The organism is Dehalococcoidia bacterium (assembly GCA_025054935.1).
Taxonomy (GTDB): domain Bacteria; phylum Chloroflexota; class Dehalococcoidia; order SpSt-223; family SpSt-223; genus JANWZD01.
The window spans coordinates 1-57003 of record JANWZD010000011.1 but is presented as its reverse complement, the minus strand read 5'-3'; the positions used below and the strand labels follow the sequence as shown (position 1 = coordinate 57003).

Here is a 57003-nt window from a genome sequence, read left to right as displayed (position 1 = left end):
AACCGGTTCAGCGTTGTCCTGATGCTCGCGCTCGCAGTGCTCGTCGGCTTCGCGCTGCACTGGCTGGCGCGCCGGCTGCCGCCCGCCGCCTTCGCCGCACTGGCCCTCGCCGCGGCCGCGCTCATCTTCCTCGAGCACCTCTCCGCGCCGCTGCCGCTGCGGGCCGCCACGCCGCCGGCAGGCTACGAGCGCATCCGCGACGAGCCGGGCGACTTCGCCATCCTCCAGCTGCCGCTCGGCTGGCGCAACAGCTACGGCACCCAAGGGCTCGAGCGCACGATCGTCCAGTCATACCAGTGGGCGCACCAGAAGCGCCTGTTCGGCGGGAACACCTCGCGCACCCCAGAGAGCACCTTCGCCTACTTCCGGCGCGTGCCGCTCTTCGAGTCGATCATCCGGCTCGAGGAGGGCAAACCGCTCGCGCCCGAGGCCGCCAGCCGCGACCGCGCCGGCGCGGCTTATCTGACAGCGCTGTATGACCTCCGCTATCTCGCCGTCTACCGACCGCTCACGCCGCCCGGGGTCGAGGAGTACGTTCGGAGCGCGCTCGGCGCAGAACTGCTCGCGGAAGGCGAGCTGACGATCTACCGCATCCCGCCCGCGCCGCTGCCGCGCCGGGTCGACCTCGGCACGCCGCTGAGCGCCGGCGCGGTCGGCGAGGGGTGGGGCGAGGACGAGCGCGGCGCGGGCGAGATCGACCTTGTCTGGGCGACAGCGCGCCGGGCTGAGCTCTGGATCCCCTGCCCTCCAGGCGCAGCGACGATCCGGCTCCGCCTTACCCCGTTCGTCTATCCTGGGATGCCCGAGCAGCGGCTGCGCCTGCGTCTCAACGGCCGCGACCTCGGCGAGCAGGCGCTCGCGCCCGACTGGGCCGAGATCGAATTCGACGCTCCCGCGGAGGCGTGGCGCCGCGGAGCGAACCGCTTGACGTTCGAGTTCGCCGCCGTTGAGTCGCCGGCCCGCGTCCTTGGCACGCCCGACCGGCGCTCGCTCGCTGCCGCCCTCGACTGGGTCGAGATCGTGCCGCGATGATCACCGAGAATGCGCGCGCGCCCGCGCCGCAGCAGGCGCCGAACCCGCCAGCGAACGACCGCGCCGATGGACGGCGCGCGCTCGTGCTGTTCCTGATCCTCTGGGCGATCTATGTCTTTACCGCGAGCGCCCGCTTCCACTCCGACGACGAGATGAGCGTTTTCGCCGTCGCCGCCAGCCTTGTCGGCCGCGGCGACGTGACGATCGACCAGATCGCGTGGAATCAAGACCTCGGCGGCGGTGTCGGCCGGACGCTGGAGGACGGCCGGGTCTATTCCAAATACGGTCTCGGCGGCGCGCTGGCGATCGCCCCCCTCGTGGCACTGGCCCAGACTCTCCCCTGGGCGGGCGCCGTCGGGATGGCGACGCTGCTGAACGGGCCGCTGACGGCGGCGACGGCGGCGCTCCTTTACCTGACCGGGCGGCGGCTTGGCATCAGCGCGACCGCAAGCGCGCTCGCCGCGCTCACCTTCGGGCTGGCGACCCTCGCCTGGGTGTACGCCCGCTATCTCTTCGGCGAGCCGATTGTCGCCTTCAGCTGGATGCTCGCGTTTTGGCTCCTGCTCGGCCAGTCTGCAGCTGGAGCGGTCGGCGCGGGGCTCGCGAGCGGCTGGGCGATCCTCGTCCGCACGGCCAGCGCGATGAGCGCGCCGCTGTTCCTGCCTCTCGTTCTCGCCGGCCGGAAGCGGCACGATCTGCTCCTGTTCCTGCTGCCGAACGCGCTGGCGCTGGCGGCAGTCGGGCTGTACAACGCAACGCGCTTCGGCTCCCCGCTGGATTCCGGCTACAACCCGGTTGAAAGTTTCACCGCCCCGCTCGGTGAAGGGTTGTGGGGACTGCTGCTCTCGCCCGGGCGGGGGATCGTCTGGTATGCCCCGCCAGTGCTGCTCGCGCTCGTGGGCGCCCCGTTGCTGCTGCGCCGGCAGCCCGCAGCAGCGGCGACGGCGTTGCTGCTCGTGGTGACGAACCTGCTGCTGTATGCGAAGTGGCACGCCTGGCACGGCGGCTGGGGCTGGGGGCCGCGGCTGCTGGTGCCGATTGTGCCGTTTCTGCTGGTGCTGGCGCTGCCCGTCTTCGCGCGCGCAGTCGCCGGCGGCGGGAGACTCGGCTGGGCAGCGCGGCTCGCCGTCGGCGCGCTCTTCTTTCTCGGCGTTGCCGTCAGCGCGCTCGGCGTGCTCGTCGATTTCAACCAGCCGCTGCTCGCGCTGCTCGCCGCTCATCCTGAGCTCGGCGCAGGGGTGCTTTTCCTCACGCTCGCCGATTGGGGCGCCTCGCCGATTGCGGCGCATCTTGCGCTGCTGCCGTCGGTTGCACCCGACCTCGTCTGGCTGAGCGGGGGGATCGCCTGGCCGCTCGCCATCGTCGGTGCGCTGACGGTGCTGCTCACCTTGCGGCTCGTGGCGGCCGGCTGGTCTGGAGCGCCGGCATGGCCGGTGCTCGCCCTCTTTTCAGCGATCGCGATCGCCGCGCTCGCCGGCGCTGGGACCCATGTCGCCTACGCGGTCGGCCGCCTGTCGCCGGCAGGACGCGAGATCGCCGCCGCGGTCGAGCGGATCCGCGCCGAGGCGCGGCCGGGTGATCGTCTTGTCGTGGTGGGAGTAGGCGAGGCCGAGGCGCTGCTCAACCGCCTGCCGCCGTGGCTGCCCGCGGTCCAGATCCTGCCGGAGGCGGAGCCGCTTTCACCGCACGCGGAAGCGCGGCTCGCGCGCGCGGCATCGGGGAAGCGCATCTGGCTGCTCCAACGCACTCCCCAGCCGCCCGGGGAAGACAACGGCATCGAAGCGCGGCTCGACCAGCTAGCCTACAAGCGCGACACGCAGACAACCGGCACGGTCGACCTGACACGCTACATCGTGGCGCCGCCGACCGTGCTGACGCCGGCAGCGATCGATTTCGGCGACCGGCTGCGCCTGACGGGCTGGGCCGCGCGCGTCGCCGACGCGACGCTCCTCCTTGACCTTGACTGGCTCGCGCTCCGCGCGCCCAACGCGCGGTATGTCGTCTCGGTCCGGCTGACCGACGGCGAAACGCGCCTTCAGCACGACCGGGAGCCGACTGACGGAGCACGTCCGACCGACCAGTGGCGCCGCGGCGATACCGTGCGCGAACGGCTCGGGCTGCCGCTGCCCGCCGATTTCACGCCCGGCATGTACCGTCTCCAGCTTGTCGTCTATCCGGCGGGAGGAGGGCGGCCGCTTCCGGTCGGCAGCGGCGACGTCGCGACCGCCGGCGAGGTGCGCCTCCCTTGAGGCGGAGCGCCGGTTGACGGCCATGATCGCGACTGGTACACTCAGGCCGAGCAGACGACCGAACACTCGGTTGAAGGGCGGTTGCGCTTCGCGAACAACGAGGTTCTCGGCCGACCGCGGGAGTGAAACCTCGCTGGAGGACGACCCGGATCGTGGCGCGTGACGAGCGGCGCGATGCGCAAAATTCTTTCCGATGTGATTGCGCCAGCGTCAATGGTGGGTATAATCGCCTCGTTTTCACCAGTTCAGTCAAGCGGTCGTCTGCTCGGGTGGCCGCTCTGATGCGAATGCCGGAGAGGTGGTGACGAGGCCATGACGATGACTTCGTCCTTCGAACCGGACTACGGCAAAGCGCGACGCTGCGGGAACTGCGCCTTTTTTGAAGCAGCGCCCCTCAAGCGGATGGGATGGTGCCGCAATCCGATGCTGCACGCCCCCCACGAGCGCGCCCTAGTCGCGGACGATGAGCATCGCTGCAAGAAGATGCTGACCGACCACTGGCAGCCCTCGCCCGCCGCCCAGCGCGCCCGTCAGGCGCCGCCCCCGGCGAGCGCGCGGGCAGCGCGGGTGCTGCGGCAGGTGCGGCCTACGACTATCCCCGCTCCGGTCGTCTACGCGCTCGTTGTGACGCTCATCGCCTTCGGCGCGGCAACCCTCTTCTCGATGCAGACGACGCGCGCGACCGTGGCGGCACAGCAGACCAAAACTCAGCCTGCGGGTATCGCCAAAGTCGACTTCTGGATCCGCGACGACGCCCGCTCCAACGCGCTCAAGAAGTCGATCGTGCTGGTAGGGACCACCCTCGAATTGCTCGACAGCCGCGCCGGCGAAGTGCTCGACCCCAATGCCGCCGAGCCGGCTAAGTGGTATCGCATTCGGGTAGCCGCCACAGGAGAGACCGGCTGGGGCTATAGCGGCTGGATTGAGCGCCGGCCAGACCGCTAAGCCTGCCCTCCGCGGATGAACAACGCCCTCGCCAATGAGCGAGGGCGTTCTGGCTGCCGAGTGAGGGGCGAGGTCAGTCGGATGAGGGCAACGCCCGCGGCTTCAGCACTTCCATCGGCTTGTTGCAACAATGGACACGCCCGGAGCCCGCTTTGGTGACTAACACCTCGGCATTGCACTCATTGCAGTGGAACCGCTTGCCCAGCTCGTTGCGAACCTCGGCTTCCTGCGTCATCTCTTCAGCTCCATCGGCTTTCCGCAGCACGTCAGGTCGCCCGTCCCTTTTCTCGTAACGATGACCTCCGTGTTGCAGACGGTACAAATGTACCGCTTCCCGAGCTCCGTCGGCACTCTGTTCCTCCCACTCCGCGTTAGGCCGATACTACACGACGCCAGACCGCCGGGCAAGTCAACCAACGCGAACATCATCTTGCAGAAGTAAAGAGCTGGTGACAACTCTTTTGCACATTCTCTTCTCCAGAAGGCGATTGACAGCAGGAAAGAGCGTTGGTATACTTCCGATGAAAACTCGCCGGCGTCTGTGTTGAGGAGTGGGTGTCCCCCACTCTTTTTCATACCGCGGCACATCGTTGTGCGCTAGGCGAGAGTGAGAACGGGCGGGCATGAAAAACGACTTCTTGATGGCCATAACGCAGTTGTGCGCAGAGAAGAACCTCTCCAAGGAGGTGGTGATCGGCGCGCTCGAAGACGCGATGGTCTCTGCGTACAAGAAGAATTTCGGCAGCAATCACGACGTCGTGGTGCGGATGGACCCGACCACCGGCCAAGCGACGGTCTATACGCGCCGAACGGTGGTCGCGGAGGTCACCGATCCTGCCACCCAGATCTCGGTTGAGGATGCACGCCGGCTTCTTGGCCGCCAGCCCGTGCTCGGCGAGGTGATCGAGGAGAACCGCACCCCCCGCGAGTTCGGGCGCATCGCCGCGCAGACGGCCAAGCAAGTGATTACGCAGCGGCTGCGCGAAGCGGAGCAGAAGGTCGTCTACGACGAATACACCGACCGCGAAGGTGAAATCGTCACCGGCACCGTCCAGCGCATCGAGCCGAACCGCATCATCATCGCCCTTCCGCGCGCTGAGGCGATCCTCCCCAGCACGGAGCAAGTTCCTGGCGAGCAGTACCGCGTGGGGCAGCGGATCAAGGTGTACCTCGTCGAGGTGAACCGAACGCCTCGCGGGCCGCAGCTGATCGCGTCGCGGACGCACCGCAACCTGCTGCGCCGCCTCTTCGAACTCGAAGTGCCGGAGATCAACCACGGCATCGTCGAGATCAAGGCGATCGCGCGTGAGCCGGGGTCGCGCAGCAAGGTCGCCGTCGCGGCGCGGCAACCCGGTGTTGACCCCGTGGGCGCCTGCGTCGGCCTGCGCGGGATCCGGATCCAGAACATCGTCAATGAACTGAACGGGGAGAAGATCGACGTCATCGAGTGGCATCCCGACCCCGCGATGTTCGTCGCCAAAGCGCTCAGCCCCGCCCAAGTGCTGCGCGTCCTCCCAAACGAGGAGGAGAAGACCGCGACCTGCATTGTGCCGGACCGTCAGCTCTCGCTCGCGATCGGCAAAGAGGGACAGAATGCGCGCCTCGCCGCGAAGCTGACCGGCTGGCGGATCGACATCAAGAGCGCCTCGGCATTCCACGAGGAGGAGGCAGAACGGCTCGCTCGCGAGGAAGAGGAGCGCGCCGCGGCGGCTGCCGCGGCTCCGCCGGCAGCGCCGCCGCCGGCCGAAGCACCCGCCATCGCCGTCGCGCCGCCGCCTGAGGCGCCCATCGAGATGCCCGCGTTCGAGGAGCCGGCAGCAGCGGCGCCGGTGGCAGCGGTTGAGCCGGCTGTCGAAACGCCGCCCGCCGAAGAGTTCGAAGAGCCTCTCACCATGGAGGACCTCTTCCCAACCAAGCCGGGTGAGCGGGGTAAAATCCGCTTTGCGGAAGAGATCCTCGGCGTTGAGTTGGGGCGGAAGAAGGGCCGCGACCGGGGACGCGACGAGGAGGAGCCGGTGCGGCCGGCGAAGAAGGGACCGCGCCGCCAGCGCGTCTACTTCGAAGAGGACGACGAAGAAGCGGAGTACGAAGACATTCTCCGTCGGATTCGCTAGGAGATGGCACGTGGTGGCGGGCGTCCAAAGCACATCCCTCTCCGGATGTGCGTTGCCTGCCGGCAGACATCTGCCAAGCGCTCGCTCATCCGCCTGGTTCGGGATCCGTCGGGCGCGGTCGAAGTCGACCCGACCGGCAAGCGCAACGGCCGGGGCGCCTATCTCTGTCCCGTCCGACGCTGTTGGGAGCAGGCGCTGCGCCGCGGCGCGCTCGAGCACGCGCTCAAGACAACGCTCAGCACTGCCGACCGGGAGCGGCTCGCCGCGTACGGCGCCTCCCTGCCGGAAGCGCTGCCCGAGCCGTAGCCGCGTCCGGCGCGCGGCCGCTCGGCGCAATCTGAGTGCGGGGCGGTGCGCCCCGCCCTTTCCCCGATGACATGACGCATGAGGCGCCCCGCGTGGCGCCGGAGGAGGTGCTGCATGGCGAATTCCCGCCCTAATGGCCAGCGAGGCGGACGAGCGCCCCAGAACCGCGGCGTGGCCGAACGCGGGCGCGGCGGCGCGCCCTCTGCCGGCCCGCGCTCAGCGCCCGGGGCCGCCGCACGAACGACCTCGCGGGGCCCAATCGCGATCCCGCACGCGCTGACGGTTGCCGAGCTTGCCGAGCTGCTGGGCGTCAGCGGGATCGAGGTCATCAAACAGTTGATGAAGAACGGGACGATGGCGAACCTGAACGCCGTCCTCGACTATGACGCTGCGGCGACAGTCGCCCTCGACCTCGGCTTCGACGTGGTCGAAGCGCCGGCGAAGAAAGAGGAGCCCGTCGCCCACCCGGCCAAGCCGACCTTCGAAGACGACCCCGCTTCACTCAAGCCGCGGCCGCCCGTCGTGACCGTGATGGGCCACGTCGACCACGGCAAGACCTCGCTGCTCGACGCGATCCGCAAGACGAATGTCGCCGCCGGCGAGGCTGGCGGCATCACCCAGCACATCGGCGCCTATCAGGTCGATGTCGGCGGGCGGAAGGTCACCTTTATCGACACACCCGGCCACGAAGCGTTTACCGCAATGCGCGCCCGCGGAGCGCAGACGACAGACGTCGCGATCATCGTGGTGGCCGCCGACGACGGCGTGATGCCGCAGACGCGCGAAGCGATCAGCCATGCCAAAGCGGCGGGCGTCGGCATGGTCGTCGCGATCAACAAGATGGACCGCCCCGACGCCAACCCGGAGCGCGTCAAGCAGCAGCTGGCCGAAGCAGGCGTGATCGTCGAAGAGTACGGCGGCGACGTACCGGCGGTGCCGATCTCAGCGCGCACCGGGCAGGGGATCGCCGATTTGCTTGAGACCGTTCTGCTCGTCGCCGACCTGATGGACTTGAAAGCGAACCCCAACGCCCCCGCCTCAGGCACCGTGCTCGAAGCGCGGATCGACCGGACCCGCGGCCCGATGGCGACCTTGCTTGTCAAGCGAGGAACCCTCCGGACCGGCGATGTGGTCGTCGCCGGCGAGGCGTTCGGCCGGATCCGCGCCATGCTCGACGACCGGGGCGACAAGGTCGAGGCTGCCGGCCCAGCCTGCCCGGTGCAAGTCCTCGGCCTCTCGGCCGCGCCCGGGGCGGGCGACTTCTTTGAGGTTGTCCCCGATGAGAAGACGGCGCGCGCGATCGCTGAGAGCCGCGCGCGCGAGCGGCAGCGCGAGGCGGTAGCGGTCAGCAAGGCCGTTTCGCTCGAAGAACTCCTCGCCAACCTCGGCAGCGGCCAAGCGCGCGAGCTGAATGTCATCCTGAAGACCGATGTGCAGGGCTCAATCGAGCCGGTGCGGCAGGTGTTGGAACGGATCCAAGGAGACAACGTCCGCGTGCGCGTCATTCACGCGGCGACGGGCGCGATTACCGAGTCGGACGTGAACCTCGCCGTCGCATCGAAAGGGATCATCGTCGGCTTCAATGTCCGCCCCGATGCCGGCGCGCGCAACTTGGCCGCGCTTCAGGGAGTGGATATCCGCTACTACCAAGTGATCTACGACGTGGCGGAGGACATCTCGAAGGCGCTGGCCGGCCTCCAAGAAGAGCGGTATGTCGAACGGGTCCAAGGCCATGCCGAAGTGCGCCAGCTCTTCCGCCTCGGCCGGCGCGACGCGATCGCGGGCTGCTACATCCGCGATGGCGTGGTGACCCGCAACAGCCTTGCGCGCATTCGGCGCGGCAAAGAACTGGTCTATGAGGGCAAAGTCGCGTCGCTGAAGCGCTTCAGGGACGATGTCCGCGAGGTGCAAGAGGGCTACGAGTGCGGCCTCACCCTTGAAGACTTCAGCAGCTTCGAAGTCGGCGACATCATCGAGTTTTATGTGATGGAGCGTGTCGCTCCGCCGGTCCGCGTGAACTAGCGCGCTTGCGGGGCCGCAGCCGGCCTGCGGCGTCGCCGGCGCCGTCAGCCGCTGGCGCCCTTCCCAGCAGGCGCGCAGGCTGCTTGGGGGCGGCAAGCGCTCTTTTCCTTGCCGATAGCATGCCGCCGTCTCCTGCGCTCGGAGCCACACCATGACCCGACGAATTGAGCGCGTCAACGAGTTGTTGCGCGAAGAACTTGGACGCCTGATCCTCCTCGAACTGCGCGACCCCCGCGTCAGCAGGCTGATCAGTGTCACCGGAGTAGCAACGTCGCCTGACCTGCGCCACGCGACAGTCTATGTCTCGATCTTGGGCGACGACGCCGCGCGTGCCGGGGCGCTAACTGCTCTCCGGCAAGCTGCGGGCTTCCTTCGCCGCCGGCTGAGCGGGAAGGTCGCTCTCCGGGTCATCCCGGAATTGGACTTCCGGTTCGACCCGGCGGTGGAAGCCGGGGCGCGGATCGACGAACTGCTGGCAGAGATCGGCGCGCTGCCCGCCGGCCGGCCGCCGCAGCCTCTGCCGATGCCAGAGGACCCCGCGTGACCGACGGGCTGCTCATCATCGACAAACCTGCCGGCTGGACCTCGCACGACGTTGTCGCCAAACTGCGCCGGCTGACAGGGGAACGGCGCATCGGCCATGCCGGCACGCTCGACCCGGGGGCGACGGGGGTCTTGGTCCTCTGCCTCGGGCGCGCCACTCGCCTCCTCGAATACCTCCGCGAAGCGGAGAAGGTGTACGAGTGCGAGATCGTGCTCGGCGTCTCGACCGACACCGACGATGCCGAGGGGCAGGTCATCCGCGTCGCTGATGCCTCCTCAGTGACGCCGGCGCAGGTGCGCGCGGCGCTCGCGGAGTTTGTCGGGACGATCACCCAGACGCCGCCCCACGTGAGCGCCGTCCACATCGGGGGGAAACGCGCTTATGCGGTCGCGCGCGCCGGTCAGAAGGTGCAGCTTCCCGCCCGAACGGTGGTTGTGCACTCGATCACGGTGCAGGCGATCGAGATCCCGCGTCTTACGGTGCGCATCCACTGCGGCAGCGGCGTTTATATCCGCTCGATCGCCCGTGACCTTGGCGCGCGGCTCGGCGTTGGCGCCCATGTTGCCCGCTTGCGCCGACTTGCGGTCGATGGGTTTCGCGTTGACGAGGCGGCAACCCTCGAGCAGGTTGCGGCAGCGGCGGCCGCCGGCCGGCTGGACGACCTGCTGCTCCCGCCGCTCCGGGCGCTCGCAGGCTGGCCCGTGGTCACGCTCAGCCCCGCCGAGATCGCGCGCGTTCGGCACGGCCACGCTATCCCCCAGCGCGAGACGCGAGCGCCGCGCGCTGCCGCTGTCGACGCTGCAGGGCGCGTGGTTGCTATCCTTGAGTCAGCGAATGGGCGTTGGCAGCCGGTGAAGGTCTTGCCGCAAGAAGGAGACAGATGAGCGTGCAGGCTGGCGCCGAAGTGGCGCTCGAACGGCTGCGGGCTGAGTTGGCAGCAGTCGCGCCCGGCGGCCCAAGCGTTGTCACGGTGGGCAAGTTCGATGGGGTCCACATCGCGCACGCCGAGATCGTCCGGACAGTCGTTGCCCGCGCGCGCGCGCGCGGCGCTGCCGCCGGCGTTCTGACCTTCGACCCGCTTCCCTACGTCGTCTTCAACCCGGGCAAGCCCTATCACTACCTCTGCACGGTGGAAGAGCGGCTCGAACGGCTCCGCGCCCTCGGAGCAGACTTCGTCGCCACGATTACGTTCTCGCTCGCGCTTTCGCGGCTGTCCGCCCGCGAGTTCCTCGAGGCGCTCGTCCAGACGCTCGGGATGGTTGAGTTCGTCGGCGGCCCTGATGCCGCGATCGGGCGCGACCGCGAGGGCTCAGGAGAACGGCTGCGCGCTCTCAGCCGCGAGCTCGGCTTCACCTTCGTCGAGGTGCCGCCCGTTCTTCTCGATGGCGTCGTCGTCAACAGTTCGCTGGTGCGCCATTTTCTGTGGGATGGAGCGGTCGAGCGCGCGGCGCGCGCGCTCGGTCGGCCCTACCGTCTGTCTGGCACGGTTGTGCCCGGCGACCGGCGCGGACGCGAGCTCGGCTTTCCCACCGCGAACCTCTTGCCGCCTCCGCACCTCATCTTGCCGGGCGACGGCATCTACGGCTGCCGCGCGACGGTCGACGGCATGACCTACCGCGCGGCGGTCAATATCGGCGTGCGCCCGACATTCGGCGAGAGCTTGCAGCGGCTGATCGAGGCGTTTCTGCTCGACTTCGAAGGCGATCTCTACGGCCGCCTCCTCACGCTCGAGTTTATCCACCGCGTGCGCGCCGAAACGCGCTTTGCCAGTGTCGACGCGCTGATCACCCAGATGCACGACGACGTCCGCCAAGTGCGGGAGCGCGTCGACCTCGGCGAATGAGCAGCGCTTCTTCACGAGACACGCCTAGGCAGAGCGCACAGGACGGCGCAGGCCGCGCCGAAGCGGCGCCCTGATGACAGTGCGCTCGCCTCGCCGCTGGCGGCCTTCCCTGCCGCGCGAGCCGGGCGCGGCGGGCGCCTATCTGCGTTTGCTGGGCGCCTCGCTCGCCTGGGGCGGCGGCGCGATTGCCGTCAAATACGCGGTCCTAGCACTGCCCCCCGTGGCGATGGCGTTCGCGCGCTACCTCATCGCCGTAGCCATTCTTGCAGCCCTGCTCGCGCTGACGCGCCGGCGTTGGCCTCGGCGCGACGACCTGCCGCTGCTCTTCCTGCTCGGACTGACGGGAGTGTTCGGCTTTGCTGTGCCGTTCAACGCCGGGCTCCAATTCACCGGCGCGGGCGAGGGGTCGGTGCTGACCGCCATCAGTCCGTTCGTCTCGTTTCTCTTCGCGGCGTGGCTCCTTGGCGATCGGCTGACAGCGCGGCGGCTGGTTGCGGGCGGCATCTCGCTTGGCGGCGTGGCCGTGCTGGTGAGCGGCGGGCCGCCCGCGACCGCGATCAGCCCGAACCGGGTGCTCGGCGACCTGCTCGTCTTGATCGCCGCGGTCAACTGGGGGGTGTATTCGGTCCTCGTGCGGCTGATCCAGCAGCGGGGCGTCGAACTGCTCGCGATGACCACCTGGAGCATGATCATCGGCGTCGCGCTGATGGCGCTCGCGCTGCCGTTTGAGCCGCGCCCGATCGTGTGGCAGGCGCTCGGGCCCGACGTGCTGGCGGCGGTGCTCTACGCGGGGCTTGTCTCTTCGGTGCTGGCCTACCTCTGGTGGAACGAGAGCGTGCGGCGGATTGGGCCTGCCCGCGCATCGCTGTTTACCAACCTGAACCCCGTCGTGGCGGTTGTCATTGCGGCCGTCCTGTTTGGGGAGTGGTTCACGCCTCTTCAAGCGGCCGGCGCCGCGCTCGTCATCGCCGGGCTCGTGATCGCCAACCTCCCTTCTCGGCAGCGGCCGGCGCCGCCTCATGACGCGGCATCCTCGGCAACCGTCACTTGCCGAAGTAGCGCCTGACTGCCTCGAGATAGCCGCGCGCTTGCGCGGTGAGGATGGCGTCGCTGCGGAGAGCGGCGGCATCGGCCGGATTGGTGATGAACATCGCTTCACCGATAATGCCCGGCATCGCGGTGGCACGCGGGCGGCCGGCGGCGAGGTCAACGGGGCCGATAACAAAGTACGACTTGTCGACCGCGCTGTTGTAGCAGTCTTTCTGGCCGCGGCTCGCGAGGGGGTAGCCCGCGGCCCGCACGGCCCTGAGGATCGAATCCTCGGCGAGTGCGGCAAGACGACGGTTCTGGGCCGCAAACTCGCGGTTCCCGCAGGAGTAGATCTCGAGCCCGTTCAGTTCGGTCCGCTCGTGGCCATTGTGGTGGATGGAGAGGAAGAGGTGCGCTTTCGCAGCGTTCGCGATGTCGATGCGCGCTTGCAGTTCGTCCCGCATATCGATCGCGCCGTCGCCGTTGAGGTCGCGGCGCTCCCGATTGACCGCAACGTCGCTGTCCCGCGTCATGACGACAGCGAAGCCCGCCTCGCGCAGGAACTGCGCCAGCTTCCTCGAGACCGTCAGGTTGACATCCTTCTCCCGCAAGATGAACCCATCGTCGAACCGGACTGTCGCGCCCGAGTCGGGACCGCCGTGGCCGGGGTCGAGAGCGATGATGTACCCCCCCGGCGGCTCCGGCGGCGGCGGCGGGGCAGTGGGGATTGCGAGCGGGAAGGTGAGGTCGGCAGCGCGCTGACTAGGCGCCGCGGGCAGCCCCGCTGACGCGCTTGAGGGAGCAGGGGTCGCAGTCGGCGTGACCGTCGGCAGCGGGCTGCCGGCCGGCCCGGCAGGGGCCGCGCTTCGCGGCGTGGAGGTGGGCAGCGGCGCAGTGGCGGCATAGGGGGTGACCACAGGAGCGGGGGAGGCCGCGCTCACGACGGGCAGCGGACCGGGGGGCGCGCCGCCGGGCGGCTCCGGCGCAGTTGCTGCCGCAGGGAACAGGCCAGCCTCCTTCGCGACATCCCCGCCGTTGGCGACAACGACATCGCCCGCCCGCGCCCACGGCCGATTGGTCTTCCACTGCTGGAGGACTGCCCGCTGAAGGCGCACCACTGCGACGCTGCCGTAGTCTTCGATCGGCGAGACTGGCAGGCCGTAGAAGGTGAGGGGGTCGTCCGCCGCCCAGTAGCGGGCGCTGATCGCCGGGTTCGCCTCTAGGAGCGCGAGGCGGCGGACAGTGATCGTCCCGAAATCGAGCTTGTCCTCATCGGGGATCGGCTGAGGACGCGGGACAAGCCGAACCTCGCGCAGCCACGGGTCTTTGCCCGCTTTGGTCAGCTCATCGAAGACGTTGACGAGTACCATCCGGTTCAGGTCCGGCCGCCAGTGCAGGACCCCCTTCTGGAACGCTTGAGCGGGCTGACCGTCCCAGAGCATGCGCCGGCTGACCGGGTAGCCGAGCGCATCGACACCGCCGAGCTGGCGAAACGACGTCCAGAACGGGGCGCCGTCGTCGGTGACGCTGTAGCCGCCCGGCTGGCCCCCGGCAGTCTGCGTGAAGAACCAGCCGTTCCTGATGGGGTAATCGGCCGCTTGGGCGGCGGCCGGCGGAGGGAGCGGGAGCGTGGCGGCCAGCAGAACAAGGAGGCGAATGAGCGCGCGCATCGGCGCGATAGTAGCAAGCAAGTTAGCGGAGAGCAACGACCTCGCGATCAGATTGCTGGAGTGGAGAGCCGAGTATCATTTGCGCGGCAGCCCGATGATGCCGTGGAGCGCGTCGCCGTGCAAGACCTTGTCGGACAGCAAATTGGCCCGTATCGGGTGATCGGTCTGCTGGGGCACGGCGGGATGGCAAGCGTCTACCGGGCGATCCAGCCGGGGCTTGAGCGCGAGATCGCCCTCAAAGTGATGACCAAGGAGCAAGCGGCGCTCGACCCGGAGTTTGCCGAGCGGTTCCGGCGCGAGGCGGCGGCGATCGCTCGCCTGCGTCACCCGAATATCGTCAGCGTCATTGACTTCGGAGAGCTGCCGCAGCTGACCTATCTTGCGATGGAGCTCGTGCCGGCGGGGTCGCTGCGCGACTTCGCGGGGATGGTTCTGCCGCTTGACTACGCCGCCCAGATCGTGGTTCAGGTCGCCGCCGCTCTCGATGCCGCGCACGAGCACGGCATCGTTCACCGCGATGTCAAGCCGGCGAATATCCTCTTCCACGATCGCGGCTCGCTGTTCGACCCGTCCGGCGGGCCAGCGCGGCCGCCGTGGGTGATGCTGGCCGATTTCGGGATTGCGCGGGTGGCCGCTGAGCAGTCGCTCACCCAAGCGGGCGTCGGGCTCGGCACGCCCGAGTACATGAGCCCAGAGCAGGCAACGGGCCAGCGGGTGGATGGCCGGAGCGACATCTATTCGCTCGGCATCGTTCTCTACGAGATGCTGACCGGGCAGATCCCGTTTCGCGGCAAGTCGCCGGTTCAGGTGGCGCTGCAGCATGTGCGCACGCCGCTGCCCCCGCCCCGGACGGTCAACCCTGCCCTCCCCCCTGCCGTCGAGGCGGTGATCCTCACCGCCTGCGCCAAGCGCCCGGAGGACCGCTATCCGAGCGCCGGTGCCTTCGCGGCGGCGCTGGCGGCCGCCGTTGGTCTCCGCACTGGTCCAGCGCGCCTTGCCACGGGGATGCCAGCGGCCGCGGCGCGCAGCGCGCCGAAGAGTGGCGCCGCCCCCCTGGCGGGCTGCCGTCGCGTCGGCAGCGGGCTGCTGGCGCTGGCGGTGCTCCTCGGAGGAAGCGCCTGCTGGATTGCCGCCGGGCTGCGGCAGCGGCGCTGACTGCGGCACGCAGTCGTGAGGTGCTGAGAGGGGGGGGAGACAATGCGCATCATCGGCTGGCTGGTGCTTCCAGCGCTCGTCTTTCTCGTGCTGAGCCGTCTCGGCGCGATGCCCCGGTTGCCGCGGCCGCTGCGCGCTTTCTTCCGCTGGTTCGGCCGGGTCGGCAATCTCACCCTCGCGATCTACTGTGGCGCTGTCGCCCTCTGGGGGATAAGCGGCTTCCGCCAGCCGAATCTCGAGCCCCACGAGGCCGCGCTCCTCGCGGTGCTAGTGACGGGCATGGTCCTCCTCGCCCTCTCATTCTGGCGGGCAGCCAGTCGGACGATGCGCGAGCGCTGAATTGCTTTGAAAACCGAAGCATCCGCGCATATACTTGATGCATCTGCGTTGCATGCGCTGGCGTCCCCCCGCGCCGCCCTGCCGAGACACTCCCAACCTGGCGCCCGACGAAGAAAGAGCGCGCATGCCAGCTGTCCTTCGGCTTTTTGGCTATCTTCGACCGTACTGGCGGCAAGTGCTGCTCGCCGTCGGGGCGATGATCGGCACGACCGGCTTCAGCCTGATCGTCCCCTGGCTGACAGGGCAAGCGATCGACGTCGGGATTGCCGCCGCCCAGCCGGGGCTGCTCCCTGTGTTTGCCGGCGCGGTGGTGGCGAGCACCCTGCTGCGCGGGCTGAGCGCCTTCGGCCAGACCTATTTCGGTGAATGGCTCGCGCAGCGCGTCGCTTACGACTTGCGGAACGCGATCTACGACCACGTTCAGAACCTCTCCTTCCGCTTCCACGACCGCGCGCAGACCGGCGAGTTGATGTCGCGGGCGACCGCCGACGTCGAGGCGGTCCGCTGGTTCTTCGCCTTTGCCGTGACCGGGCTGGCCCAGATCGTGCTGCTGGTGGCCGGCATCGTCGTCATCCTCTTCCACGTTGCCCCGAAACTGGCGTTGGTGACGCTCGCCTTCGTGCCGCTTGCCGTCCTCGCCGCGGCACGCGTTGGCAGCGTTCTTCGGCCGTCGTGGGCGCGCATCCAAGAGCAGATGGGAACGATGACGACCTATCTCCAAGAATCGCTCGCCGGTATCCGGATCGTGCGCGCCTTCGGCCGCGAGCCGGAGCGGGTCGCCGGCTTTCGCGCCGAGAATGAAACGCTTCACCATCTGCAGGTGCGCCAAGCGCGACTGCAGGCGTTCAACATGCCGCTGATGACCCTCATCCTCTCGCTGGCGACAGCGGTCAGTCTGTGGGTCGGCGGTCAGGATGTTCTTGCGGGGACCCTTTCGGTCGGAGAGCTGGCCGCCTACCTCGGCTACCTCACCTTGCTGGCGCTGCCGGTGCGGCGGCTCGGCTTTCTGATCAACACCGTCGCCCGAGCGCACGCCGCCGGCCAGCGGATTTTCGATCTCCTCGACACTACAAGCGAGGTGCAGGACAGGCCCGGCGCGATTGAGCTGCCGCCTGTTGTGGGACACGTGCGCTTTGAGCACGTCAGCTTTGGGTATGACGAGCGCACGACCGTCCTGAAGGACATCACGATCGAGGCGCGGCCGGGAGAGGTGGTGGCACTGCTCGGCGCGACGGGCTCCGGCAAGAGCACCATCACGCTGTTGCTGCCCCGCTTCTACGACGTGACCGCAGGACGGATCACTATCGATGGATATGACATCCGCGACGTGACGATCCACTCGCTCCGCCGCCAGATCGGGATCGTCCTCCAAGAACCGTTTCTCTTCTCAGCAACGATCCGCGACAACATCGCCTACGGCAGGGAGGACGCGCCGTTCGAGAAGATCGTCGAGGCAGCGAAGCTCGCCGGAGCGCACGACTTCATCATGAGCTTTCCCCACGGCTATGACACGTGGGTCGGCGAGCGCGGCGTTACCCTCTCCGGCGGCCAGAAGCAGCGCATCGCCATCGCCCGGACGCTGCTGCTCAACCCCCGCATCTTGATTCTCGATGACTCGACCTCCTCGGTCGACACCCAGACCGAGCATCAGATCCAGCGCGCGCTCTATGAACTGATGAAGGGGCGGACCACGTTCGTGATCGCCCACCGGCTGCGGACTATCCAGAATGCGGATCAGATCCTCGTCCTCGAGCACGGCCGCATCGTCGAGCGGGGAACGCACGAGGACTTAGTGCGAAACGACGGGTTCTACCGCCGGATCTACGACCTGCAGTTGCGCGATCAAGAGGAGATGCAGGCGATGGCGGGACGCGGCGAGGCGCGGCGCCTCGAAAGCCGAGCGGGAGCATGGCCATGATGGGAGGCGGCGGCTGGCATGGAGGACTGCGCGGCGCCGCAATGGACGACACCCTTGGCGCGATCTACAACGCCAAGGTGGTCAAGCGGCTTGGAGCGTACCTGAAGCCGCACGGACACCGCCTTGCGTTCGGCACACTGATGATGATCGTCGTCGCGCTGAGCACCCTTGCGATGCCGTATCTGGTCAAGGTCGCGATCGACGGGCCGATCGCCCACGGCGATCTCGGCGGCGTCGGCCTCGTCGCGATGGCCTACCTCGCGGCAAGCCTGATCAGCTGGGGCGCCAGCTATCTCCAGGTCGCTGCGATGTCAGTCGCCGCGCAGCGCGTGCTGGTGACGCTCCGCAGCGAGATGTTCGACAAGCTGATGGCCGTCGAGCAGTCGTTCTACGACCGGAATGAAGTCGGCCGCCTCATGAGCCGCGTCATGAACGACGTCAGCACGCTTCAAGAGCTGCTGACGAGCGGTATGCTCCAACTGCTTTCGGACGTGCTGACCCTTCTCGGCATCCTCATTGTGATGATCACGATGAGCGCCAAACTAACGATGGTCAGCTTCGTCGTCATCCCGGTGCTGATTGGCGTCACTTGGGTATGGCAGGGCCGTGCCCGCGACGCCTACCGCGCGGTCCGCGCCACGATCTCGGTAGTGAACGCCGGTCTGCAGGAAAACATCTCGGGCGTGCGCGTCATCCAGAGCCTGAGCCGCGAAACGAGCAACCGCCGGCGCTTCGACCAGCTCAACGCGCGTCATCTGGAAGCCAACTTGCGGGCGACGCGGCTCTCGGCGCTTGCCCAGCCGGTCGTCGAACTGATCAGCGCAGTGGCGCTCGCGCTCGTCATCGCCTACGGCGGCGCGCTCGTCATCGGCGGAGAGCTGACAGCGGGCGCGCTCGTGGCGTTCGCTCTTTATGTCAATCGCTTCTTCGAGCCGATCCGCGATCTCACGCTGCGCATTACAACGATGCAGCAGGCGATGGCCTCCGGCGAGCGCATTCTCGAGGTGATCGACACGCCCGTGACGATCGTCAACGCCGCGCGCCCGGTGATGCTCCGGCCGATCCGCGGCGATATCGTCTTCGATCGCGTGGAATTTTCCTATGTGCCAGGCGTGCCCGTGCTCCGAGGGCTGACTTTGCACATCCCTGCCGGCCAGACAGTGGCGCTCGTCGGCCACACGGGAGCAGGGAAGAGCACGATTGTCAATCTCGTTGCCCGCTTCTACGACGTAACGGGCGGCAGTATCCGCATCGACGGCGTGGATGTGCGCGAGATCGACCTCGCGACCCTGCGCTCCCAGATCGGCTGGGTGCCGCAGGATCCTTTCCTCTTCTCGGGAACGATCCGCGACAATCTGCGCTTCGGCAAACTGGACGCGAGCGATGCGGAGATTGAAGCGGCAGCGCGCGTGATCGGGGCGCACGAGATGATCCTGCGCCTGCCCGACGGGTACGACACGAACATCCGAGAGCGAGGAAACCTGCTTTCCGCAGGCCAGAAACAGCTGATCTCCTTTGTCCGCGCCCTCCTTGCCAACCCGCGCATTCTCATCCTTGACGAAGCGACAGCAACTATCGACACTGCCACCGAGGCGCTCATCCAGCGGGGACTGGCGCAGCTGCTCCAAGGGCGCACCTCGATCGTCATCGCGCATCGGCTCTCGACGGTGAAGAATGCTGACCTTGTCGTCGTCCTCGAACACGGGCAGGTAGTCGAAACCGGCCGTCACGACGAGCTGCTCCAGCGCGGCGGGGCATATCACCGCCTCTACACCATGACCTACGCCGCCGTCGGCTGACCCGCCTCTTCCGCTGCAGCCCGTCACGCCCGCGGCGCCGAACGCCTGCGCGCCAGCGCATCACTCTCAAGGGGTCCGCTGTCGCCGGCTGGGGCGCGGGGGCGCAAAGCCGACCCCGCCAACATTGCAACCAGCGCGGGAGCCGGGAAGCGCGGTGGTCGTTTCGTGCCGCTTCGGGAGAGAGGCGGCGCGCAGCCTACGTGGCCGCAGCGCGCTCGCGCCGGAGCGCGCGAAATACCGCCGGCCAGCCTCCTCCTCTAACGCACGCCCGTGCTGGCCCGCCCAAGGAGAGCTCCAGCTGTCCCACGGCACCTCCGCAGCGCACCGCAGCCCCCTCCTTTCCGGCACTTCACCCCAAGCCAGAACGCGGCCGCCCTTCGTCCACACAGCCCTCTCGCCCTCCCGGCACCACCTCATTCGAGAGAGGTCAGCGAAGCAATGACGGAGCAGGCAGCCGCCCTTCCGTCGCGTCCCTTGTCATGGCATTGCGAGGCGGCGAAGCCGTCGGGGCAATCTCGTCCGCAGCAGCAATCGCGCTGCTGCCGCTAGGGAGGCACCGCACTCCGGTTCGATCAGGAGTGCCGCGCCTGCCGCCGCGCGCCGGGTTTGCAACGCCCAGCATAGACTTCTCCCCAGCACGCAACCGCAACGCCGTGACGGAGGGCGCAGCTGGCACGGTCGGCAGCAGGCACTGGTCGGTTCCCCCATACTGCCCGCTATTCGGCCAGCGCGCGCAGCTTCGCCTACAATGGCAGGACAGCGGAGGGCAAAGGCGGATGGCCTACTACATGATTCAAGTGGCGTATTCGAAAGAGGCGTGGGCAGCGCTGATCAAGCATCCCCATAACCGGATGGAGCGGCTTTACGCGCCGATCGATCGGATGGAAGGGCGCATTATCGGCTCGTGGCTCTCCTTCGGCGAATACGACCTCGTCATGATCCTCGACCTGCCAGATAACGCCGCGGCCGCCGCCGTCGCGATGACCTTCGCCGCCGGCGGCGCAACCAAGAGCGTCAAGACCACGCCGCTGATGACGTGGGACGAGGGCATCCAAGCGATGCATATTGCCGGCCGGAGCGACTACATCCCGCCGCACGAAGTAGAAGGAGTGTGAATGGCGCGCGATCTGCTCAAGAACCTCGCCGTCGGCCTGAGCGGGGTCGGCAATTCGCCGCACGATATCATGCGGCTGGCCAAAGAGTTCGAGCACGCCGGCTTCGCCATTGTCGGCGCGGGCGACTCCACCTTCGACTCCTTTGTCACCTGTGCCGCGATCGCCACCGCGACCGAGCGGGTCACCATCCGCACCGGCGTCGCTCTCTGGGGCCGGACGCCGGTGCAGACCGTCTTTGCCGCCGCTACTATGGACGAACTGTCCAACGGCCGCTTTCGGCTCGGCCTCGGTCCAGGACCAAAACAGCGCAGCGAAGAGTGGCACGATGTGCCCTACGACAAGGTCGTCGGCCGCTTCAAGGAGTATGTCACGGCGATCCGGACCGCTTGGACTGGCGTGCCCGGTCATCCCGTCTCGTATGAAGGCCGCTACTACCGCTTCAAGAACTTCGCCCTCTTCCGCACGCCGCCGACCAAGCGGCTGGGCATCGACCTTGCCGCAAACGGTCCCCAGATGCTCACACTCGCCGCTACCATCGCCGACCGGGTCCTTCTGAACAACATGCATGGCGGTCGCTATCTTCGGGAAGAAGCGGCGCCACGCATCCGGGAGGCAGCGCGCCGTGCCGGGCGGGCGGAGGATGAGGTGCGGATCGGCGGCGGGTTTCTCCTTTCGATCGACAGCGACCGCGAACGGGCGATCGAGAAAGCGCGGCACGCGCTCACGTACAATCTGAGCCTTCCCTATAACCGGGCGCTCCTCAGCTGGTATGGCCTCGAGGAGCAGCGCGAGCGTCTCGACTGGGCAGCAACGCAGGGAACGCGGGAAGACTTTCTGAACGCGATCACGGATGAGGTGGTCGAGCTGTTCGCCGTCTGCGGCGACGGCGACTACTGTCGGCAGGTCGTCGCCTCCTATAGCGACGTGATGGACGAAGCGAGTGTCAATACCGCCGAATGGCGCGGCGCGAACGCCGACGCCGGCTACCGCCTCCTCCTCGAGGTGTTCGGCCGCTAAGGCGCAGCACGCGATGCCCCGACCCGCCTCGCAGCGCCTGCCGACGAGCGGCTGCGCACCGCGCCGCGCGCCTTTCCGTCGCAGGCTCGAAGCAGCGTTCTACTGCCGAGCGGGCGCGCTCCTATCCGCGCGAGCGTTCGAGAGCGCAGCATGCGCCGCCCCATCGGAACTGCGTCACGATACCCCGCGCGCGCGAGCGGTTGGGGCAGGAGGCGCGGCGGGAGGGCGCAGCGGCGAAGCCCCGCTCGAGGTTCCGAGCAGGCGCGCCGCCGCGTTCCCGCGCTCCGGCGCGGCCGCGAGCGCTCTCATACGCTCGTCACCGCAACTGGCGCGCCGGTCCGAGCACGAAACGAAGGAGGATGAAGATGACGTTGTACGATCCCGCGCGGACAACGGTGCTGCCGGCGGAGATAGCGATGGACGGCGCCGACGCCGTGGTGGCGCAGCTCGTTGCCGCTGGCGTTGAGACCGTGTTCATCAACAGCGGGACCGACACCTTCCCGGTACAAGAGGCGATCGCGAAGCGCCATGCCCTCGGGCTGCCCGCGCCCCGCGTCGTTCTCTGCCTCGATGAGATGGTCGCCGGGGCAGCCGCCCATGGGCACTTCATGATCAGCCAGCGGCCCCAAGCCGTCCTCGTTCATGTCGATGTCGGCACGCAGCAGCTCGGCGGCGCGCTCCATAATGCTCAGCGCAGCCGGATCGGGATGCTGATCTGCGCCGGCCGCGCCCCGTCCGCGATCGACGGCGGCGGGGAGTTCCGCAAAGCGCGGAAGTCCCATATTCACTGGATTCAAGAGCAGCTGGACCAGCACGGGATTGTCCGCAACTACACCAAGTGGGACTACGAACTCCGAAGCAGCCGGCAAGCCGGCGAGGTGGTGCAGCGCGCGCTCCAAGTGGCAGCGAGCGCGCCGGCAGGCCCCGTCTACCTCGTGCTGCCGCTCGAGGCGCTGCTCGACCCTGCGCCCCACGCAATCACGCCGCCGGAGCGGTTCGCCCCCGTTGCTGGTCCCGCACCGCGCCCTGAGCTGATCGACCGCGCTGCCGGCCTGCTCGCCGCTGCGACCTCGCCGCTGATCGTCGCAGGGATGGCAGGCAGCAACCCGGCGACAGTCCCGGCGCTTGTAGCGCTGGCCGAGACGCTCGGCGCGCCGGTCGTCACCGATGGTCAGCGGCTCTGCTTCCCAACGACCCACCCGCTCTGGGCCGACAGCGGCGACGCCACGCCTTTTGTCGCCGACGCGGATGTTCTCCTGAGCGTCGATATCGAGGTGCCCTATATCCCCGCCCGAGCACAGCCGCCCGCCGACGGGAAGCACATCACGCTGGGGCTCGACCCAATCAATCCGTCAGTGCCGCTTCTCGGCTTTCCGGTGGACATCGCCATCTCCGCCGACCCGCTGCTCGCCCTCGACGCGCTGACGGCGGCGGTGCGCGACCGGCTCCGGGGCCGTGAAGAAGCGATCGCCGCGCGGCGGGCAGCAGTAGAAGCCGCCAACGCGGCGCGCCACCGCCGCTACCGGGCTCTGGCGCAGGAGCAGCTGACCCGCGCGCCGATCTCTCCCCTCGCGCTCTTCGCCACCCTCGCCGAGGTGATCGACGACCGCTGGACCGTGCTCGACGAGTCGGTGGGGGCCTCGCCGTGGCTGACGCGCCTCGTGCCGCGGACGCTTCCCGGAACGCTGTTCAAGAGCGGCGGGTCATCGCTCGGCTGGGCGCTCGGCGCCGCGCTCGGCGTCAAGCTCGCCGACCCGAGACGCGAGGTTGTCGCCGTCGTCGGCGACGGCACGTTCGTTTATGGCTGCCCGACCGCCTCGCTCTGGGCCGCCGACGTGCAGAAGACCCCCTTCCTGACCGTGATCAACAACAACCGCCAGCACGCCGCCACCCGCAACGCGCTGCGCATCGGCTATCCGGAGAGCTACGCCGAGCGAACGGGCAGCTGGCCCGGTATTCTCATCGATCCGCCGCCCGACTACGCGGCGCTGGCTCGCGCTTGCCGCGCTCACGGCGAGACAGTCGACCGGATCGAGGACCTCAAGCCGGCGCTCGAGCGCGCCGTCGCCGCTGTCCGCGGCGGGCAGGCGGCGGTGGTCGACGTCCGCACCACCCACCTCGTGGGGTGACCGCCTTCCTCCCGAGGCAGCCGCGCCAACTGCGCAGCAGACCGGGGAGCGGCGTGCGACCTAGTTCGCCTCTTCGTTGGTGGCTAGCGTAGCAGGGTGATCGGCATCAGTGGCCGGCGCGGCGGGCTGCTCGGCTGCTGCGGGCTCGCCCGTCCCGACAGCCACCATCGCCGGACGCAAGATCCGGTCGTGCAGGCGATAGCCTTTCTTGATCACCGTGATGACCTTATTTTCGGCGCCGGGCGCCTGCATCACGGCCTCGTGCAGGTTCGGGTCGAACGTCTCCCCGAGCGCCGGGATTTCGCTCACGCCGTAGCGCTCGAGCGCAGCGACAAAGTTGCGGCGCGTCAGCTCGACCCCCTGAACGATCGGGCTGTCTTGGTCGCCGGCGCTGGCGAGCGCGCGCTCAAGATCATCGAGAACGCCGAGGAGCTCTTTGATGAGAGGAGCGCTCCCGTACCGGATCAGCTCTCCCTTCTCTTGGTCCGTGCGCCGCTTGTAGTTCTGGAGATCCGCTTCAGCACGCCGCCAGTTATTCAAGTAGCTATCTGCTTTGTCGCGCTCCGTCTTGAGCGCTTCTTCGAGGGCCGCCGCGGTATCGGTTGCGGGACGCGCCTCGGATTCCTGGGTCATGTCACTCTCCCGCAGGAGCGCGGCGGGCCGACCCCACGCCGCTGACCTCCCGCACCAGTTCAGTCATCAAGGATGCCACATATTGGACGGTTGGAATAGTGCGCTCGTACGGCATACGCGTCGGACCCATCACCCCGATCAATCCCGACATCTCGCCGGGAACGCCATATTGGGCGATGACGAAGGAGTAGTCGCGCAGCGATTCCTCAGGGTTCTCAGTCCCGATAATCACCTGAAATTGCGCGTCACGCACAAGGTCGGCAAGCACCGCCACTAAGGCTTCAGGGTGATTCAGCACCTCGACAATCTGCTGAGCCCGGCGCCCCTCGCTGAATTCCGGCTGGCTGAGGACATCCGCCAAGCCTGCCAAGGTCACCTCTCCCGCCGCCGCACTGGCGAGCGCCTCGAGGCTGCGCTTGGTCGCCGCGAGGATCTGCTGCTCGAGCGGCGAGAGCGGCGCTTCGCGGCCGACGCGATCGATCTCTTTCGGTCCCGCTCCCGCAAGGAGCTGGTTCAGCCGCGCGCTCACTGCATGCAGCTCTTCCTGATCGGTCGGCCGAGCGAGGGTGACCATCTGAGGCTTCACCCGTGCTTCGCGCAGCACGAGGATCAGCATCGCGAGCGTGGCGTGCAGCTCGACTAATTCGAGATGGCGCAGGCGAACGTCCGACGCCTTCGGCGCCGTGACAAGCGCCGCGTTCTGGACCAGCCGCGCCAGCACTGTCGCCGCAAGCCGGCTCCATTCTTCGACGTCCAGCTCTGCCTGGCGAAACTCCCGCCGGATCGCCCGCCGGATCGGCTCGGGGAGCGGCAAGGGCTCGGGCAGCGACTCAACGTAGTAGCGGTAGCCGCGGTCCGAAGGCACCCGCCCCGCCGACGTATGCGGATGAGTGACAAACCCGTTCTCCTCGAGCTCCGCCATCTCGTTGCGCACCGTCGCCGAACTGACCGGCAATCGATACTTCTTGACCAACGACGACGACCCGACTGGCGCAGCGGAGGCGACGTACTCCCCGACGATGATTTTCAGCAGGGCGGCTTGCCGTTCGCTCAGCATCGAGGTCCGAACTGCTTAGCACTCGAGCGCTGAGAGTGCTAATCTTTGTTTCAACTGTACCATCGGCCAGGGAGAGCGTCAAGGCAGCGGCGCCCTCTCGCCCGGCTGCGGCCTCGGCGTTTCGCTCTTCTCGGCCTCGGCTGGGTCTGCTCGCGCCGCCGGGGCGCCTGCCGCCTGATCGAGGAGGCGCTGCCACGCCGCGCGCGCCGCCAGCAGGATGCGGTCGGCAAGCCGCGGGTCGTCTACTGCCCGCGAGAGCAGCAGCGCGCCGCACATCCCCGCAATCAGCGCAAGCGCGGCGTCCTCCCGCGCCGCCGCGCGGTCGCCCGGCAGGCGCGTTGCGAGGCGGGCGACCGTGTTGGCGAACGCAGCCGTGAAGGCGCGGCGGACGGCCGGAGAGCCGCGCGCGACCTCGGCCGCAACAGCGGGGAGCGGGCAGCCGTCTTCGGGATGGTCGCGGTGCGCGGGCGACAAGTAGGCGTCAACCATCGCCGCCGGCCCGTCCTCGCCCGCCGCGAGCAGCCGGTCGCACTGCTCCGCAAGCGCGGCGGCGAGCGCCTCGGCAGCGAGCGCGTCCTTGCTCGGAAAGTGGGCGTAGAAGCCGCCGTGGGTCAGACCGAGCGCGCCCATCAGCGCGCTGATGCCGACCCGCTCGATCCCCGTCGCCCGGATTGCGCGCGCTGTCTGCTCGAGGATCCGGCGGCGGGTCATCGCCTTCTGCGCCTGCTTCTTCGACATTTGCTAGACCCGCTCGATGATGGTGGCGATGCCCATGCCGCCTGCTGTACAGAGCGTGATACAGGCAGTCGCCAGTCCTTGCCGCTCGAGTTCATCAAGCGCCGTGCCGACTAGGATAGCGCCCGTCGCGCCGAGCGGATGCCCCAGCGCGATCGCGCCGCCGTTGACATTCACCCGCTCCGGGTCGATCTCGAGGCGGCGCATCGTCTGGATCGGCACCACCGCAAACGCCTCGTTGATCTCCCACAGGTCGATGTCGCGCGCTGTCATCCCGGCTTTGACGAGCGCGCGTCGACAGGTGTCCGCCGGGGCGGTCAGCATCGTGATCGGGTCAGCGCCGAGGGTCGCCATCGCCCGGATGCGCGCCCGTGGTCGCAGGCCGCGGGCGCGGGCGTAGGCGGGGCTGGCGACAACGACCGCCGCCGCGCCATCGACGATGCCCGAGGAGTTGCCGGCGGTGTGGACATGCCGGAGCGGATGGGCGTGGGGATACGCCCGGAGCGCGATTTCGTCGAACGTCGGGCCATCCGGCGTCAGCGATTCCTTCCCCATCGCCGCGAAGGCGGGGGGCAAGGCGGCAAGCGCCGCCAGCGTGGTTTCGGGCCGCGGGTGATTATCCGCGGCGAGGATCACGGCGCCCGTTGCAGGGTCGCGCACGGGGATGAGACTGCGCCGAAAGCGGCCCTCCGCGATCGCAGCGGCCGCCCGCTGCTGAGAGCGCAGAGCGAACCGGTCCAGTTCGTCGCGCTCGATGCCCTCGAGCGTGGCGATCAGGTCGGCGCTGATGCCTTGGGGGATAAAGTGAAAGCGGGCGCGCAGCAACGCATTGTGGCCATCCTGCCAGGCTCCATCGGAGCGCATCGGCGCGCGCGACATGCTCTCCACGCCGCCAGCGACAATGAGGTCGGCCGTCCCAGCAGCAACAGCCGTTGCCGCGAAGTTGACCGCTTGGAGGCCAGAGCCGCAGGCGCGCGCCACGGTCGTGCCCGTCACTGCAACCGGCCAGCCCGCGGTAAGAACGGCAAGGCGGGCGATGTTCGCGCCTTGCTCCCCCGCTTGCGTGACGCAGCCGACGATGACGTCGTCGACCTCTTCTGCCGCTACGCCCGCGCGCTCAACTGCCGCGTTCAGCACCTGGGCGAGCAAAACTTGGGGGTGGACGCCGGCAAGCGCGCCGCTGCCCGGCTTCGCTCGCGCCCGCGGCGTGCGCACCGCTTCGAGAATGACTGCCTCCATCCGCGCCTCCCGCTGCTCATCATCCCATGATCATCATCATATGACGATGATCATGGGACTAGCAAGCCTGCTCGTTGGGGGCCGGAGTCACGCTCCGGAACGGCGGCGCTCGAGCCAGCGGCGGATGCTCTCTTCGGCGCCGATCGCGCTCGGCTCGAAGTAGCGGCGTCCGGCAAGCCCTTCCGGCAGGTTGCCTTGGAGCAGCGCGTCGGGCGGACGCGCCGGGTCATTCGGATTTGGCGCAGCCTCGTCGTGGGCGTAGCGGTAGCCTTCCCCGTGGCCGAACGCCCGGGCGAGGGCGGTCGGCGCGTTGCGCAGATGGAGCGGCACTGGCTGGTCGAGCGTGGCGAGCACGTCGGCACGCGCGGCGCTATAGGCGCGGATGGTCGAATTGCTCTTCGGTGCCGAGGCGAGATAGAGCACCGCCTCCGTGAGCGGCAGATAGCCTTCGGGCATTCCGACGAAATGCGCCGCCTGTTGCGCCGCGACGGCGAGCGGCAGTGCCTGAGGGTCGGCAAGGCCGACGTCCTCGGCGGCGAGGATAACCAGTCGCCGTGCGATGAACATCGGGTCTTCTCCCGCCTCCAGCAGCCGCGCAAGCCAATAGACCGCCGCGTCAGGGTCAGAGGCGCGGACGCTCTTGATCAGGGCCGAGATGAGGTCGTAGTGCTGGTCGCCCTGCTTGTCGTGGCGGAGCGCCCGGTGCTGGAGCGCCCCTTCCATGGCGGCGAGCGTGACACGGCGGACGCCATCCGCATCGGGCGGGGTGGCCGCGACAGCGAGTTCGAGCGCCGTCAGCGCAATCCGAGCATCGCCGCTCGCTTGGGCGATGAGGAAGCGCCGCGCCTCGGGCGCGAGCTCGGTCGGCTCTGCGCCGAGCCCGCGCTCGCGGTCGGCCAGTGCCCGGTCGATGATCCGCCCGATTGCGGCGTCGTCGAGCGCTTCCAAGCGAAAGACGCGGCAGCGCGAGAGGAGCGCGGCATTCACTTCAAAAGCCGGATTTTCAGTCGTGGCGCCGACAAGGCAGATCAGCCCGCTCTCGACATGCGGCAAGATGGCGTCCTGCTGCGCCTTGTTGAAGCGGTGGATCTCGTCGATGAACAGCATCGTGCGCTGACCGTGGCGGCGGCGCGCGCGCGCGTCAGCAACGGCAGCGCGCAGGTCCGCAACCCCAGCGGTGACAGCCGACAGCGGGACGAAGGCGGCGCGGCTCATCGTGGCGATAATGCGGGCCAGCGTGGTCTTGCCGCTGCCTGGCGGGCCCCAGAGAATGAGCGAGGGCAAGCGGTCTGCCTCGATGGCGCGGCGGAGCACGGCGCCCGCGCCGACAAGCGCCTGCTGGCCCTCGAATTCCTCGAGCGTCCGCGGCCGCATCCGGGCAGCGAGCGGCGCGCTCGGCTCCTCCTCCGGAGCGAGGGCGGCGGGCGGCTCCGGCGGCAAGAAGCTGCTCTGCGCGGCAGGATGCGTTCGGGGAATGGCTGCGCTCCTTTTTGTCAATTGTCTGCTGCGCGAGGGGGCTGCTGCCAGCAGATCGGCGGCGAAGGCGAGGGCCAGTCAGCGCAGTTCGGCGGAGGCAGCCGGCTTCCGGTTGAGAGCAGTGTCCGAGCGCGTCGTCGCTCAGCGCCTGGCATTGCTGCCTCTCGGTCAGGTCGGCGCGGTCGAGCTTGGGCAAGCGCAGGCGCCCGGAGTGGGAGCGAAATGCGAGGTCGAGGGAGCGCTCCCACACCGCCGGGCCGAGGCCGATGGGCGAGCCCGAGTCAATGACCGGGACGCTTGTCTGTCGCGGCATCGCCCGTCTCCAGCGCGAGCGTAGGCGCGCCTCGCTGAGAGGGCAACCGCGGCTGGCAGGGCGCACCTGACGCGAGGCGGATGCTGCGCTGAGAGCAGCGTGATACCCTCGGGATATGACCCTCTATCTCGTCGCGACCCCGATCGGCAATCTCGAGGACATCACGCTGCGGGCGCTGCGGATCCTGCGCGAGGTGCCGCTGATCGCCGCCGAAGATACGCGCCGCGCGCGGGTGCTGCTGCAGCACTACGGCATTCCGACGCCGGTGACGAGCTACCACGATGTCAACAAGCGGAGCAAGCTGCCGGCGCTGCTCGCCAAGCTCCGTGAAGGCGATCTCGCGCTGATCAGCGAGGCCGGCATGCCGGCGATCAACGACCCCGGATATGAACTGGTGGCGGCGGCCGCGGCCGCCGGCATTCCCGTGGTGCCGATCCCGGGACCATCGGCCCCGATCGCCGCGCTCGCCGTCTCCGGCCTGCCCAGCGACCGGTTTGTCTACGAAGGGTTCCTGCCGCGGAAAGCCGGGGAGCGCCGGCAGGCGCTTCGGGCGCTCGCGCGCGAACGCCGGACGATCGTCCTCCTTGAAGCGCCGCACCGCCTGCGCGACAGTCTGACCGACCTCTTGGCTGAGCTGGGAAATCGGCCGATTGCGGTCTGCCGTGAGCTGACCAAGCTCCACGAAGAGATCTACCGGGGCGATGTCGCGGGGGCGCTGGCGCATTTCACCGCCCCGCGCGGCGAATTCGTCCTCGTCCTCGCCGGGGCGTCCTCGGCAGCGCCCGACATACCGCTGGACGACCAGATCGCCGCCGGCCTCGCCGCCGGAATCCCGCCCGCTCGCCTCGCGGCCGCGCTCGCGGCCGCCAGCGGCGCGCGCCGGCAAGAGGTCTATCGGGCCATCCTCGCCCAGAGTCCCGGGACGGGAAGCCAGCACAAAACGGAAGCGGCAGACCCTACGGAAAATCGCCGTTCGATCCGATAGGATAGTGTGGTGGGGGGCGCAGCCACAATCGGGCTCCCCCAAATGGAGGCAATGATGCGGATCGAGCTGAACAGCACGGAGCGGGTGAGCGTTCCGCCGACGACCGCTCCTGACAGCAACGCTGTTCCCGCTGCGCCCGCCCTCACTACGCCGGCGGACGGCATCTCCCTCTCGAGCGCCGCCCAAGAGCTGCGCGCCTACCAGCGGGCAGCGCAGGAAGCGCCAGAGGTTCGCGAAGACCTCGTCGCCCAGCTGAAAGCGAAGATCGCGGCGGGGCAGTATCACCCCTCGGCAGAAGAGATTGCCCGCAAGCTGCTGGGCAGCTGACTGTTCTTCCGCAAAGCGCTCCTCTTCGCTGCGCTTGCCGAGCGCGCGCGATGCGCGTCCCGGGGTCTGGGCCCAGCGGACACTGAATGAGAGACGGTCCGCGCCGCTCGCTTACCGGACCGGCACAAGCTCGTTCTGAGCGAGCAGTCCCCGCAGTTCGGCGATCTGATCGCGCAGGAGCGCGGCGCGCTCGAACTCGAGCGCCTTGGCCGCTTCTTTCATCTGCTTCTCAAGTTCGCGGATCAGCTTCGCGAGGTCGTCTTTCGCGAGCTGTGCCGAGTTCGCAGCGCCATAGGGCGGCCGCTCCTCCGCGACCGCGCGGACACGCTCGGTGAGATCGCGGATGGCTTTGCGGATCCCTTGCGGCGTGATTCCATGCTGTTCGTTGTACGCGAGCTGGATGCGCCGACGGCGGTAGGTCTCGTCGATCGCCCGCTGCATCGACCCGGTGACCGTATCGGCGTACATGATGACGTGACCGTCGACATGGCGCGCGGCGCGGCCGATCGTCTGAATGAGCGCAGTCTCAGAACGGAGGTAGCCTTCCTTATCGGCGTCGAGGATAGCGACGAGGCTGACCTCAGGGAGGTCCAGCCCCTCGCGCAGGAGGTTAATGCCGACGACGACATCGTAGACGCCAAGCCGGAGGTCGCGCAGGATCTCGACCCGCTCGAGCGTCTCGATCTCGGAGTGGAGGTAGTGGGTCTTGATCCCCATCTCCTGCAGATACTCGGCGAGGTCTTCCGCCATGCGTTTGGTGAGGGTCGTGACGAGAGCGCGCTCCTTGCGCTGGACACGGGCGCGGATCTCGCTGAGCAAGTCGTCGATCTGGCCGCGGGTCGGTTTTACCTCGATCGTGGGGTCGAGCAGGCCGGTCGGCCGGATCAGCTGCTCGACAACTTGGTCGCTGGTCTCCAGCTCATAGGCGGACGGCGTCGCTGAGACGTAGATAACTTGATTGATGTGGGCATTGAACTCCTCGAAGTTGAGCGGGCGATTATCCAGCGCGGAGGGCAGGCGGAAGCCATACTCGACGAGCACTTCTTTCCGCGACCGGTCGCCGTGATACATGCCCCGGACCTGCGGCAGCGTCATGTGCGATTCGTCGATGAACATGATGAAGTCGTCCGGGAAGTAGTCGAGCAAGCACGAGGGCGTGCTGCCCGGCGGCCGGCGCGCAAGGTGGCGCGCATAGTTCTCGATGCCGTTGCAGTAGCCCGCTTCGCGCAGCATCTCGAGGTCGTAGGTCGTCCGCTGCCGAAGCCGCGCCGCTTCCAGCAGCTTGCCTTGGCGTTCGAGCTCCGCAACGCGCTCCGCCAGCTCCTCCTCGATCGAGGCGATCGCCGCCTTCAACGTATCTTCGGTGGCGACGAAGTGCTTCGCCGGGAAAATCTCGATCGCGCTCCGCTGCGACAGGATCTCGCCGGTTAGGGGGTCAAGTTCGACGATGCGCTCGACCTCATCGCCCCAAAACTCGATCCGAAGCACCGTTTCATCATAGGCCGGGAAGATCTCGAGCGTATCGCCGCGGACGCGAAAGGTTCCGCGAGCGAAGTTGTAGTCGTTCCGCACATACTGCATGTCGACGAGGCGATGGAGGATCTTCTCGCGCTTGCGGCGCTCACCGACCGCGATGCGTTCAACAAACTGGGAATACTCCTCCGGCGCGCCAAGGCCATAGATGCAGGAGACTGAGGCGACAATGATGACATCGCGCCGCGTGAGCAGTGAGCGCGTTGCGGCATTGCGCAGCTTGTCGATCTCGTCGTTGATTGAGGCGTCTTTCTCGATGTAGGTATCCGTGCGGGGAACGTAGGCTTCCGGCTGGTAGTAGTCGTAATAGGAGACGAAATATTCGACGGCGTTGTTGGGGAAGAATTCTTTGAACTCGCTGTAAAGCTGGGCGGCAAGCGTTTTGTTATGGGCGAGGACGAGCGCCGGCCGCTGCACCCGCTCGATGACGCTCGCCATCGTGAACGTCTTGCCTGAGCCGGTGACCCCAAGGAGCGTCTGGGCGCGATAGCCGCGCTGGAGCCCTTCGACAAGCTTCTCGATCGCCTGCGGCTGGTCACCGGTCGGCCGGAACTCAGAGACGATCTTGAACTCGGGCATGGCGCTCCCTTGAGCGGACGAACCAGTCAAGTATACCGCTCCCCCCGCGGGGGCTCCCGCTGTCTGCGCGGGAAGGCGGACAGCGCACGGAGACGGCATCCGCTTTGACGGCATGCCCTCTGCTCATGAAGAATCGTTCGACCTACCCCTCGGAGGAAACCATGCCCTACGTGATGGCCAACGGCTACCGGCACTGGTACGAGATCCATGGCGAGGGCGAGCCGGTTGTTCAGGTCCACGGCGCGGCGCTCGGGCACTACAACTTCATGAAGGTGACGCCGATCATCAGCCAGCACTTCAAGGTGTACGACTACGACATGATCGGCTACCACAACAGCGAGAAGCCGACCGATGTCAAGTTCACGCTCGAATGGTGGGCGGACGATTTGGCGGCGATGATGGACGCCCTCGGCCTTGAGAAAGCGCACATCCATTCCACCTCGTTCGGCGCGATGATCGGGGTCATCTTCGCTGCCAAATACCCTGAAAAGACCCATTCGCTCGTTGCCGGCTGCTTCATGACGCGCTACGACGAGGCTGCCCGGATGCGAGTGCGGATCTTCCAGCGGCTGGCGCTCTCTGCCGGGATGGTGAAAGAACTCGCCGAGGCGATCGCGCTCTACGCCTTCACTCGGTCGTATCTCGAGTCGGAGGAGGGGAAGAAAGACTTGGAGTGGTGCACGCGCTACTGGCTCGACAACACCCCCGAGCAGTTCGCTGCCGGGTTCGGCGCGATGCTGGCAGCCGATCTCGAGCCGTACCTGCCGCGCATCAAAGCGCCGACACTCCTCCAAGTCGGCGAACAGGACGACATGACGCCGCTCGATGCCGGCCCGAGCGGGTTCGGGATGCGCCGCGCCAGCCAGACGATCCCGAACGCCGAGCTGCATATCATTCCGAACTGCCGCCACCTGCACATCGTGGAGCGGCCGCAGGAGACGGCGGAGCGGGTGATCGACTTCTTCAAACGCCACCCCATGACGTAGAAGGCAGCGCGGTTCCGCGAGATGGGCTAGGACGATCGCGCCTGCGCCGATGCGCCGGAGGCGTCGATAGGATCAAAAGAGCCCTGTGGGCTGGTGGGGGACCTGTGCGCGAGGTTGCGACATCCGAGTTGCAACCGGGCATGATCGTCGGCCGAACGATTCGGAGCGCCGACAACCGCGTTCTCTTGGCGCGCGGGGTCCGGTTGGATGAGCGGCTGATCGAGATTGTGCGGGCGCGCCGCCTCGGCTCGATCTGGATCAGCACGGTCGCCGAAAGCAGGCCTAGCCCCATCACCGAGCGGGTCACCCGCACTGCGCGCCAGCATCTCGACCGGCTGTTTCAGGTCAGCCGTCTCGCCAACCCGGGCGACCCGCGCCGCCTCAGCGAGGCAGAGCGCTTGATCGAGCGGCTGCATGAGGATGTTGAGGCGATCATCGCGGACGTCGCGAGCGGCCAAGTTGCTGAACGGCTCGGCGCCCTCGGCCGCCACCACGAACACACCTTCAATCATTCGGTCGATGTCGCCGTCGTCTCCGCGGTGATCGCGCGCAAGCTGTACTTTGACCTGTCGGCAACGCGCTCGCTGGTGCTGGGCGCGCTCGTCCATGATATCGGCAAGACCCGCGTTCCCGTCGAGATCCTCAACAAGCCCGGCCCGCTAAACGAAGAAGAGTGGGCGGTGATGCGCCAACACCCCATTTGGGGAGCCGAGATCGTGCGCGCCTGGGAACTGGACGACGGCGTGCCGGCGACCGTCGCCTTGCAGCATCACGAGCAGCAGAGCGGCTTCGGCTACCCGCACGGTCGGCGCGGCACCAACCGCATCTACCGCGAGGCGGAGGCGCATTTCGATCCGTCCCGGATCCACCTTGCGGCAGAGGTGGTGGCGGTCGCGTCGGTCTATGTGGCGCTCATCTCCGACCAGCCGTACCGGCCGGCGCTCGACCTTCGGCTCGCGGTGCCGATCCTGCGCGAGCGGGCCGGTCCGCATCTCAACCGCCAGATTGTCGAGGCGCTGCTCGCCCTGGTGCCGTCGTTCCCGCTCGGCACGCCCGTGCGCATTGTCGGCGGCGCCTATCACGGCCATAAGGGGGTGGTGGTCCGCATCGAGGATGCGCATCCGAGCCGCCCGGTGGTCCGGCTGCTCACCGACCGCTGGGGGCAGCGCATCCGCCCGATCGAGATCGACACCTCGCAGGACGACGAGGCCGAAGTGCGCGCCGACCTCGGCTCCGCCCTCGAAACGATCCTCGGCGGTGAACTCGAGCCGCCCGGCCGCGAAGAGATGCCCAGCTGACGCGAGCGATAACGGGACGGCACGAGGCTTGCGACCTTCCTGCCAGCCATCGCCCTCTTGCCGCGCGCTTCCGCCGATGCCCGCTGTCGTGCCTGCTCAGCGCGGCGCGGGCTGGTAGCGATCGTTCAGAGCGACAGCGGCCGCGCTGAGCACCGCCGGCTGTTCGTTCTCCAGCCGAACCCGGAAGCGAGCGCCAAAGTCATCGGGCTTGAACGAGCCAACGAGCGCCGGCTCGCCGTTGACCTGCTGGACGCGGAAGCTGATGCCCTTGCGAATTTGCGCCTGCCCCTCATAGGGCAAGGAATGGATTGTCTGGATCCAGCCGTTCTCTGTCCAGACCTTCTTGACGAAGTCCTCGAAGCCGCGCGGATAGTGGTGGGAGCCGAACGACGGCGGCGTTCGGCTGCTGGCTGGTGTCAGGGTCGGCGCCTGCTTCGGCAGGCGGAGCCGATAGCCCATGAGATAGATCTGGCCGACTGGGCTGAGATCGAACGCAGTCTCACCGTCGATGTCGACCTCATTCAGAAGAACGCGCAGCTTCTCATCGACTTCGCCGAGCTCCGTCGCCGTCAGCAGCGCGCCACGTTCGAACGCGACCAGCAGGTCAGCCTGACTGCCGAGAAAGTCGTAGTCGAATGCGACCGGCAGCGGCGGAAAGTCGATGATCTCCGAAAACCGCTCATGCTTGTAGAGGACCGGAATGTTGAGCACTTGGCCCATGATGACCGCGATCGCGATTTGCGCTTTGTAGCCCCCTGTGGCGTCGACAACAACGCGGTCGTGGCCGAACTTCTGGACTTGAGCGCCGATCTCCCGCACGAGGTTGCGGAGACCTTGCGCCTTGAATTCGCGCGGACGCTCATCCTGCAGCCCTTCGATTACGCGATAAATGAGAGCGTCAGCCCGGATGCCGATGTCCCGCCGCGCCTTGAAGTACGCCGTCAAAACCCGTCCCATCGCCCGGCCTTCTTCAGTGTCTGAGACGAGGAAGATGATCCGCTCTAGGCTGATCCACGACTTGGTGCGGAGTTCCTCGAGAGTGTTGATCTCGGCGCCGCAAAGCCGATCGCGCGGCTCGAGCTTGGCAAGTTCTTGCCCGAGACGTTCCCACTCCGTTCCTTGGAAAGCGGACTGGATGCGGGGCGGCACTTCAGGCGCTGTCCGCAGATTGAAGAAGAGACTGGTGCCAACAGTGCAGATCACGGTATCGCGAGGCAGCATGTGGACTCCTCGTGCAACGGGGCGGCTTTGCTCGCCTCTCTGCCTGACATGGTCGGGCCCCAAGAGGAGATCGCGCCGCCACGCTCGTTCAGCCAAAGAATACTAGGTGCTGGGATGCGGCCGCGGTTCGCCGGACGAGCGGCGCAGACCCAGAGCGCCAGCGAGAACAGCACGTCGCTTTCACGGGGTTCCTAGGAAGGGATGGTGCGCTGGCAGCAGCCCCACGCTTGCAGCGGATGGGCGATCCCCGCTCCCCCGCGTCGGCGAATGCTGCGCGGCCAGACTAGACCGCTGCTGGCGCCGCGGCGGCCGGGAGGCATGCTTGCGCCACAGTTCACCCAAACGGCGACACGGAACACGCTGTCCTCAGCCGGCACAGGCTGCTGATGTTCCTCTTCGTCCCTCGCGTCCGCCGCCTCGCCTGACCGAGGCGACACAGCCGCTTTCCCGCCGGCTGCGCCGCGCCTTCTTGGACGCGGCATGGGCATGCGGCTGCTAAGGTCCCGGCCGGGGCGCCGCCAGCTCAAATCGGGACGGTAGTGGCATCGTACGCCTCGAGTGCAGCGCGCTGGCGCTGCGAAATGCGGCCGTAGAGGCTGGTCTCATCGGCGCGGTCGAACGGAACCTGGGCATTCGCTCGGGATTCGAGCTGGACTGTCGTAGCGCGCGGCTTGCGGACCCGTTCGTAGCGGGCAAGGGCGGCGGCAACATCCTGCTCCGCTTCGAGGCAGCGGGCAAGGACGATGGCATCTTCCATCGCGATCCCCGCGCCTTGGCCGAGGAACGGCAGCATCGGGTGCGCAGCGTCGCCGAGCAACGTCACCCGCCCGACGGTCCAAGTCGGCAGCGGGTCACGGTCGAAGAGCGCCCACTTGTAGAGCAGTTCGGGAGGGGTCTGGCTGACGATCTCATGGATCGTCGGGTCGGCTCCCTCAAAAGCAGCGAGCAATTCGCTCAGCTCGGAATGGACTTTCCAGCTTTCGACCTGCCACGTCTGGTTGGCGGCAGCAGCGACAAAGTTGAGGAGCGTCCGGCGCCGCACGGGATAACAGAGGATGCGGGTCGTCGGCCCAATCCAGCGACAGCTGTCCGGCGAGATCAAGCCGGGCGGGAGGCGCTCCATCGGCACGAGACCGCGCCAAGCGACAATGCCGCTGAAACGCGGGCGCTCGGGGCCGAAGAGCGCAGCGCGAGTTGCGGAGCGCAGTCCGTCCGCGCCGACCAGCGCCGTCCCGCGCACCGTCCGGCCGTTCGCGAAGTGCGCCTCCACGCCGGTGTCATCCTGCGTCAGCCCGACCAGCTGGTGATCGAGATGGATCGCTCCGGGCGCGAGCCGGCGGATGCCGGTAACGAGAGCGCGATGGAGGTCAGCGCGGTGCACGAACCAGACGCCGTTCTCGCTCGTCCGCCAGTCGGCCTGCTCGTAGCGGTTGAGACTGAGGATCTCGCCGGTCCAGTAATCGCGGCGAGCGGCGCCGTTAGCGGCGACGACATCGTCGGCCAGGTCCTCGATCAGGCCGAGACTGGCGAGGACGCGGCGCGCGTTCGGCTGGATCGACAGCCCGGCGCCGACATCGCCGAGTTCGGACGCCTCCTCATACACCTCGGCAGCGATCCCGCGCTGCAGGAGGGCAAGCGCCGCGCTCAGCCCGCCGATCCCGGCGCCGATGATGAGGATGGTCACCGCTTTCCTCCGCTAGCCGCTCGCTTTGCTGAACGCACGAATCGTAGCGTCTTTTTCTCGCCGGAAGAGCAGGCATCAGCAGGAGGCTAGGCGGTCACCTCGAAGGTGAAAGCGAGCTCGACCGTCGGGCGGAGGGTAGCGGCGACCGAGCAGTAGGAGCGCTCGGCGAGGGCAATCGCCTTGGCGGCCTTCTTCGGGTCGACCGCGCCGCGGAGCGTGAAGTGAACGGCGATGCGGCGGAACGCCCACGGCGGCTGGTCGTCCTGCGTCGTCTCGATCTGCGCCTCGAAGCCGCGCAACTGTTGCCGCTGTTTGGTCAAGATGGTGACGACGTCGTAGGCAGTGCAAGCGGCAAGTGCCAGCGGCACAAGGTCAGAGGGCTTCAGGCCGCTTCCCTGTTCGTCGCCGCCGATCTCGACCGTGTGCCCCCAAGAGTCGATGCCGGTAAAGCGGACGCCATCGCGCCAGATCAGCCGCTGCGTTCCCATTGGCACCTCCCTCGTCAGGATACTAGCGCGACGAGGCGGGCCACTCGCTCGCGGATCTCCTCGCGCGCCCGGCGAAAGGCGGCGAGACGCTCCTCGGCCGGCGCGTCGACAGGCGAGGGGATGCTCCAGTGGAGCTGGCGGACGCCGAGCGCTGGCGGACACGCTTCGCGAGCGCGGTCGCAAACAGTGATAACCAGCTCCGGCGGGTCGTCAAGCAGGGCATCCAGCCCGTTCGACCGCTGGCCGCTGATGTCGATGCCCGCCTCAGCCATGACGCGGATCGCAAGCGGGTGCAGCGGTCGGGGGTCGACACCTGCGCTCCGCACGCGCGCTGCGGCACCGACCAAATGGCGAAACCATCCTTCGGCCATCTGGGAACGCGCCTGATTGTGCGTGCAGACAAAGGCGACGTTCGACAGCGGGGGCGGCGCACTCAGTTGACGCGTGAGGCCAGCGAGCGCAGCATCCAGCGCCGCCGCGTCAAGCGCATAGTAGGTCGCGCGGCCATCAGCATCCGAGCGATGGGCGCGCACCAGCCCGCCGGCGCGCAGCAGCCCAAGATGGTACGAGACGAGGTTCTGAGGCACGCCAAGCTGCTCCACCAGCTCGCGGACGGTGCGGTCTGTCCAGCGCAGTTCGCCGGCAATACGCCAGCGCAGGTCATCAGCCAGCAGCTTGAGCACTGCCGGCGCGCCCGCTGGGGTCATGCCCTCTTGATCCTCACTCCATCAATCTGATTTGATACATTCTAGCGTCATCTCCTAGGAAAGGGGGCAGCCGATGCCCACACCAAAGAAGGTTCTCTTTCTCTGCACCGGCAACTCTGCGCGCAGCCAAATGGCGGAGGCGTGGCTGCGGGAGCTGGGCGGCGACGACTTTGCCGCCTACTCTGCCGGCACCGAGCCGAAAGGGCTGCACCCTCTCACCGTCGTCGTGATGCGCGAAGCGGGGATCGACGTCTCGCGCCAAGAGTCGAAACATCTCAGCCAGTTCCTCAACGAGCCGTGGGATTTCGTCATCACGGTCTGTGACCGCGCCAAGGAGAGCTGTCCGGTCTTCCCGAGTGATACGAAGCGCATTCATTGGAGCTTCGATGACCCCGCCGACCCCGCCCTCACGGAAGAAGAGCGGCTGCGGACGTTTCGGCGCGTGCGCGAGGAGATCCGGCAGCGGGTCAGCCTCTTTGTGAACGTGAATCGTCCGGTTCGAGCATGACGGGCGACGACTGGCGGCGCTGCGGCGCCGAGCTGCTCGGCACGGCGTTGCTCGTCTTTGCCGGCTGCGGCGCGATCATGGTGAACGCTGCGAGCGGCGGCGCGCTCTCCCACCTTGGCGTGGCACTCGTCTTCGGCTTGATCGTGATGGCGATGATCTACGCGACCGGCCACCTGTCGGGCGCGCACCTCAATCCAGCGGTGACGCTCGCCTTCGCACTCGCACGGCACTTCCCGCCCCGGCTCGTCCCAGCCTACTGGCTTGCTCAGCTCGCCGGCGCGACGCTCGCGGCGACGCTGCTTCGGCTGATCCTCGGCGACATCGCCGGCCTCGGCGCGACGACCCCACGCGGGCCAGCAGTCCAGTCGCTCGCGCTGGAGGTGGTGCTCACGTTTCTCTTGATGTTTGTCATCATGGCCGTGGCGACGGACACGCGCGCCGTCGGCCACGCAGCCGCGATCGCCATTGGGGGAACCGTGGCGCTCGCCGCGCTGTTCGGCGGTCCGGTCTCGGGCGCCTCGATGAACCCCGCCCGCTCGCTCGGCCCGGCGATCGTGGGCGGGGTGTGGAGCGACGGCTGGATCTACGTCCTTGGCCCGGTGCTCGGCGCCGCGCTCGGCGCCTTGGCCTATCAAGCCCTGCGCGGGCGATACTCGCCACATGAGACAGGAGCGACCCATGAGCGACTACCTGACCGAGGAAGAAGCCGCCCAGCGCCTGATGGTGACGCGCGAGAACCTGCGGCGGATGATTTGGTCCGGCCGGCTCGACGGTGAGCCGATTGACGAGAAAAAGACAGCCTATCGCGTCTCCGCGCGCTCGGTCGAGCGCCTGCTGACCGAGGGCGGCTACGTGCCGGGAGCGTCGCAGCCAAGCGAGTGAGCGGCGCGGAGCTCGTCGATGACGGCGCGCGCGAGCGGCGGGAGATCCGGGCGCAAAAAGTAATACGCCCACTGACCACGCCGGACCGCATCAACGAGCCCGGCCTCGCGCAGCAGCCGCAGGTGATGGGAGACAGTCGGCTGATGGACCGCCGCGCCGGCAGTGAGATCGCACACGCAGATCGGCGCGCCGGCCGCCGCGATCTGGCCGAGCAGCTGCAGGCGCGTCTCGTCGGCAAGCACCTTGAGCAGACGCATCAGCGCCGTCGGCACAGCAACCGGCGGAGCCGGTGAGCAGTGCGGCGCGCGGCGGACGGACGAGGCTCGGCGGCGCGACCGCTCCTTCACTTGCTCAGCATAGGACGCCGCCGCGCCCATGTCAAAGGGGCTTGCGCGCCCGAACAAAGGCCGAGATGATGCGCTGCCCGGGCTCCAGTTGAAGGCTGCTTCCTCTGCCATATTCGGCAAGCTCCTCGATCGCAACGTCGACAAAGCCCGCCTCCGCCAGCAGGCGGTGATACTCCTCCTCGAGCAGAGCGCCGGCGATGCAGCCCGCCCAGAGCGCAAGCGCCTCGGCCGTCGCCGGCCCGAAGGCGCGGCCCTGCACCACCACGTCGGTCACCGCGAAGCGGCCGCCCGGGCGAAGCACCCGAAACGCCTCGCGCAGGACTGCCGCTTTGTCCGTCGAGAGGTTGATCACGCAATTCGAGATGACGACGTCGACGCTCGCGTCCGGCAGCGGCACCGCTTCGATCGTTCCTCGCAGGAACTCGACATTCTCGGCGCCCGCCTCGCGCGCGTTGCGCCGCGCCAGGTCGAGCATCTCCTCGGTCATGTCAACGCCGTACACCTTGCCCGTCGGGCCGACCCGACGCGCCGACAGCAGGACATCGAGCCCGCCGCCCGAGCCAAGGTCGAGCACAATCTCTCCCGGCCGGAGGTCGATCAGAGCGGTCGGGTTGCCGCAGCCAAGCGAGGCGTTCACCGCCCCGGCGGGAAGATCGCGCAGATCCTCCGCCCGGTAGAGCGCGGTGCCTGCTTCAGCGCCGCAGGAGCTGCTGCAGCATGCCGCGCTCCCCGCCTCAAGCACTGCGAGCGCCGCTGCGGCGTACTTCTCGCGGACTGCCGCGCGCACTTGGTCTTCCTTCGTCATCGCCCCTCCTTTGCGTCGTGCAACTACATCGACACGCGTCGATAAGCAGCGTAGCCAATTCATCGACGAGTGTCAATATGCAGCGGGTGGGCGGCCGGCTTAGGCGACGATCTCAACGCCGCCGGTCGCCAGCGCGTAACGGAGGCCGACAATGCGCAGCCGGTCGCGCTGGAGACGAGGCGCGAACACCGGCTCGGCGCGACGGAGCCGCTCGACGACCATCCCGACATGAGCCCGCATCGTCTCTTCGAGAAGGTCGCCTTCGGGGTCGGGAGGGATCCGCAGCGCCGCCAGCTGCGCGCGCAGCCGAGCAAGCTGCACTGCGGGACGAAGAGCATCGAGAACGGCGCCGAGCTGGCCGGGCGGGGCAGTCCCCGCGCGCAGCATATCGATGGCCCACTGGATGGCGTCGCACCCTTCGTGGCCGAGGACGATGATAAGCGGGAGGTGGAACGTTTCGACCGCAAATTCCAGCGAGCCGACCGCCGCCGCGTCAGCGACGTTGCCAGCCGTCCGCACGACAACGAGCGCGCCGAGCCCTTGGTCGAACACGATCTCCGGCGCAAGGCGCGAGTCGGCGCAGGTGAGCACCGCCGCGAACGGCCGCGCGCCGCGGGCAAGGTCCACGCGGTGTGCCGATGCGCGCGCCGCGACCGTCGGCTGGCCGGCGACAAAGCGGTTGTTGCCCTCAATCAGCAGGCGAAACGCCTCGGCGGGCGTGGTCGCGCGGTCCTCGGCCGCTGCAGCCGGCACGGCCCGCTGCCCGGCGATGCTCCCGAGCACCCCGCCCCCTGCCGCGGCGAGGAAGCGCCGGCGCGTGACAAGACGACGGCTCATTGCGCCCACTCCCCCGAGAGCGTCACTCGCGTCTCAGGGGTCGTCCCCCCGTGCCCGGCGGCCGCCCACGCGAGAAACGCCCGGGTGCCCGCCGCCGACTGCTCCCACGAGAGGGCCGGCCGAGCGCGCGCCGTCTCCCCCCCGACCTCCGCGACGAGGCGCAGCCGGCCCGCCGCGTCGGCGACCGACACGTGGACAGCGCGGATCGGAAGCTCAAGCGCTTGGACGCTTGAGACTAGGCTCTGAACGAGCACTTGCGCAAACTCCCGCTGGCGGGGGTCGGGCCGCAGCCGCAGCTCAGCGACGAGCGTGCCGCTTTCAGCCCGGTAGGCGATGACGAGCTTCCGGTCGAGCAGACCTTCACGGATGCCGAGCTGAATGACCGCCGTGCGCTCGAGGTACGCCGGCACCTCGAGCGGCGAGAGCGGCCGCGGCACGCCCTCCGCTTCCGGCCGCCAGACTGCAGCGCCCGCAGGCAGCCGCCCAGCCGCTGGCCCTCCCGCGCTGGTCGGCAGCGCGGCGGGGGTCGCGGCGACGGCAACCGGCCGCACCGCCGCAGGATCGGGAACGCTGTCCGCGCTCGCCGGTTTGACGCTCGCGCTGATGAGCACGGCTGTCACGCCGAAGCTCGCGAAGCCAGCGCCGAGCGTAACGAGAAGGAGAACCGCGATCGTCTTCATCTCGCTCCGTGCCCTGACCGCACCCTGCTGATACGGCCAGCGCCGCTCCCGCGAAGCGCGCCGGACCCCCCTGACACGCCGGCGCGCACTCGGTCTCTCGAGAGATGTTTCGGACGATCGCGGATGCGGCTAAAGGCTCACAGCGGAGGACGCGCCGAGATCGGCGGCAGCTCCCATTGCGCGCCGATCCGGCCGCTGAAGGAGCGGGTTGCGACGTGCGGAAACGCGCCGAATACCTCCTCGAGCAGCGCCTGGCGGCGGGAGGCCGCCTCCTCCTCTGCCAGTTCGCAAATGCCGAGGATGCGCGTTCGATCGTCCACCGCCTGCAGGAGCCGCGACGCCGCGATCCCGGGCAGCTGGATGGCGCGTTCCTGCGCCGCCTGGCACGTGGCGAGGAAGCGCTCGACCTCGTCCGACGGCACTGTCAGCAGTTCGACGAGAAGAAACTGGGCACGCAAGGCGAAGTTTTCGATTTCCCGCACCGGCCGGTAGAACTGCCAATCGCCATATCCCTTTTCGACGACCGCTGCGAAGGCCGCCAGCAGTTCTGGCGGCGTCTCGCGCAATGAGGTCGTGAAGGCTTCGGCAGTGCGCCAGCGCGTGATGCCGAGAACGTGGGTGGGATCGTCGACCGAGATCGCTAAGCGATTGAACAGCAGGCCGCCTCCTGCCACCCATCGCTCCCGCGTCTGGCGGATCAGGTCGAGATAGGCCGGCAGGTCCTCCGCGGCGACGCGCCGCTCCGTGAGCACATAGATGCTCATCGTTCCCTCCCGCCGCAGAGCCCCTCGAGCGGCGACCGGAGCGAGCGACAGGCAGGTCGGCCGAGCGGACGCACCATTGCCCTGCGCATGGCACCTCCATGCTACCACGGCCGCGAGCGCGAGGAGAAGCAAAGACGCGCTACGACCGCGGCCGGCATATGCCCGCGGGCAGCGCGCCGGCCGGACTAAGGCGGAGACGCGCGCCGCCAGCTTCTCCCTTCTCTCCTGACGGTGCGTGGCGGGCGGCTGAGACGGCCTTGAAAGCGCGGCTCCCGTCCGCGCCGGCGCGCGGAGCAACGCTCCTGCCGACCGCTGCGGCCGCAGCGCGCTGGTCGGGCATCGGCCCGCGCCGCATTGCCCGGCAGCGCCTTAGGACGCCGCGCTCTGGTTGCGGGAGGAGAGCCCGATCACATGGCCTTCCGGCGAGGCGACGTAGGCGAGCGTGGAGCCGGTGGCAAGCGTGAACGGCGCATTCACAAGACGGCCGCCTGCGGCGACCGCCGCCGCGAGCACGCCGGCGACATCATCAACATGGAAAATCGGGATGCACGGCACCTCGATCCGGTCGGCGACGAGCGGGAGGGGCCGTCCCCCGGCAGCAAGCTCTAAATCCGGACCGCCGGGGACGCGAAACGTGACTAGCCGCCCTTCCTCCTCGCGGCGCGGCGCAAGGCCGAACGCCTCGCGATACCAGCGCGCCTCCCGCGCGACATCGGCGACGCGGAGCAAGATGACTGAATAGGCGTAGACTGTCATCAAACCTCCTGCTGCCCGCCAGCGTGGCGCAGCTCGCCGCAGCGAGCGCGCATGCTAGTGAGGGGAGCGCGGCCCCCCGCGCTGCAGCCGGCAGCAGGACGCTCGCGGCTTGAACGGTCCAACGCGGCGGGCTACTCGAGCAGCGCCTCGCGCAGCGCCGCGATCGTAGCAGGACGGACGCCGGCAGCGAGGAGCGCCCCTTCCGCTGAGCCGTAGCGCTCCTCGATCCGGGCGAGGAAGGCGAGCATCGCGTCGGGGGTGGTGCGCACGAGCCGCGCCATGTCCTCAAGGGTATACCCCGCAGCGGCAGCGAAACTGGCGAAGTGATGAAGATGGGGGAGAAGCGCATCGCCAGTTAGGGCATAGTCAGCCGCAATTGTCTCCGGCGCGACGCCGAGCACTGCCAGCAGAAGCGCTATCGTGACGCCCGTTCGGTCGCGGCCGCCGCTGCACTGCACGACCGCCGGCAAGGTTCCAGCTTCCGCGAGCGTCTCGAACACGCGCTGGAACATCGCCGGTGACGACTCCACCATCGCGAGGTAGGAGCCGGCCCAATCGTAGGTGCCCGCGAACATCGCCATCACCCGCTCGATCTGCATCGCCGCCGACACGTCGGCGACATCGAGCAGCGAAGCATGGACGTGCCGGATCCCATACTCAGCGAGCGGGAGCAATCCTGCCTGCAGCTCAGCGGGGGTCCGAAGGTCGATGACGGTGCGCACCCCAAGCTCATTCGCGAGGATGGCCAAGCCGTCACGCGTGATCGCGTGCATCAGCCCGGAGCGGTAGACCCGTCCCCAGCGGACGCGTCCACCCCGTGCGGGATAGCCCCCGATATCGCGGAAATTGACCGCGCCGGCAATCCGGCGATCGAGCACCCGCTCCATCATGGTCTCCATTGCGTCCTCCCCTTCAGCAGGAAGCCGCAGCCGCGCCTGCTGATGCGCGGGCGAGCAGCGGGGAAGGAAGGGTGCACCCCGCAAACGCAACAGCCGCTGCCGCTCCGCAGTCGGCACCGGATCAGTGCGGCAGACATTCGAATGCTCCTTGGCGGGTCGGCCAACGGGAGTATCGGCGCGACCAGATTAACGAGCGCAGTTTTTCCGTAAACGGACGGGAAAGCGCAGGTAAACCTTTAGTGAACGACGAGCGGGTTGCCGTCAAGGTCGAGCCGACGCAGCGGCAGCCGGCGCGTGACCGCCGGCACCTCCCGAAACTGATTGTGAGCAAGGTCGAGGCCCTCGAGCGTGGTCAGATTGGCGAGTGTGTCGGGAAGCGTTTGGAGGGCGTTGCCGCGAAGGATCAGCGTCCGGAGAGCGGGGAAGCGCCCGATTGTCGCTGGCAGCACGCTCGCCCCGACCGACCGCAAATCAAGCGTTTCGAGTGCCGGCAGCTGCGCCAAGAGCGCGAGGACACGCTCGAGGTCGAGCGGATTTCCGCCGAGGGCCACCATCCGCAGCGCGCGGAGGGCACCGAAGGAGCGCGGCAGCTCACGAATTTGGTTGGCGTAAAGCGAGAGGCTTTCGAGGTGTTCGAGTTCGCCGAGGGTCTCTGGCAGCGCGGTCAGCTGGTTGTGGGAGAGATCGAGCGTGCGCAGCGCGCCAAGCGCGCCGATAGTGTCGGGCAGCGCCGCGATCCGATTGTCGGCGAGCACGAGCGTGCGCAGCGCCCGCAGCTCGCCGAGCCATGGGGGGAGCGCCTCGAGTCTGTTGCGCTCGAGGCGGAGCGTTTCGAGAGAGCGGAGGGAGCGCAGCGCGGGAGGAAGCTCGCGCAGGCGGTTGAAGCTGAGATCGAGCCGCCTCAGGCGCTCCAGCCATGCGAACTCCTCGGGTAACGAGTCAAGGGCATTGGCGGCAAGGTTGAGCGTTTCGAGCTGGCGCAAGGCGCCAACGGTCGCGGGAAGGCTGCGCAGGTGATTGCTGAGAACAGTGTCGTCGGGGCCCAGTTTCTCGCCGAGGTCAAGCGACCGAAGATGGCGCAGCCGACCGATCTCCGGGGAGAGAGCGGTGAGCCCGCGGCCGGCGAGGTCGAGCTCGGTGACGTGGTCGGGACGACGCAGCGCGGAGGCGAGCGGGTCCGCGTGGGAAGAGGAGGGAGCAGCAGGCGTCGGCAATGCCCCTTGCCGCCACCGGGCGCTTCCTCCGCTCGGCAGCGGCACTTCGCCTGGGAGGCGCGGCCCCGCGGCAGCGGCGACACTGCTGGGCTGGACAAAGATTGACGCGGCACTCGTGACGATCACTGCCACGATCGCGGCTCCCACCACCAGCAGCGTCATCAGCGCCACGCTGCGCAGCAGTACGCCTACCACCGCCCCGCCGAGCAGCAGCAAGCCGAGCACGCCGATGCTGAGCGAGATCGTTCCCGCGCGCCACTGGCGGTCGAGGAGGAGCTGCGCTCCCTCGCGGATGAATGCCGCCGCCCCAAGGACGCCGAGCGCCGCGAGGGCAAAGCCGACCGGATTGAGCAACAGATAGTCGCGCCACACTCGCAGGTCATACAGCCCTATCAGCCAGCCGAGTGACAGGCCAGCGAACCCGAGCCCGGCGATCGGAAGCAGAAAGCCCGCAAGGCGCGCCGCCCGCGACTCGGCGCGGCGGGCGATCAAAAACCCCGCGAGCGCGAGCGCAAGACCGAACAGCATCCAGAGCGGCGGACGCGGCGCAATGAAGAGGACAAACAGACCGCTTGCGACGAGGAGGATGCCGAGTGCGAGCGCAGCGCCGGCGCTGCCTACCCAGGGCGCCATAAGTGTATTGTGACGCTTTTCCAGGGGGTGCGCTACTGCCGGCTGCGAGCCAGCCACGCCGACGGCCATAACGACCGCGCCGACGAAGACGACGCCCTGCGCCAGTCAGCGCGCTCAGGGCGATCATCCGCAGCGCGCCGGTCCAGCCGCCCCGGCCAGCAAGTCATCGCCGCCACTCCCTCAGCCGCGCAAGCGGTACAGCGCTCCCTGACGATCCCCCCCGCCCCATACCGCTCCGGCACCTCAACGCGAGGCGAACCATCCCGCGCACGTTCTCCGTCGGCGACCCTGTGCCCCTCGGGGCGAAACGATCGGGATTGCCGCGCTCGCTTCGCTCGCTCGCAATGACGGCGGTTGGGAGGCTCTACACGCGCACCAAGCGTCACTGCTTCGCATGCTTCTGCAACGTCACAAGAGCCGCTCGGAGCCGTGGATCGCAGCAACCGTGCCCTCACCCGCTGCGCCCAGCAATAAGACGGCCGAGATTGCCCGCTCGCTTCGCTCGCTCGCAATGACGGCGGTTGGGAGGCTCTACACGCGCTCGCCTGTCGCCTCCACTGCCCAATGCCGGCCGCGGGGAGGCTCTACGCGCCCACCAAGCGCCACCCCGCCCAATGCCGGCCGCGGGGAAGCTCTACGCGCGCACCAAGCGCCACTGCGCAATGACCAACTAGAAAGACTGACCATGAACGCCCGACCCTGCCGCCACGACCCATTTCATCACCTCCCTTCGCCGGCGAGCCGGCCGCCAGCACCGTCATTGCGAGCCAGCCGCAGGCTGGCGCGGCAATCCCGTTCCTCAGCAGGGGCGCGACCTTCACCTTGCTATTGCGTTCATCTGACGCCTCCCGCTGGCGGCACTGCGATTCTCGGCATGAGCGCGTTCCTTGCCGGGAGAAGGCGCGTCCCGAAGGCAACAGGGGCAGCGTGCATGCACACGGACCGTGAGTGTCTGCCGCTGCGAAATGACGCCCTTCTGGCTGCCCCGCCTCTGCCGGTCGGGCAGCACAGTTATCGGCGGAGCGGAGCGGGTCGAGCGCGGGTCCGTGTCTTCTGCGCCAGTTCGACGCACTCCTCGCGAAGAGGCGGAGAGGAACGCGCGAGGAGCGGCGCCGCCGCTTACGCCTTCGGACGACGGTCCTCGAAGCGGCGCGGCTTCGCTTCGATCCCGAAGCGGGTCAACTCTTGGGTGCCGCCGGGCGGACGCACCTCGACAATGATGGCGACGCCGAGCTCGGCGCGGAGCAGCGCAGCGAGGTCGCGCTGCAGGGCAGCCTCGTCTTCGACCTCGGCTTTCCGCTCGACGAGCAGCACCATCTCGTCGCGGGTGCCGCGGCGCTCGACGTAGCAGAAGAACTCGCCGGCGACGCGCGGGTCGCGCCGGGCGATCTCGCCGCACGCCTCGGGCCAGATGTTGACGCCGCGCAGCTTGACCATCGTGTCGGCGCGGCCGAGGATGCTGGAGATGCGCGGCAAGCTCGAGCCGCAGGCGCAGCGATCGCGCGAGAGCAGCCGCGCCGTGTCCTTCGTGTCATAGCGGACCACGGGCGCGCCGGTTTTGTAGAGCGCGGTCAGAACGATCGACCCAACCTCGCCGTCCGGCACGGGCGCGCCGCTCTCGAGGTCGACAATCTCCACCACAAAGGCGTCCAGCCAGAGGTGCATGCCTTCCTTGACCGGGCATTCGGAAGCGACCACTTGGACCTCGTGCATCCCGTAGCTTTCGGAGGCATTGCAGCCCCACGCCTTTTCGAGGTCGCGCGGCTTGCCGCCCATCGTGCTGATGTTGCGAAGCTGGAGGTCCTTCGCGGGGTCGAGCCCCATCTCCTTGGCGGTCTCGGCAAGATGCATCAAGAAATCGTGGAAGCTGACGAGCCCGCGGACACCCCAGTCGCGCATGATTTCGATCTGGCGGCGCGAGCGTGTCACGATCCCGGCGCTCGTGGTAACGGGGATGCAGCCGCACCAGTTGTAGAGCGCCTCGTCGACGATGAAGGCGCCGTTGTGCGTCGAATAGAGCATCGTGTTCTGGACAGGGTCGCCGGGACGAAAGCCCGCCAGATAAAAGGCGCGCGCCCGCAAGATCGCGCCGACATTGCGATCCCACTGGCTGTAGATCGTCGGACGCGGGCGGCCGGTCGTGCCGCCGCTGGTGAAGATGCGCAGCGGCTCGCGCGCCGCGTCGGCGAAGGTCAGCCCTTGGTAATCGCCGAAGGGCGGGTGCGCCTCGATGCTCTGGCGGATGTCGTCGACGACGTAGGTCGGGATCGACTGCAGGTCCTCGAGGGTGCGGATCGTCCGCGGGTCGATCCCGGCGGCGTCCCAGCGCTTGCGGTAGAACGGCGTCGCGTAGGCGTGGGCGAGGGCGCGGGGAAGGCGCGCTTCCTGAAGCGCGCGGATCTCTTCCGGCGACCTGAGATAGGTGGTGGCGAAGAAGCCGGGCGCGGGGGGGTATTCGCGCACGAGGGTGTCCCAATCGAGCGAGCGGTAGGCATACGGAATGGACACGTGGGGGATCATCACCCGCGCCTCAGCCATCGCCTCCTCCTCCGGCCGGCCATCGGCCCAAAGGTAGCGCCCCGTCTCGCAAGGAAAAGATCCAATCGCGGCGTGGCCTGCGCGCGTCGGACCGCCTGACGCTCCCGCCATCCTCCGTGCGGAGCAGCCGCCTCGGCGACGCCCTCAGAAGGGGCTCGTGGCGGCATGCCCTACGCGGCGTCCGCTGCCCCCGCGCGAGAGCGCGCCACGCTCGCCGGCGCCCGCCCGGCGGAGCGCCGGGTCCGGCCCGAAATATCGCCGACGGTATCATCGCGACTGCCGGCCGCCGAAGCGAGCGTGCCGGCAGCTCGGCCTTGCGGTGCTGCGCAGAGGGCCGGTCACTTGCGAGGCGCAAGCAAGCCCCTCTCCGCGAAACGCGACGTGGCGTCCGCGCCGCTTGCGGTCGCTCCTCGTTTCGCCGCTCCCGCCGGCCTCAAGACGGCCGGCATTGCCAGGCCTATCAACGCCGGCTTGCGCCCAGTCAACGCGCGCAGCGGCGCCGGCTCGCGCCGCTGCGTTCGGCCGGGCGCGGAGGGCAGCACTACCGCCCCGGGGAGGAGACGGACCGCCGCGCAGGCTGCTCTCGCGCATCGTTGCCGCTCCCCGCCTCAGCGAATGCAGGGGGGCCAGCAGCGCCCCCTCAGCAGGGCACCGATGCCCGCCCTCGTCCCACCGCAGAGAAGCCGGATCAGCGCGGAATACCTCCCCGCTCGATGAGGAGCGCCCTGCCTTGCTGATGTCGGCCCTCTCTCGCAGAGCGATGCGGGACGTCCCACGCGCGTCGCAAGGGGCCGTTCGTTGTCGGGGCGAGCAGACTCAGTAGGCGCCGCGGCCAGTCAAGACGGCGGGGATAGTGCGGATGAGGATCTTCAGGTCTAGGCTGAGCGACCAGTTTTCGATGTAGTAGATGTCGAGCAGCACCATCTCATCGAAAGGCAGGTCGCTGCGGCCGCTCACTTGCCAGAGGCCCGTCATCCCCGGCTGCACTTGCAGCCGCTTGCGGTGCCAGTCGTCCTGCTTCGCGACTTCTTCGGGAATGAGCGGACGCGGCCCGACGACGCTCATTTCACCGCGCAGGACATTGATGAACTGCGGCACTTCATCGAGCGACAGGCGCCGCATGAAGCGGCCGGAGCGGGTCCGGCGCGGATCCTCGCGGATTTTGAAGATCGGGCCCTCCGCTTCATTCAGCTCTTCCAGGGTCGAGCGCTCACGCTCGGCGTCCTGCCGCATTGAGCGGAACTTGAAGATTTCGAACTCCTTGCCATCCCGACCGACGCGCTTCTGACGGAAGAGCACCGGGCCCGGCGAGTCGAGCTTGATCGCCAGCGCAAGCAGCAGCCAGAGCGGCGCAAGCCCGACAAGCACCGTCAAACTGACGACGATATCGAGAGTGCGCTTGAGAAACTGGCTTGTCGGCGACAGCTTCGCCTCTTTCAGTCCGATCAGCGGCACGCCGCGAAGATCGTCCACGCTCACCTGCCGCAGCGACAGCTCATAGAGGTCGGGCACTACTTTGAACGCGACGCCATTCTCCTGATAGCGTGAAACGATCTCGAAGATCTGCCGGTGCGATGACGAGGGCACGGCGATGACCACTTCATCGATGCGGTAGTCCTCAATCAATTGTCCGAGCTGATCGAGGCTGCCGAGGCAGGGAAAGCGACCGACCGACTGGAGGTCGCCGTCGGAGACAAAGCCGAGCAGCTTATAGCCGAGCCCGACATCGGTCGCCATCAGGTGCATCACCATCAGGCTGATCGGCGTATTGCCGACCACGATCGCCCGCCGAACGCCCCGCCCGCGGTGATAGAGCGCGACGACGAGCCGCCGCTTGATCAGCCGCCAGAGACTGAGGAACAGCAAAGTGAGCGCCCAGACATAGATGAACAGCAGGCGTGACCAGTTCCAGGCCTGGAAGAGAAAGATCGAGGCGAGGACGATCATCATCCCGACGCTGCTCGAGGAGAGAAGCAGCGCAACCTCATCGACGAAGCCGCGCTGGATCGGCTTGCGGTAGAGCCCAAAGGCGATGAACGAGGTCGTCAGGACAACCGAAAGCAAGACCTGGAGCGGGAAGTACTCTTCGAGACTGACGAAGCTCTCCTCAGGAACCTGCCGGCCGATTTCAAGGGTGTAGCGCAGCCAATACGCCGCCATGAAGGCAAGGTTCACCAACACGAGGTCGATGAGCGCCAGCCCCACCGGCACCAGCGCGCGGCGCCACGCCGACTTCACGAGTCGCCCTCCGCCAGCGCTTGGAGCACCTCTTCGCGGTAAACCGGCACAGCGCCGAGCTTGCCGACCTTGATCCCGGCAGCGACTGCCGCAAGCTGCGCCGCTTCCACTCCGCTGCCGCCCGCCGCGAGCGCCAGTGTTGCCGCGCTGATCACGGTATCGCCCGCGCCCGACACGTCGAACACCTCGCGGGCAGTGCGTGCCGGCACGCGCACCGCCGACCCATCAGCAAGATAGAGCGCCATGCCCCGCTCCCCGAGCGTCAGCAGCACCTGCTCGCAGGCGAGACGGCGGAGCAGTTCGCGTCCGGCGGCATCCTCTTCGCGCTCGCTGCGGATCAGCCAGCCCAGCGCCTCGGCCGCCTCGCGCACGTTCGGCTTGAACAATGTCGTGCCGACGAAGTCGAAAAAGTGTCGCCGCTTCGGGTCGACAGCGATGAGCACGCCCGCGGCGCGCGCCGCCGCAAGGACCCGCTGCAGCAGCGCCGGCGCAAAGACGCCCTTGTCATAGTCCTGCAGGATCACCGCTTCGACAGATCGCAGCTGCGCCACCGCCACTGCGGCGAGCGTCTCGAGGTCAGCCCCGGTGAGGTCGTCTTCGATTTCGCGGTCGACCCGCACCACCTGCTGCGCGCCGGCCACGATGCGCGTCTTGATCGTCGTTGGCCGCTCGGCTGAGGTGACAATTCCCGAGCAGTCGACCCCCGCCTCATCGAGCAGCCGGCGCAGTTCGCGCCCGAACTCATCCGCGCCGACAATGCCCGCGATCACCACCTCGGCGCCCAGCGCCCGCAAGTTCATCGCAACATTCCCGGCGCCGCCGGCGAGACAGAAGCGCTCGCGCACCTCCACCACGGGCACCGGCGCCTCGGGCGAGATCCGGCGCACTGTGCCGCGCAGATACTCGTCGAGCATCACATCGCCGACCACAAGCACCCGCCTGCCGACGAACCGGTCGACCAGCGTCGCCAGCGCCGTCATCGCGCCTCCCGCTCGAGAATGCACCGCACCACCGCCGGCAAGTCCGGCGCGACCAGATCGGCATAGTAGCCTTCGGCGGCTGTGACCGCGCCGTAGCCCGTCAGGACGAGCGCCGTCCGGCAGCCGGCGCGCCGGCCTGCTTCAAGGTCGCTCGCGCGGTCGCCGATCATCCACGATTGCGTCGGGTCGATGTTCAGGTCGGCGGCCGCGGTCAGGATCATGCCGGGCTCCGGCTTGCGGCAGCGGCAGCCGTCATCCGGATGATGAATGCAGGCGTAGATCCCGTCGAGCGCGACCTCGTAGCGGGCCAGTTCGTCGGTCAGCTTGGCATGGATCCGTTCCAGCGTCTCAAGCGTGAAGTACCCGCGCCCGACCCCCGCCTGATTCGTGATCACGACCATTGCCCAGCCCTGCCGCCGCGCTTCCGCCAGCGCTTCCGCGGCGCCGTCAATCAGCACCAGGTCCTCAGGACGGCTGAGGTAGTTCACCTCGACATTCAGCGTCCCGTCTCGGTCGAGAAAGAGCGCCCGTCTCACGCTCCCACCTGCTCGATAATCGCTTGATAAAAGAGCGGCAGCAGCACCTCATGCTGGCCGATCAGGGCATACCCCCGCCCGACGCCCTCAGTCGGCCGCCGCACAACGTTTTGGAGCGGCCGGTACTGCTGGATCATGTCGAAGTTTGCTGTGGTGAAGTCGACGACCGGATGGCCGAGGTTGCGCGCCACCGTGAGCGCCTTCAAGAAGACCTCGGGCAGCACCACCGCCGACCCCACGTTAAGGTAGACGCCGCCGCCGCCGAGGTCGGCGACGACGGAGCAGAACAGCCGGAAGTCTTCGAACGCCGCCGCGCCGAGGGCTGCGCCGTCCGCTTCCGGATGCATATGGACGATATCTGCGCCGAGGGTGAGATGGACCGTCGCCGGAATGCCCAGCTCGTAGGCGCGCGCCAGCACCGACAAGTCGCAGTTTGGGGCGCCGCTTGCGACCAGTGCTTCGCCCAGCCGCCTCCCAAGCCCGCCGCGGCGCTGATTCACCGCTTGGTTGTAGAAGCGGCCCGTCTCCTCCCACATCCCGAAGGAGCCGTCGCGCAGCCCCTCTTGGACATCCTCCGAGGTGCCGCCGATGAGCGCGATCTCCACATCATGGATCGAGGCGCCGCCGTTGAGCGCGAGCGCCCGGACGATGCCGCGCTCCATCAGGTCGATGATCAGCGGGCTGATGCCGGTCTTGATGACATGGCCGCCCATGCCCCAAATGACCGGCTTGCCAAGGCGGTAGGCGCGGACCACGGCAGCGACGACCGCGCGCAATTCGACCGCGCCAAGCTGGTAGGGCAGTCCATCGATCAGGTCGGCGACGGTGCGCCCCGGCCGGCCCGGCCGAGCAAACTGCTGGCGGTCCACTTTGTTCGGCCGCTCAGCGAGCGGGCGCGTCCGAACCGCGGTCAAATCGATCGGATGGTAGCGAGGCGCAGGGTCCGCCATAGCGTCGGGCTTCTCCAAAAAGCGCTGCTTCCACGGCGAGGCAGATGGCGTGGCCGATAGCGATGTGACATTCCTGCACCCGCCGCCCGTGGGCGTGACGCACGACAATCGGAATATCAACAAGCGGCGCGAGCTTGCCGCCGTCGCGGCCGAGCAGCCCGACGGTCGTGATGCCGCGGGCGCGCGCCGCCTCGGCCGCGCAGAGCAGGTTCGGGCTGTTGCCGCTCGTCGAGATCAGAAAGAGGACGTCGCCAGGCTGGCCGAGCGCCTCCACTTGCCGCTGAAACACGTGCTGATAGCCGTAGTCGTTGCCGATTGCGGTCAGCGCCGAGGTGTCGACGGTGAGCGCGAGCGCGCGCAGCGGAGGCCGGTCGTCGATGAAGCGGCCAACAAACTCGGCCGCGAGGTGCTGCGAGTCGGCGGCGGAGCCACCATTGCCGGCAAAAAGCAGCGTCTTACCGGCGCGGAGCGCGGTGATAGCCGCCTCCGCGGCTTGGGCGATCGCATCCGCCAAGTGCGCTGCCACCCAACGCTTCGCCTCCGCGCTTGCGACTAGCTCGCTCGCGATTAACTCGCGCATCGACCCATTCATGTCGTCCTCGCCACTTGCGTGCTCGCCGGATGCTAGCGTACTGATGGACCGGATCGTAGCGGAAACCGATCGGCAGCCTCGGCAAGCAGTTCCTCTGCCGCCTCGACAATCTCGCTCGGGGCGATCCGGGTCATGCAGAAAAACTCCTCATGGACGCAATGGACGTGGTCGCATGGCCGGCAGGGCAGATCGATCTCGAGCAGCCGCTGGACAACGCCGTACGGCCGATATTTGTGCGGCTCTGACGGGCCGAAGAAGGTGACGATCGGCCGCCCGACTGCCGCTGCCAGATGCATCGGTCCTGAGTCGTTGCCGACAAAAAGATCGGCCCGCTCGAGCAGCGCCGCCGTCTCCTTCAGCGACAGCCTCCCGACGAGATCGAGCACCGGCACGGGCGCAAGGCGGCGAAACTGCTCGACCAGCGGCCGCTCGTCGGCGCCTCCGATAACGACGACCGCCCGTTCGCGCCCCAGTTTTCCCGCAACTTTGGCGAAGTGTTCGACCGGCAGACATTTGCTTGCGAACCCCGCGCCAAGATGGAAGGCGACGAAGCGGCGGCCGGCGAGCGGCGCAAGGGCGCGCGCGGCGGCGGCGCGGTCGGACTCCGAGAGCACGATCTGGGGACGGGACGGCGTGGGGTCGGCCCCCGCTGCTGCCGCGATCGCCAGCGCAAACTCGACGCGATGCGCCTCGACCGGCGCGCGGGCGTCCACCGTCAGCAGCCAGCCGCCGCCGCGCCACGAATCGCCCACCGTGACGCGGGCGCCGGTAACAGCAAGAAAGGCGATATCCCGGAAATCGGCGCGCAGTTCGATCCCGAGGTCGTAGCGCTCCGCCCGCAGCGCTCGGATCATCTGCGCCGTCGCCAGCACGTCGCGCACGCCGACGCGCTGCCCGCGCCAGGCAGCGTGCCAAGGCGCGCGAAACGCGATGATCCGGTCCACGGCGGCAGTCCCTTCGACAACCGCCGCCCCGGCCGGGCTGGTAATCAGATGGATCTCGCTTCGCGGAAAGCGCGCACGGATCGCCCGCAGGGCAGGCTCGGAGAGCAGGACATCGCCGATCGTATCGAGCCGCACGACGAGGATTTTCAGGCCGTCGTGCGGGAGGTCCTCTCGCCGGCAGCGGCGCCTCCGGTCGCCCGAGAGAACGCCCCACCCCGCCCAGCCGAGCTTTAACAGGGGCTCGACAGCGCCGAGGATCGTCCGCTTACGGCGCTGGGTGAGGCGCAATCGGCTGGCGAGCGAGCGCGGCCGAGGGCTCATGCCCGGCAGTATAACCGAGCGGTCGGGCGATCTCCCGGCACTCCACGCTACCTTCTGCAAGCATCCCGTCCCTGCACGCACCTCCCCCCTGTCGTGTCCTCCACCCTACCTCTGCAGACACCTATCCCTCGCATGCGCCTGAGCTACGTCACGCTGGAGGATAGGGGAATGCACCATGGGCACCATCCCTCGCATGCGCCTGAGCTACGCCGGCTCACCCCTCGCGCTCTTTCGGATGCGCGTCAGCGAGCGATGAGCGCCTTGCCGTGGTCGTACAGCCCGGCTGCGGCAAGCCCCGCGACAACGCCAGCAAACGCCGCCTGCCGCGGATCACCGTCGAGCAAGAACGCTGCCCCCAAGTTGAGCGCCAGCGCCACGCCGAGCGCGATCAACGGGTAGAAGCGCGAGTCTGTGACAAACGGCTTCATCAACTGCACCAGCCCGATGATGATCGGCACGCCTGCCAACCCGATCACTTCTTGCGCGTTCATGGTCATCTCCCTCCAGTCTCATGAGCGGCGGTCTGCGCCGCAGCATCCTCCTTCAGCCCCTCGCGACATGACGCGCTGCTTGTCCGCGTCCGGGCGGATTTGCCCGCTCCACGACATCGTCGGTTCAGCTTGCTGCGCCCCCGCGCCGCTTCAGCGCTTTCGATACGATGACCAGCGGACAGCGCCACACAACATCCTCCTCCAGCGACGGGGCTATCGAAGACGGAACCGCCTTTCCTCTCCCTGACCGCCCCTTCCCGCCCGAGGGCGCGTCCTGCCTGCGCCGTCATTGCGCGCCCCTTCGCCTTCGTTCGCCCTTGATACGCCGAACGCCGGAAGGCGCCCCTCCCCCGCCATGGCACGCCCGGCGCCCCTTCCTCCCCCGCTCTCCAGCCAAGCGCCGCCTCCCGCCTCGTCATTGCGCTCTGCCGCGCTCGCTGCCGTTCATTTCGTGCTGGCGCGCAAGAGGCGCCTCCTTCCTCTCCCGCCATCGCGAGGTCACCCCGCCTTTCGCCTCCCTCTCCGCCAAGAGAGCCCCCGCCCTCCTCCTCATTGCCAGTCGCTCAGTTCCAACTGCGGAGGCACCTTACTTCCCCCCAAG

The 57003-nt window shown here is 68.1% G+C and carries 52 protein-coding genes (1 of these 52 only partly in view); 23 read left to right on the top strand and 29 right to left on the bottom strand.

Going from position 1 to position 57003, the window contains the following annotated elements:
- The 3 genes from NZ773_12095 to NZ773_12085 all read left to right on the top strand — a co-directional run.
- On the top strand, positions 1–1032 hold the end of the coding sequence (locus NZ773_12095) for a hypothetical protein (GenBank protein MCS6802665.1). The gene continues 1161 nt to the left of window position 1, outside the view; the window shows 1032 of its 2193 coding nt (coding positions 1162–2193); its start codon lies off the left edge, out of view; it ends in the stop codon at positions 1030–1032.
- A complete protein-coding gene (locus NZ773_12090) occupies positions 1029–3281 on the top strand; it encodes a hypothetical protein (protein ID MCS6802664.1) in 2253 nt (750 codons plus the stop codon). The genes NZ773_12095 and NZ773_12090 overlap by 4 nt, the downstream gene beginning before the upstream one ends.
- Before the next feature lie 312 nt (positions 3282–3593).
- Positions 3594–4226 (top strand): hypothetical protein, encoded by a 633-nt coding sequence (locus tag NZ773_12085; protein ID MCS6802663.1) that lies wholly within the window; start codon positions 3594–3596, stop codon positions 4224–4226.
- A gap of 73 nt (positions 4227–4299) precedes the next feature.
- On the opposite strand, the gene NZ773_12080 is transcribed toward NZ773_12085, so the two are convergent.
- Together NZ773_12080 and NZ773_12075 are read right to left on the bottom strand one after the other, a co-directional pair.
- A complete protein-coding gene (locus NZ773_12080) occupies positions 4300–4461 on the bottom strand; it encodes a hypothetical protein (protein ID MCS6802662.1) in 162 nt (53 codons plus the stop codon).
- Entirely contained in the window at positions 4458–4652 is a 195-nt protein-coding gene (locus NZ773_12075) for a hypothetical protein (GenBank protein ID MCS6802661.1), read from the bottom strand. Before NZ773_12075 ends, NZ773_12080 begins: the two co-directional genes overlap by 4 nt.
- A 197-nt stretch (positions 4653–4849) precedes the next feature.
- Between NZ773_12075 and nusA the strand changes: the two genes are divergently transcribed.
- The 7 genes from nusA (at position 4850) to NZ773_12040 (ending at position 12121) form a co-directional block, all read left to right on the top strand.
- On the top strand, positions 4850–6340 hold the full coding sequence (gene nusA, locus NZ773_12070; protein MCS6802660.1) for a transcription termination factor NusA: 1491 nt from the start codon (positions 4850–4852) through the stop codon (positions 6338–6340).
- A 3-nt stretch (positions 6341–6343) separates the two neighbouring features.
- Entirely contained in the window at positions 6344–6646 is a 303-nt protein-coding gene (locus NZ773_12065; GenBank protein MCS6802659.1) for a YlxR family protein, read from the top strand.
- Positions 6647–6760: 114 nt separating this feature from the next.
- On the top strand, positions 6761–8668 hold the full coding sequence (gene infB / locus NZ773_12060; GenBank protein ID MCS6802658.1) for a translation initiation factor IF-2: 1908 nt from the start codon (positions 6761–6763) through the stop codon (positions 8666–8668).
- Positions 8669–8819: 151 nt separating this feature from the next.
- Entirely contained in the window at positions 8820–9212 is a 393-nt protein-coding gene (rbfA, locus tag NZ773_12055; GenBank protein MCS6802657.1) for a 30S ribosome-binding factor RbfA, read from the top strand.
- Positions 9209–10096 (top strand): tRNA pseudouridine(55) synthase TruB, encoded by an 888-nt coding sequence (truB, locus tag NZ773_12050; protein MCS6802656.1) that lies wholly within the window; start codon positions 9209–9211, stop codon positions 10094–10096. Before rbfA ends, truB begins: the two co-directional genes overlap by 4 nt.
- On the top strand, positions 10093–11055 hold the full coding sequence (gene ribF / locus NZ773_12045) for a riboflavin biosynthesis protein RibF (protein ID MCS6802655.1): 963 nt from the start codon (positions 10093–10095) through the stop codon (positions 11053–11055). Before truB ends, ribF begins: the two co-directional genes overlap by 4 nt.
- A 73-nt stretch (positions 11056–11128) precedes the next feature.
- The gene (locus tag NZ773_12040; GenBank protein MCS6802654.1) at positions 11129–12121 is read left to right on the top strand and encodes a DMT family transporter; all 993 of its coding nucleotides are present in this window, start codon (positions 11129–11131) and stop codon (positions 12119–12121) included.
- Here the strand turns inward: NZ773_12040 and NZ773_12035 are convergent.
- Positions 12099–13754, bottom strand: coding sequence for an N-acetylmuramoyl-L-alanine amidase (locus tag NZ773_12035; GenBank protein MCS6802653.1), 1656 nt, complete (start codon positions 13752–13754; stop codon positions 12099–12101). The two genes, NZ773_12040 and NZ773_12035, sit on opposite strands and share 23 nt — an antisense overlap.
- Positions 13755–13856: 102 nt before the next feature.
- Between NZ773_12035 and NZ773_12030 the strand changes: the two genes are divergently transcribed.
- The 7 genes from NZ773_12030 to NZ773_12000 all read left to right on the top strand — a co-directional run bounded on the left by NZ773_12030 (position 13857) and on the right by NZ773_12000 (position 23226).
- Positions 13857–14909, top strand: a complete 1053-nt coding sequence (locus tag NZ773_12030; protein ID MCS6802652.1) for a protein kinase — start codon at positions 13857–13859, stop codon at positions 14907–14909.
- A 42-nt stretch (positions 14910–14951) separates the two neighbouring features.
- Positions 14952–15248, top strand: a complete 297-nt coding sequence (locus NZ773_12025) for a hypothetical protein (protein ID MCS6802651.1) — start codon at positions 14952–14954, stop codon at positions 15246–15248.
- A gap of 124 nt (positions 15249–15372) precedes the next feature.
- Positions 15373–17166, top strand: a complete 1794-nt coding sequence (locus NZ773_12020) for an ABC transporter ATP-binding protein/permease (protein MCS6802650.1) — start codon at positions 15373–15375, stop codon at positions 17164–17166.
- Positions 17157–18965: an ABC transporter ATP-binding protein/permease gene (locus tag NZ773_12015; GenBank protein MCS6802649.1), complete on the top strand. Its 1809-nt coding sequence runs from the start codon at positions 17157–17159 to the stop codon at positions 18963–18965. Before NZ773_12020 ends, NZ773_12015 begins: the two co-directional genes overlap by 10 nt.
- A 776-nt stretch (positions 18966–19741) precedes the next feature.
- On the top strand, positions 19742–20080 hold the full coding sequence (locus tag NZ773_12010) for a GYD domain-containing protein (protein MCS6802648.1): 339 nt from the start codon (positions 19742–19744) through the stop codon (positions 20078–20080).
- Positions 20081–21097 (top strand): LLM class flavin-dependent oxidoreductase, encoded by a 1017-nt coding sequence (locus tag NZ773_12005; protein MCS6802647.1) that lies wholly within the window; start codon positions 20081–20083, stop codon positions 21095–21097.
- A 365-nt stretch (positions 21098–21462) separates the two neighbouring features.
- Positions 21463–23226, top strand: a complete 1764-nt coding sequence (locus tag NZ773_12000) for a thiamine pyrophosphate-requiring protein (protein ID MCS6802646.1) — start codon at positions 21463–21465, stop codon at positions 23224–23226.
- Between the two features lie 60 nt (positions 23227–23286).
- Here NZ773_12000 and NZ773_11995 read toward each other — a convergent pair whose 3' ends face one another.
- The 5 genes from NZ773_11995 to NZ773_11975 form a co-directional block, all read right to left on the bottom strand.
- Entirely contained in the window at positions 23287–23859 is a 573-nt protein-coding gene (locus tag NZ773_11995) for a nucleotide exchange factor GrpE (GenBank protein ID MCS6802645.1), read from the bottom strand.
- Between the two features lies 1 nt (position 23860).
- Positions 23861–24916 (bottom strand): heat-inducible transcriptional repressor HrcA, encoded by a 1056-nt coding sequence (gene hrcA, locus NZ773_11990; protein MCS6802644.1) that lies wholly within the window; start codon positions 24914–24916, stop codon positions 23861–23863.
- 78 nt (positions 24917–24994) lie between these two features.
- Complete coding sequence (locus NZ773_11985) at positions 24995–25627, bottom strand: TetR/AcrR family transcriptional regulator (GenBank protein ID MCS6802643.1); 633 nt, start codon at positions 25625–25627, stop codon at positions 24995–24997.
- A 30-nt stretch (positions 25628–25657) separates the two neighbouring features.
- Positions 25658–26890: an acetyl-CoA C-acetyltransferase gene (locus tag NZ773_11980; protein ID MCS6802642.1), complete on the bottom strand. Its 1233-nt coding sequence runs from the start codon at positions 26888–26890 to the stop codon at positions 25658–25660.
- 87 nt (positions 26891–26977) lie between these two features.
- Positions 26978–28264: a replication-associated recombination protein A gene (locus tag NZ773_11975; GenBank protein MCS6802641.1), complete on the bottom strand. Its 1287-nt coding sequence runs from the start codon at positions 28262–28264 to the stop codon at positions 26978–26980.
- A gap of 530 nt (positions 28265–28794) precedes the next feature.
- Between NZ773_11975 and rsmI the strand changes: the two genes are divergently transcribed.
- Both rsmI and flgM read left to right on the top strand, forming a co-directional pair.
- The gene (gene rsmI, locus NZ773_11970) at positions 28795–29664 is read left to right on the top strand and encodes a 16S rRNA (cytidine(1402)-2'-O)-methyltransferase (protein ID MCS6802640.1); all 870 of its coding nucleotides are present in this window, start codon (positions 28795–28797) and stop codon (positions 29662–29664) included.
- Between the two features lie 51 nt (positions 29665–29715).
- Positions 29716–29991: a flagellar biosynthesis anti-sigma factor FlgM gene (gene flgM / locus NZ773_11965; protein ID MCS6802639.1), complete on the top strand. Its 276-nt coding sequence runs from the start codon at positions 29716–29718 to the stop codon at positions 29989–29991.
- A 111-nt stretch (positions 29992–30102) separates the two neighbouring features.
- On the opposite strand, the gene uvrB is transcribed toward flgM, so the two are convergent.
- Positions 30103–32103, bottom strand: coding sequence for an excinuclease ABC subunit UvrB (gene uvrB / locus NZ773_11960; GenBank protein MCS6802638.1), 2001 nt, complete (start codon positions 32101–32103; stop codon positions 30103–30105).
- A 125-nt stretch (positions 32104–32228) separates the two neighbouring features.
- Here uvrB and NZ773_11955 point away from each other — a divergent pair, with 125 nt between their 5' ends.
- Both NZ773_11955 and NZ773_11950 read left to right on the top strand, forming a co-directional pair.
- Positions 32229–33089 (top strand): alpha/beta hydrolase, encoded by an 861-nt coding sequence (locus NZ773_11955; protein MCS6802637.1) that lies wholly within the window; start codon positions 32229–32231, stop codon positions 33087–33089.
- Between the two features lie 140 nt (positions 33090–33229).
- On the top strand, positions 33230–34387 hold the full coding sequence (locus NZ773_11950; GenBank protein ID MCS6802636.1) for an HD domain-containing protein: 1158 nt from the start codon (positions 33230–33232) through the stop codon (positions 34385–34387).
- A 96-nt stretch (positions 34388–34483) separates the two neighbouring features.
- Here the strand turns inward: NZ773_11950 and NZ773_11945 are convergent, their stop codons facing one another.
- The 4 genes from NZ773_11945 to NZ773_11930 form a co-directional block, all read right to left on the bottom strand.
- On the bottom strand, positions 34484–35608 hold the full coding sequence (locus NZ773_11945; GenBank protein MCS6802635.1) for a putative CRISPR-associated protein: 1125 nt from the start codon (positions 35606–35608) through the stop codon (positions 34484–34486).
- Between the two features lie 523 nt (positions 35609–36131).
- Complete coding sequence (locus NZ773_11940) at positions 36132–37292, bottom strand: FAD-dependent monooxygenase (GenBank protein ID MCS6802634.1); 1161 nt, start codon at positions 37290–37292, stop codon at positions 36132–36134.
- A gap of 86 nt (positions 37293–37378) precedes the next feature.
- Entirely contained in the window at positions 37379–37780 is a 402-nt protein-coding gene (locus NZ773_11935) for an OsmC family protein (GenBank protein ID MCS6802633.1), read from the bottom strand.
- Between the two features lie 14 nt (positions 37781–37794).
- Positions 37795–38487 carry a MarR family transcriptional regulator gene (locus NZ773_11930; GenBank protein MCS6802632.1) on the bottom strand — a complete coding sequence of 231 codons (693 nt, stop codon included), beginning with the start codon at positions 38485–38487 and terminating at the stop codon, positions 37795–37797.
- A gap of 73 nt (positions 38488–38560) precedes the next feature.
- Here NZ773_11930 and NZ773_11925 point away from each other — a divergent pair, with 73 nt between their 5' ends.
- The gene (locus tag NZ773_11925) at positions 38561–38995 is read left to right on the top strand and encodes an arsenate reductase ArsC (protein MCS6802631.1); all 435 of its coding nucleotides are present in this window, start codon (positions 38561–38563) and stop codon (positions 38993–38995) included.
- The gene (locus NZ773_11920; GenBank protein ID MCS6802630.1) at positions 38992–39771 is read left to right on the top strand and encodes an MIP family channel protein; all 780 of its coding nucleotides are present in this window, start codon (positions 38992–38994) and stop codon (positions 39769–39771) included. The genes NZ773_11925 and NZ773_11920 overlap by 4 nt, the downstream gene beginning before the upstream one ends.
- A gap of 72 nt (positions 39772–39843) precedes the next feature.
- On the opposite strand, the gene NZ773_11915 is transcribed toward NZ773_11920, so the two are convergent.
- From NZ773_11915 to NZ773_11840, 16 genes are all read right to left on the bottom strand, one after another.
- Positions 39844–40134, bottom strand: coding sequence for a metalloregulator ArsR/SmtB family transcription factor (locus NZ773_11915; GenBank protein MCS6802629.1), 291 nt, complete (start codon positions 40132–40134; stop codon positions 39844–39846).
- 121 nt (positions 40135–40255) lie between these two features.
- Positions 40256–41029, bottom strand: a complete 774-nt coding sequence (arsM, locus tag NZ773_11910; protein ID MCS6802628.1) for an arsenite methyltransferase — start codon at positions 41027–41029, stop codon at positions 40256–40258.
- 99 nt (positions 41030–41128) lie between these two features.
- A complete protein-coding gene (locus NZ773_11905; protein MCS6802627.1) occupies positions 41129–41866 on the bottom strand; it encodes a carbonic anhydrase in 738 nt (245 codons plus the stop codon).
- Complete coding sequence (locus NZ773_11900) at positions 41863–42546, bottom strand: hypothetical protein (protein MCS6802626.1); 684 nt, start codon at positions 42544–42546, stop codon at positions 41863–41865. Before NZ773_11900 ends, NZ773_11905 begins: the two co-directional genes overlap by 4 nt.
- Before the next feature lie 137 nt (positions 42547–42683).
- On the bottom strand, positions 42684–43310 hold the full coding sequence (locus tag NZ773_11895) for a hypothetical protein (protein ID MCS6802625.1): 627 nt from the start codon (positions 43308–43310) through the stop codon (positions 42684–42686).
- A 369-nt stretch (positions 43311–43679) separates the two neighbouring features.
- A complete protein-coding gene (locus NZ773_11890) occupies positions 43680–44066 on the bottom strand; it encodes a hypothetical protein (GenBank protein ID MCS6802624.1) in 387 nt (128 codons plus the stop codon).
- A 131-nt stretch (positions 44067–44197) separates the two neighbouring features.
- On the bottom strand, positions 44198–44965 hold the full coding sequence (locus NZ773_11885) for a tyrosine-protein phosphatase (GenBank protein MCS6802623.1): 768 nt from the start codon (positions 44963–44965) through the stop codon (positions 44198–44200).
- A gap of 236 nt (positions 44966–45201) precedes the next feature.
- Positions 45202–46812, bottom strand: a complete 1611-nt coding sequence (locus tag NZ773_11880; protein ID MCS6802622.1) for a leucine-rich repeat domain-containing protein — start codon at positions 46810–46812, stop codon at positions 45202–45204.
- 1119 nt (positions 46813–47931) lie between these two features.
- Positions 47932–49350 (bottom strand): hypothetical protein, encoded by a 1419-nt coding sequence (locus NZ773_11875; protein MCS6802621.1) that lies wholly within the window; start codon positions 49348–49350, stop codon positions 47932–47934.
- An 816-nt stretch (positions 49351–50166) separates the two neighbouring features.
- Entirely contained in the window at positions 50167–51588 is a 1422-nt protein-coding gene (locus NZ773_11870) for a sugar transferase (protein MCS6802620.1), read from the bottom strand.
- Positions 51585–52568, bottom strand: coding sequence for a D-glycero-beta-D-manno-heptose-7-phosphate kinase (rfaE1, locus tag NZ773_11865; GenBank protein MCS6802619.1), 984 nt, complete (start codon positions 52566–52568; stop codon positions 51585–51587). Before rfaE1 ends, NZ773_11870 begins: the two co-directional genes overlap by 4 nt.
- Positions 52565–53104 carry a D-glycero-beta-D-manno-heptose 1,7-bisphosphate 7-phosphatase gene (gene gmhB / locus NZ773_11860; protein ID MCS6802618.1) on the bottom strand — a complete coding sequence of 180 codons (540 nt, stop codon included), beginning with the start codon at positions 53102–53104 and terminating at the stop codon, positions 52565–52567. The genes rfaE1 and gmhB overlap by 4 nt, the downstream gene beginning before the upstream one ends.
- The gene (locus NZ773_11855; protein MCS6802617.1) at positions 53101–54054 is read right to left on the bottom strand and encodes a hypothetical protein; all 954 of its coding nucleotides are present in this window, start codon (positions 54052–54054) and stop codon (positions 53101–53103) included. The genes gmhB and NZ773_11855 overlap by 4 nt, the downstream gene beginning before the upstream one ends.
- Positions 53987–54634 carry an SIS domain-containing protein gene (locus tag NZ773_11850; protein MCS6802616.1) on the bottom strand — a complete coding sequence of 216 codons (648 nt, stop codon included), beginning with the start codon at positions 54632–54634 and terminating at the stop codon, positions 53987–53989. Before NZ773_11850 ends, NZ773_11855 begins: the two co-directional genes overlap by 68 nt.
- A 44-nt stretch (positions 54635–54678) precedes the next feature.
- On the bottom strand, positions 54679–55911 hold the full coding sequence (locus NZ773_11845; protein MCS6802615.1) for a glycosyltransferase family 9 protein: 1233 nt from the start codon (positions 55909–55911) through the stop codon (positions 54679–54681).
- Between the two features lie 242 nt (positions 55912–56153).
- The gene (locus NZ773_11840; protein ID MCS6802614.1) at positions 56154–56408 is read right to left on the bottom strand and encodes a hypothetical protein; all 255 of its coding nucleotides are present in this window, start codon (positions 56406–56408) and stop codon (positions 56154–56156) included.
- Positions 56409–57003: the final 595 nt, after the last annotated feature.

Coding starts and splice junctions, on each gene's coding strand:
- NZ773_11930 (MCS6802632.1), bottom strand. CDS start 38,487: ATGACCCCAGCGGGCGCGCCGGCAGTGCTCAAGCTGCTGGCTGATGAC.
- NZ773_11840 (MCS6802614.1), bottom strand. CDS start 56,408: ATGACCATGAACGCGCAAGAAGTGATCGGGTTGGCAGGCGTGCCGATC.
- NZ773_12010 (MCS6802648.1), top strand. CDS start 19,742: ATGGCCTACTACATGATTCAAGTGGCGTATTCGAAAGAGGCGTGGGCA.
- NZ773_12035 (MCS6802653.1), bottom strand. CDS start 13,754: ATGCGCGCGCTCATTCGCCTCCTTGTTCTGCTGGCCGCCACGCTCCCG.
- NZ773_12080 (MCS6802662.1), bottom strand. CDS start 4,461: ATGACGCAGGAAGCCGAGGTTCGCAACGAGCTGGGCAAGCGGTTCCAC.
- NZ773_11920 (MCS6802630.1), top strand. CDS start 38,992: ATGACGGGCGACGACTGGCGGCGCTGCGGCGCCGAGCTGCTCGGCACG.
- NZ773_11880 (MCS6802622.1), bottom strand. CDS start 46,812: ATGGCGCCCTGGGTAGGCAGCGCCGGCGCTGCGCTCGCACTCGGCATC.
- NZ773_11935 (MCS6802633.1), bottom strand. CDS start 37,780: ATGGGAACGCAGCGGCTGATCTGGCGCGATGGCGTCCGCTTTACCGGC.
- NZ773_11885 (MCS6802623.1), bottom strand. CDS start 44,965: ATGGAGACCATGATGGAGCGGGTGCTCGATCGCCGGATTGCCGGCGCG.
- NZ773_12020 (MCS6802650.1), top strand. CDS start 15,373: ATGCCAGCTGTCCTTCGGCTTTTTGGCTATCTTCGACCGTACTGGCGG.
- arsM (MCS6802628.1), bottom strand. CDS start 41,029: ATGACGAAGGAAGACCAAGTGCGCGCGGCAGTCCGCGAGAAGTACGCC.
- NZ773_11955 (MCS6802637.1), top strand. CDS start 32,229: ATGAAGAATCGTTCGACCTACCCCTCGGAGGAAACCATGCCCTACGTG.
- NZ773_11845 (MCS6802615.1), bottom strand. CDS start 55,911: ATGAGCCCTCGGCCGCGCTCGCTCGCCAGCCGATTGCGCCTCACCCAG.
- NZ773_11925 (MCS6802631.1), top strand. CDS start 38,561: ATGCCCACACCAAAGAAGGTTCTCTTTCTCTGCACCGGCAACTCTGCG.
- NZ773_11905 (MCS6802627.1), bottom strand. CDS start 41,866: ATGAGCCGTCGTCTTGTCACGCGCCGGCGCTTCCTCGCCGCGGCAGGG.
- hrcA (MCS6802644.1), bottom strand. CDS start 24,916: ATGCTGAGCGAACGGCAAGCCGCCCTGCTGAAAATCATCGTCGGGGAG.
- NZ773_11985 (MCS6802643.1), bottom strand. CDS start 25,627: ATGACCCGCCGCCGGATCCTCGAGCAGACAGCGCGCGCAATCCGGGCG.
- NZ773_12065 (MCS6802659.1), top strand. CDS start 6,344: ATGGCACGTGGTGGCGGGCGTCCAAAGCACATCCCTCTCCGGATGTGC.
- nusA (MCS6802660.1), top strand. CDS start 4,850: ATGAAAAACGACTTCTTGATGGCCATAACGCAGTTGTGCGCAGAGAAG.
- NZ773_12025 (MCS6802651.1), top strand. CDS start 14,952: ATGCGCATCATCGGCTGGCTGGTGCTTCCAGCGCTCGTCTTTCTCGTG.
- NZ773_11950 (MCS6802636.1), top strand. CDS start 33,230: ATGATCGTCGGCCGAACGATTCGGAGCGCCGACAACCGCGTTCTCTTG.
- NZ773_11875 (MCS6802621.1), bottom strand. CDS start 49,350: ATGGCTGAGGCGCGGGTGATGATCCCCCACGTGTCCATTCCGTATGCC.
- NZ773_11850 (MCS6802616.1), bottom strand. CDS start 54,634: ATGCGCGAGTTAATCGCGAGCGAGCTAGTCGCAAGCGCGGAGGCGAAG.
- NZ773_11855 (MCS6802617.1), bottom strand. CDS start 54,054: ATGGCGGACCCTGCGCCTCGCTACCATCCGATCGATTTGACCGCGGTT.
- NZ773_11980 (MCS6802642.1), bottom strand. CDS start 26,890: ATGGAGGCAGTCATTCTCGAAGCGGTGCGCACGCCGCGGGCGCGAGCG.
- NZ773_11915 (MCS6802629.1), bottom strand. CDS start 40,134: ATGCGTCTGCTCAAGGTGCTTGCCGACGAGACGCGCCTGCAGCTGCTC.
- NZ773_11995 (MCS6802645.1), bottom strand. CDS start 23,859: ATGACCCAGGAATCCGAGGCGCGTCCCGCAACCGATACCGCGGCGGCC.
- NZ773_11890 (MCS6802624.1), bottom strand. CDS start 44,066: ATGACAGTCTACGCCTATTCAGTCATCTTGCTCCGCGTCGCCGATGTC.
- NZ773_12085 (MCS6802663.1), top strand. CDS start 3,594: ATGACGATGACTTCGTCCTTCGAACCGGACTACGGCAAAGCGCGACGC.
- NZ773_11975 (MCS6802641.1), bottom strand. CDS start 28,264: ATGCGGCCGCGGACGCTCGAGGAATTCGAGGGCCAGCAGGCGCTTGTC.
- NZ773_11900 (MCS6802626.1), bottom strand. CDS start 42,546: ATGAAGACGATCGCGGTTCTCCTTCTCGTTACGCTCGGCGCTGGCTTC.
- NZ773_11945 (MCS6802635.1), bottom strand. CDS start 35,608: ATGCTGCCTCGCGATACCGTGATCTGCACTGTTGGCACCAGTCTCTTC.
- NZ773_11895 (MCS6802625.1), bottom strand. CDS start 43,310: ATGAGCATCTATGTGCTCACGGAGCGGCGCGTCGCCGCGGAGGACCTG.
- infB (MCS6802658.1), top strand. CDS start 6,761: ATGGCGAATTCCCGCCCTAATGGCCAGCGAGGCGGACGAGCGCCCCAG.
- NZ773_12000 (MCS6802646.1), top strand. CDS start 21,463: ATGACGTTGTACGATCCCGCGCGGACAACGGTGCTGCCGGCGGAGATA.
- ribF (MCS6802655.1), top strand. CDS start 10,093: ATGAGCGTGCAGGCTGGCGCCGAAGTGGCGCTCGAACGGCTGCGGGCT.
- flgM (MCS6802639.1), top strand. CDS start 29,716: ATGATGCGGATCGAGCTGAACAGCACGGAGCGGGTGAGCGTTCCGCCG.
- NZ773_12090 (MCS6802664.1), top strand. CDS start 1,029: ATGATCACCGAGAATGCGCGCGCGCCCGCGCCGCAGCAGGCGCCGAAC.
- rbfA (MCS6802657.1), top strand. CDS start 8,820: ATGACCCGACGAATTGAGCGCGTCAACGAGTTGTTGCGCGAAGAACTT.
- NZ773_12015 (MCS6802649.1), top strand. CDS start 17,157: ATGGCCATGATGGGAGGCGGCGGCTGGCATGGAGGACTGCGCGGCGCC.
- NZ773_12005 (MCS6802647.1), top strand. CDS start 20,081: ATGGCGCGCGATCTGCTCAAGAACCTCGCCGTCGGCCTGAGCGGGGTC.
- uvrB (MCS6802638.1), bottom strand. CDS start 32,103: ATGCCCGAGTTCAAGATCGTCTCTGAGTTCCGGCCGACCGGTGACCAG.
- rsmI (MCS6802640.1), top strand. CDS start 28,795: ATGACCCTCTATCTCGTCGCGACCCCGATCGGCAATCTCGAGGACATC.
- NZ773_12040 (MCS6802654.1), top strand. CDS start 11,129: ATGACAGTGCGCTCGCCTCGCCGCTGGCGGCCTTCCCTGCCGCGCGAG.
- rfaE1 (MCS6802619.1), bottom strand. CDS start 52,568: ATGACGGCGCTGGCGACGCTGGTCGACCGGTTCGTCGGCAGGCGGGTG.
- NZ773_12075 (MCS6802661.1), bottom strand. CDS start 4,652: ATGTTCGCGTTGGTTGACTTGCCCGGCGGTCTGGCGTCGTGTAGTATC.